The 57,671-nt window shown below is 61.1% G+C and carries 46 protein-coding genes, 1 tRNA gene and 2 pseudogenes; 28 read left to right on the top strand and 21 right to left on the bottom strand.

What is annotated here, in order from left to right; all coding sequences use genetic code 11:
* The first annotated feature begins 93 nt into the window (after positions 1 to 93).
* Positions 94 to 612 (top strand): hypothetical protein, encoded by a 519-nt coding sequence (locus GV035_RS24345; RefSeq protein ID WP_159837461.1) that lies wholly within the window; start codon positions 94 to 96, stop codon positions 610 to 612.
* Positions 609 to 986, top strand: a complete 378-nt coding sequence (locus GV035_RS24350) for a beta-sandwich lipoprotein (protein ID WP_159837463.1) — start codon at positions 609 to 611, stop codon at positions 984 to 986. The genes GV035_RS24345 and GV035_RS24350 overlap by 4 nt, the downstream gene beginning before the upstream one ends.
* 623 nt (positions 987 to 1,609) lie before the next feature.
* Here the strand turns inward: GV035_RS24350 and GV035_RS24355 are convergent.
* Together GV035_RS24355 and GV035_RS24360 are read right to left on the bottom strand one after the other, a co-directional pair.
* Positions 1,610 to 4,087 carry a hypothetical protein gene (locus GV035_RS24355; RefSeq protein WP_159837465.1) on the bottom strand — a complete coding sequence of 826 codons (2,478 nt, stop codon included), beginning with the start codon at positions 4,085 to 4,087 and terminating at the stop codon, positions 1,610 to 1,612.
* Entirely contained in the window at positions 4,084 to 5,661 is a 1,578-nt protein-coding gene (locus GV035_RS24360; RefSeq protein ID WP_159837467.1) for a hypothetical protein, read from the bottom strand. The genes GV035_RS24355 and GV035_RS24360 overlap by 4 nt, the downstream gene beginning before the upstream one ends.
* 1,239 nt (positions 5,662 to 6,900) lie before the next feature.
* Between GV035_RS24360 and GV035_RS24365 the strand changes: the two genes are divergently transcribed.
* Both GV035_RS24365 and GV035_RS24370 read left to right on the top strand, forming a co-directional pair.
* Positions 6,901 to 7,362 (top strand): hypothetical protein, encoded by a 462-nt coding sequence (locus GV035_RS24365; RefSeq protein WP_159837469.1) that lies wholly within the window; start codon positions 6,901 to 6,903, stop codon positions 7,360 to 7,362.
* 69 nt (positions 7,363 to 7,431) lie between these two features.
* Complete coding sequence (locus GV035_RS24370; RefSeq protein ID WP_159837471.1) at positions 7,432 to 7,632, top strand: hypothetical protein; 201 nt, start codon at positions 7,432 to 7,434, stop codon at positions 7,630 to 7,632.
* Between the two features lie 386 nt (positions 7,633 to 8,018).
* Here GV035_RS24370 and GV035_RS24375 read toward each other — a convergent pair.
* Positions 8,019 to 8,126 (bottom strand): annotated as a pseudogene (locus tag GV035_RS24375) (IS5/IS1182 family transposase); the annotation flags it as partial.
* 162 nt (positions 8,127 to 8,288) lie between these two features.
* Here GV035_RS24375 and istA point away from each other — a divergent pair.
* From istA to GV035_RS24400, 4 genes and pseudogenes are all read left to right on the top strand, one after another.
* Positions 8,289 to 9,782 (top strand): annotated as a pseudogene (gene istA / locus GV035_RS24380) (IS21 family transposase).
* On the top strand, positions 9,779 to 10,597 hold the full coding sequence (istB, locus tag GV035_RS24385) for an IS21-like element helper ATPase IstB (RefSeq protein WP_159837473.1): 819 nt from the start codon (positions 9,779 to 9,781) through the stop codon (positions 10,595 to 10,597). Before istA ends, istB begins: the two are co-directional and overlap by 4 nt.
* 2,102 nt (positions 10,598 to 12,699) lie before the next feature.
* On the top strand, positions 12,700 to 13,206 hold the full coding sequence (locus GV035_RS24395; protein WP_159837477.1) for a hypothetical protein: 507 nt from the start codon (positions 12,700 to 12,702) through the stop codon (positions 13,204 to 13,206).
* Between the two features lie 481 nt (positions 13,207 to 13,687).
* Complete coding sequence (locus GV035_RS24400; RefSeq protein ID WP_159837479.1) at positions 13,688 to 15,202, top strand: MvaI/BcnI family restriction endonuclease; 1,515 nt, start codon at positions 13,688 to 13,690, stop codon at positions 15,200 to 15,202.
* Positions 15,203 to 15,430: 228 nt separating this feature from the next.
* Here GV035_RS24400 and GV035_RS24405 read toward each other — a convergent pair whose 3' ends face one another.
* Both GV035_RS24405 and dcm read right to left on the bottom strand, forming a co-directional pair.
* On the bottom strand, positions 15,431 to 15,883 hold the full coding sequence (locus GV035_RS24405) for a very short patch repair endonuclease (protein ID WP_159837481.1): 453 nt from the start codon (positions 15,881 to 15,883) through the stop codon (positions 15,431 to 15,433).
* The gene (gene dcm, locus GV035_RS24410; protein WP_159837483.1) at positions 15,883 to 17,148 is read right to left on the bottom strand and encodes a DNA (cytosine-5-)-methyltransferase; all 1,266 of its coding nucleotides are present in this window, start codon (positions 17,146 to 17,148) and stop codon (positions 15,883 to 15,885) included. The genes GV035_RS24405 and dcm overlap by 1 nt, the downstream gene beginning before the upstream one ends.
* 807 nt (positions 17,149 to 17,955) lie before the next feature.
* Between dcm and GV035_RS24415 the strand changes: the two genes are divergently transcribed.
* Entirely contained in the window at positions 17,956 to 18,363 is a 408-nt protein-coding gene (locus GV035_RS24415; RefSeq protein ID WP_159837485.1) for a VOC family protein, read from the top strand.
* 3 nt (positions 18,364 to 18,366) lie between these two features.
* On the opposite strand, the gene GV035_RS24420 is transcribed toward GV035_RS24415, so the two are convergent.
* Together GV035_RS24420 and sap1 are read right to left on the bottom strand one after the other, a co-directional pair.
* On the bottom strand, positions 18,367 to 18,918 hold the full coding sequence (locus GV035_RS24420; RefSeq protein ID WP_159837487.1) for a YaeQ family protein: 552 nt from the start codon (positions 18,916 to 18,918) through the stop codon (positions 18,367 to 18,369).
* A gap of 208 nt (positions 18,919 to 19,126) precedes the next feature.
* Entirely contained in the window at positions 19,127 to 19,471 is a 345-nt protein-coding gene (sap1, locus tag GV035_RS24425) for a surface attachment protein Sap1 (protein WP_159838191.1), read from the bottom strand.
* A 396-nt stretch (positions 19,472 to 19,867) separates the two neighbouring features.
* Between sap1 and GV035_RS24430 the strand changes: the two genes are divergently transcribed.
* Both GV035_RS24430 and GV035_RS24435 read left to right on the top strand, forming a co-directional pair.
* Positions 19,868 to 20,494: a LysE family translocator gene (locus GV035_RS24430; RefSeq protein ID WP_159837489.1), complete on the top strand. Its 627-nt coding sequence runs from the start codon at positions 19,868 to 19,870 to the stop codon at positions 20,492 to 20,494.
* Positions 20,491 to 20,961, top strand: a complete 471-nt coding sequence (locus GV035_RS24435) for an SgcJ/EcaC family oxidoreductase (RefSeq protein WP_159837491.1) — start codon at positions 20,491 to 20,493, stop codon at positions 20,959 to 20,961. Before GV035_RS24430 ends, GV035_RS24435 begins: the two co-directional genes overlap by 4 nt.
* A gap of 6 nt (positions 20,962 to 20,967) precedes the next feature.
* Here GV035_RS24435 and mnmE read toward each other — a convergent pair whose 3' ends face one another.
* Positions 20,968 to 22,356, bottom strand: a complete 1,389-nt coding sequence (gene mnmE / locus GV035_RS24440) for a tRNA uridine-5-carboxymethylaminomethyl(34) synthesis GTPase MnmE (RefSeq protein WP_159837493.1) — start codon at positions 22,354 to 22,356, stop codon at positions 20,968 to 20,970.
* A gap of 300 nt (positions 22,357 to 22,656) precedes the next feature.
* Between mnmE and GV035_RS24445 the strand changes: the two genes are divergently transcribed.
* Positions 22,657 to 23,073 carry a transcriptional regulator gene (locus GV035_RS24445; protein ID WP_159837495.1) on the top strand — a complete coding sequence of 139 codons (417 nt, stop codon included), beginning with the start codon at positions 22,657 to 22,659 and terminating at the stop codon, positions 23,071 to 23,073.
* 181 nt (positions 23,074 to 23,254) lie between these two features.
* Positions 23,255 to 23,749 carry a hypothetical protein gene (locus GV035_RS24450; protein WP_159837497.1) on the top strand — a complete coding sequence of 165 codons (495 nt, stop codon included), beginning with the start codon at positions 23,255 to 23,257 and terminating at the stop codon, positions 23,747 to 23,749.
* Positions 23,750 to 23,871: 122 nt separating this feature from the next.
* Here the strand turns inward: GV035_RS24450 and yidC are convergent, their stop codons facing one another.
* Genes yidC through rpmH form a run of 4 tightly spaced genes read right to left on the bottom strand, consistent with a single transcriptional unit; the run spans position 23,872 to position 26,637 of the window.
* Complete coding sequence (gene yidC, locus GV035_RS24455; RefSeq protein ID WP_159837499.1) at positions 23,872 to 25,539, bottom strand: membrane protein insertase YidC; 1,668 nt, start codon at positions 25,537 to 25,539, stop codon at positions 23,872 to 23,874.
* An 8-nt stretch (positions 25,540 to 25,547) separates the two neighbouring features.
* Entirely contained in the window at positions 25,548 to 25,877 is a 330-nt protein-coding gene (gene yidD, locus GV035_RS24460; RefSeq protein ID WP_236572707.1) for a membrane protein insertion efficiency factor YidD, read from the bottom strand.
* 57 nt (positions 25,878 to 25,934) lie between these two features.
* Positions 25,935 to 26,492 carry a ribonuclease P protein component gene (gene rnpA, locus GV035_RS24465; protein ID WP_442859587.1) on the bottom strand — a complete coding sequence of 186 codons (558 nt, stop codon included), beginning with the start codon at positions 26,490 to 26,492 and terminating at the stop codon, positions 25,935 to 25,937.
* 10 nt (positions 26,493 to 26,502) lie between these two features.
* A complete protein-coding gene (gene rpmH, locus GV035_RS24470) occupies positions 26,503 to 26,637 on the bottom strand; it encodes a 50S ribosomal protein L34 (protein WP_004198824.1) in 135 nt (44 codons plus the stop codon).
* Positions 26,638 to 27,061: 424 nt separating this feature from the next.
* Here rpmH and dnaA point away from each other — a divergent pair, with 424 nt between their 5' ends.
* From dnaA to dbpA, 6 genes are all read left to right on the top strand, one after another.
* Positions 27,062 to 28,630: a chromosomal replication initiator protein DnaA gene (dnaA, locus tag GV035_RS24475; RefSeq protein ID WP_159837503.1), complete on the top strand. Its 1,569-nt coding sequence runs from the start codon at positions 27,062 to 27,064 to the stop codon at positions 28,628 to 28,630.
* A 274-nt stretch (positions 28,631 to 28,904) separates the two neighbouring features.
* Positions 28,905 to 30,008 carry a DNA polymerase III subunit beta gene (dnaN, locus tag GV035_RS24480; protein WP_159837505.1) on the top strand — a complete coding sequence of 368 codons (1,104 nt, stop codon included), beginning with the start codon at positions 28,905 to 28,907 and terminating at the stop codon, positions 30,006 to 30,008.
* Positions 30,009 to 30,142: 134 nt separating this feature from the next.
* Positions 30,143 to 32,614: a DNA topoisomerase (ATP-hydrolyzing) subunit B gene (gyrB, locus tag GV035_RS24485; protein ID WP_159837507.1), complete on the top strand. Its 2,472-nt coding sequence runs from the start codon at positions 30,143 to 30,145 to the stop codon at positions 32,612 to 32,614.
* Positions 32,615 to 32,667: 53 nt separating this feature from the next.
* The gene (locus GV035_RS24490) at positions 32,668 to 33,564 is read left to right on the top strand and encodes a phosphorothioated DNA-binding restriction endonuclease (protein ID WP_159837508.1); all 897 of its coding nucleotides are present in this window, start codon (positions 32,668 to 32,670) and stop codon (positions 33,562 to 33,564) included.
* Between the two features lie 101 nt (positions 33,565 to 33,665).
* Entirely contained in the window at positions 33,666 to 33,860 is a 195-nt protein-coding gene (locus GV035_RS24495) for a hypothetical protein (RefSeq protein ID WP_159837510.1), read from the top strand.
* A 4-nt stretch (positions 33,861 to 33,864) separates the two neighbouring features.
* The gene (gene dbpA, locus GV035_RS24500) at positions 33,865 to 35,247 is read left to right on the top strand and encodes an ATP-dependent RNA helicase DbpA (protein ID WP_159837512.1); all 1,383 of its coding nucleotides are present in this window, start codon (positions 33,865 to 33,867) and stop codon (positions 35,245 to 35,247) included.
* Positions 35,248 to 35,618: 371 nt separating this feature from the next.
* Here the strand turns inward: dbpA and GV035_RS24505 are convergent, their stop codons facing one another.
* Positions 35,619 to 36,983 carry an MFS transporter gene (locus tag GV035_RS24505; RefSeq protein WP_159838195.1) on the bottom strand — a complete coding sequence of 455 codons (1,365 nt, stop codon included), beginning with the start codon at positions 36,981 to 36,983 and terminating at the stop codon, positions 35,619 to 35,621.
* Positions 36,984 to 37,150: 167 nt separating this feature from the next.
* On the opposite strand from GV035_RS24505, the gene GV035_RS24510 reads away from it, so the two are divergent.
* Positions 37,151 to 37,546 (top strand): DUF488 domain-containing protein, encoded by a 396-nt coding sequence (locus GV035_RS24510; protein WP_159837514.1) that lies wholly within the window; start codon positions 37,151 to 37,153, stop codon positions 37,544 to 37,546.
* A gap of 38 nt (positions 37,547 to 37,584) precedes the next feature.
* On the opposite strand, the gene GV035_RS24515 is transcribed toward GV035_RS24510, so the two are convergent.
* The 4 genes from GV035_RS24515 to GV035_RS24530 all read right to left on the bottom strand — a co-directional run bounded on the left by GV035_RS24515 (position 37,585) and on the right by GV035_RS24530 (position 39,648).
* Entirely contained in the window at positions 37,585 to 38,262 is a 678-nt protein-coding gene (locus GV035_RS24515) for a DUF799 domain-containing protein (RefSeq protein WP_159837516.1), read from the bottom strand.
* 9 nt (positions 38,263 to 38,271) lie between these two features.
* Entirely contained in the window at positions 38,272 to 38,637 is a 366-nt protein-coding gene (locus GV035_RS24520) for a DUF4810 domain-containing protein (RefSeq protein ID WP_159837518.1), read from the bottom strand.
* Positions 38,638 to 38,667: 30 nt separating this feature from the next.
* Positions 38,668 to 39,345: a CsgG/HfaB family protein gene (locus GV035_RS24525; protein WP_159837520.1), complete on the bottom strand. Its 678-nt coding sequence runs from the start codon at positions 39,343 to 39,345 to the stop codon at positions 38,668 to 38,670.
* Between the two features lie 227 nt (positions 39,346 to 39,572).
* Positions 39,573 to 39,648: transfer RNA gene (locus GV035_RS24530), tRNA-Lys, on the bottom strand.
* A 168-nt stretch (positions 39,649 to 39,816) separates the two neighbouring features.
* Between GV035_RS24530 and GV035_RS24535 the strand changes: the two genes are divergently transcribed.
* Genes GV035_RS24535 through GV035_RS24545 form a run of 3 tightly spaced genes read left to right on the top strand, consistent with a single transcriptional unit; the run spans position 39,817 to position 41,599 of the window.
* The gene (locus GV035_RS24535; RefSeq protein ID WP_159837522.1) at positions 39,817 to 40,230 is read left to right on the top strand and encodes a PaaI family thioesterase; all 414 of its coding nucleotides are present in this window, start codon (positions 39,817 to 39,819) and stop codon (positions 40,228 to 40,230) included.
* A gap of 3 nt (positions 40,231 to 40,233) precedes the next feature.
* Entirely contained in the window at positions 40,234 to 41,103 is an 870-nt protein-coding gene (locus GV035_RS24540; RefSeq protein WP_159837524.1) for a patatin-like phospholipase family protein, read from the top strand.
* A gap of 19 nt (positions 41,104 to 41,122) precedes the next feature.
* Entirely contained in the window at positions 41,123 to 41,599 is a 477-nt protein-coding gene (locus GV035_RS24545) for an OsmC family protein (RefSeq protein ID WP_159837526.1), read from the top strand.
* Positions 41,600 to 41,602: 3 nt separating this feature from the next.
* On the opposite strand, the gene GV035_RS24550 is transcribed toward GV035_RS24545, so the two are convergent.
* A complete protein-coding gene (locus GV035_RS24550) occupies positions 41,603 to 42,619 on the bottom strand; it encodes a D-2-hydroxyacid dehydrogenase family protein (protein ID WP_159837528.1) in 1,017 nt (338 codons plus the stop codon).
* 488 nt (positions 42,620 to 43,107) lie between these two features.
* On the opposite strand from GV035_RS24550, the gene GV035_RS24555 reads away from it, so the two are divergent.
* The 5 genes from GV035_RS24555 to GV035_RS24575 all read left to right on the top strand — a co-directional run bounded on the left by GV035_RS24555 (position 43,108) and on the right by GV035_RS24575 (position 52,481).
* Entirely contained in the window at positions 43,108 to 44,979 is a 1,872-nt protein-coding gene (locus tag GV035_RS24555) for a phosphoenolpyruvate carboxykinase (GTP) (RefSeq protein WP_159837530.1), read from the top strand.
* A gap of 233 nt (positions 44,980 to 45,212) precedes the next feature.
* Positions 45,213 to 46,310 (top strand): LysR family transcriptional regulator, encoded by a 1,098-nt coding sequence (locus tag GV035_RS24560; protein ID WP_159837532.1) that lies wholly within the window; start codon positions 45,213 to 45,215, stop codon positions 46,308 to 46,310.
* A 1,083-nt stretch (positions 46,311 to 47,393) separates the two neighbouring features.
* Positions 47,394 to 47,621 (top strand): PAAR domain-containing protein, encoded by a 228-nt coding sequence (locus GV035_RS24565; RefSeq protein ID WP_328699794.1) that lies wholly within the window; start codon positions 47,394 to 47,396, stop codon positions 47,619 to 47,621.
* A gap of 5 nt (positions 47,622 to 47,626) precedes the next feature.
* Positions 47,627 to 51,628: a type VI secretion system Vgr family protein gene (locus GV035_RS24570; protein ID WP_236572708.1), complete on the top strand. Its 4,002-nt coding sequence runs from the start codon at positions 47,627 to 47,629 to the stop codon at positions 51,626 to 51,628.
* 4 nt (positions 51,629 to 51,632) lie between these two features.
* On the top strand, positions 51,633 to 52,481 hold the full coding sequence (locus GV035_RS24575; protein WP_159837536.1) for a hypothetical protein: 849 nt from the start codon (positions 51,633 to 51,635) through the stop codon (positions 52,479 to 52,481).
* Between the two features lie 472 nt (positions 52,482 to 52,953).
* Here GV035_RS24575 and GV035_RS24580 read toward each other — a convergent pair whose 3' ends face one another.
* The 3 genes from GV035_RS24580 to dprA form a co-directional block, all read right to left on the bottom strand.
* Positions 52,954 to 55,614 carry a DNA topoisomerase III gene (locus GV035_RS24580; protein ID WP_159837538.1) on the bottom strand — a complete coding sequence of 887 codons (2,661 nt, stop codon included), beginning with the start codon at positions 55,612 to 55,614 and terminating at the stop codon, positions 52,954 to 52,956.
* 169 nt (positions 55,615 to 55,783) lie between these two features.
* Positions 55,784 to 56,161, bottom strand: coding sequence for a thioredoxin family protein (locus tag GV035_RS24585; protein ID WP_159837540.1), 378 nt, complete (start codon positions 56,159 to 56,161; stop codon positions 55,784 to 55,786).
* 72 nt (positions 56,162 to 56,233) lie between these two features.
* Entirely contained in the window at positions 56,234 to 57,475 is a 1,242-nt protein-coding gene (dprA, locus tag GV035_RS24590) for a DNA-processing protein DprA (protein ID WP_159837542.1), read from the bottom strand.
* Positions 57,476 to 57,671: the final 196 nt, after the last annotated feature.

The following is a 57,671-nucleotide window of genomic DNA, read 5'->3' on the forward strand; positions in this document are numbered from 1 at the left end:
CAAAATCGTCATCAGAGCAACGGCCGAATCGAGCGCCCTGCTGCACTAACCTTATCCACGCGTTTCGTGCATAACCACCCTATGAGCAACGCCATGGACACACTCAAGTTCGCCTACGCGCTAGAAGCCGAAGGCATGGACCCCGATCAGGCCGGCGTCATCGCGCACGAGCTCTATGCGCTTTACGCGCACTCGGTGCTGGGCGCGAAGTATCAAGCGGTCGACTATGGCGATTTCCATGCGTTGCGGGCGAAGGCGCTCAAGGTCAGAGAAGGAAAGCAAGCGACGGTGGACGTGCTGCGCAAGCTGAACGAAGATATGCAGTTAGAGCCTGAAAAGCGGGAGGGCGAGCGGCAGGCCGACGAAGCGGGACGTGCGGAGCAAGCTCAAGCTGATGCAGGAGTTCGCGAGACGAACGCCTACCTGAAGGTCCGGCTAGAACTGCATAATGAACAACGCCGACTCGACTTCGTACTGAAGAACGGCGTGCCGATTGAGCGCGACGGTCAGTTTCGCTATCACAGCTGGGCGCACCTTGGCTGGTTCAGGACTCAGCGTGAAGCGATCGATGCGGCGGTCACATATCCGTCCGGGGGAGAGGAACGAACATGAAGAAACTGCTCGTTTTCATCGCATGCATGGCAACACTCGCCGGCTGTTCTCGTGATGCTGATGTGGCATCACGCAACCTGTCTAATGACGCCGACAACTTCAAGATTCTACGCCGGGTGGTGTTCTACAACGGCATTACCGGTGATTACATTCTGGAGGTGCAGGGCTATTGTGCCATCGGCAACTCGGACGCGGTTCGCAAGCTGTCCATCACCTGCAAGCTCGACAACGGCACCTACAAGAAGCACTACCTCGGGCTGTCCGATAACGTGACATTCTTCGCCGAACAGATCGACGGTGTGTTAGAAGGAACATCCCATTACAAGGTGACGTTCAAGCCGAGCGTGATCATTCCAGACGTACAGCTGCGCTGAAGGCGTTAGCTGTATAAGTCGGAACGTAATCCGACAAACACCGTCAGTTCCAGCGAAGGCTGCTCAACCATGCGGGTCCCAAAGTCGGCACCCGACCCGTATCTGCCATCGGGTACATGACTGACTAATGCCTCTTAGTAGGGCTGGGCCTGCCATTCGAATTACCTTGGCCTCACAGCCCTCACACGCCACGCCTTCTCGATAGTCGACGTTTACCGGTTGACGGTACTTTACTAACACGACGCTTCTTCGACGCTAGCGCGAACCGTCGCATGCTCAACCATGAGCTGGGCAGCCGGCTGAAGCTTTTCGAAGCTTTTGAAACAGACAATGAATCGGCGCTGAACTCAAACATCGGCAAGTGGGGTGATCCTAACGCCCAACACGTATCGAATTGCCGAAGGTGGTTTCCGCGCCTGGATATGTGCGGATCAAGCATAGACCGCTTCTGAGCGTCCAGAATTTTTCCTCTTCGACAACTATTCGCGTCAGTGCGTGCAAGCACGCGCGCGCGCGTCCAGACAATGTGAGAACCATCCGATTGACGACAATCGAGGCTGGCCACGCCATCTTGCGGTGCGATGCACTGAGCTCGCTACATCCGCGTCTCCGCCGGTAGACGCCTACGGCGTAAGCGAGCTCTTGAGCCAGCTCTCATGGAGAGCCCACATTTCCGCTGGATCAGTGTCCAGTTGATGTCCGAAGTGATTTACGAGACAGTCGTATGTGCCCGCGAACGAGTCACGTCGGAATTGCTCAGCATCTAATCCGAGGCCGTGATAAACCTGCTGCGGCAGCACACGAAGACGCACGCCGAGCTCGCGCATGTCTTCTCTCTCACCGTACCGCTTGACCGCTATCTCACTGGCGTGAAGCGCCCACACATTCGTTGCCCAGCACTCAAGGATGTCGGACGGCATATCGGTCTCTCTGCATACGATGCGGAGGCTGCGGATTATCGGAGCATTTGTACCAAAAAACAGCCCAAGCTGTGTGAGCATCAGACGCGGCCAACAGTTGATCCCTGCTATCGGTAGAACAAGCCGCGACCTTGGATTCGCCTCATGTTCCGCGTGCATCTCCTTAAGCGGTTTACCGGTTGCAGCGGACGCGATTACCATGAGGACGACCCTCAGACGAAGTACGTCGACAGTGGATGCTTCCTGTTTCTTCTTTAGCTCCCACAGGTACTTCACGTGCCGCTCAACCGATCCCAGTGTTTCGGCCGCGTAGCGCTCTCGCTCCTCCGCCTCCTTGCGTGGGTCCGGTTCATCATCTTCCTTGTCGGGTTTCGACGAGTTCGCGGTCCCATTATTGAGCTCCCGCTCCGGATTTGCCGTCTCGTCCCCGCGCTTGAACAGGCGGCGAATGTCGCTTTCTTCCGCATCGTCGTCGGGATTCTCGCGATGGCGTGTAGCCGTCCCAATCGAGCGGTTCAGCAACTGCTGGACGTGCCAAAGACCACCACCGGCAAAAACTCCCGGGACTTCTACTGCCGCATCTGTTCGCGCTTTGCTGCCCGAAACAAATGCCTCGTACGTCAGTGTCTTGTACGACTTCTCTTCTGTCGCCGTGTTCGGCTCTTCGGGCGCGCGCTTGGCAGAACCTGTCGCCCCGGATTGGCTTGCCCCTAGTTCGTCCTCGGCCAATGCCAGAGCTTGTAGCGCTTCGAGCATGAAAACGCCGACCTCATTGCTCGTGGTCAGGCGGTCAACCGCCGTCTCGGCATCCTTACCTCGAACCTCGCGGGCGAGCGCGTAAATTTGGTCCGCGACGGTTACGCAGGTGAGCGCGGAGTAAGTTCCGTCTGGGTAACGTAGCCGGGCAAATGCAGGGAGCTCGCCCACCACCCTAAAGCGCCGGACAGCGTCTGTCGATTCTCTGCATGGTTCAAGTTTGGAAGGCGAAATACCCTTCGCAACGTCGAACAGCTCCACAGCGGTCTGTGCAGAAACACTTCGACCGCCCGTATGCCAGTGCAGAATATCGCCTTTGACTTCGAAAACGCCCGACTTCGCAGCCGCTTGAGATTGCAACTCCAGTTTGCCTCCTCGCAACTCCTGCGTCGGCAATCTCTCGACGGGCACGGGCGGACCGGCTAATACCTCCGTCAGCTCGAGCTCGGCAGCGACGCTTTCCCGCGGCAGGCGCCGGTATAGGCACGCCTCTACATTCAGTCCCTTCATCTGTGCGGTGCCGAGCGCCGCGACCGTGCAATTCGGGCTGCCGTAAATGACGTGGTCCGCTTCGTCTGTCTCGGCGAGGAACAGCTTCGCGTGCACGAAGCTTGAACGAGTTTCGTGAGAAATATCGATGACGTTTACATTGTCAAGGCGCGCAAAAGCGTGCGTCGGAAACAACCGGCGCGTCACGTCGACGAGCAATACGGTCTGCTCAGGCTTCAGGACTTTGATAAGTGACCGAAGTGCGGAAAGATCAGAGTCCCAGTACGGGCTGACGACGACTAGCCTTTTGACATGTTCGGTACCAACATTGCGGGCAAACCGGGTGGATATGCCTTCATCGTCGTCGCTGCAAAGTAGCTGTGCGGCGTTGCCATCGCTAAGCAGCACCGGTCCGACCGCCCGCTCGGAACGGATCAGCCAGCCCGTGCGCTTGTTCAGCAGTTCAAGCTGATGCCCTATCACATCGCCGTGCGATACCAGATGCGAACGCAAGAAGCTCAGGGCACCGGCTACGATCTGTGTTTCGCCAGACAATTCAGGGCTTGCATTGATGACGCCTGCGATCTCGAGATTGCCAGCAAGCCCGGGAGAAGTCAGATTTGCCGAAGCTACGACCAGTCGCGCCGTGTCGCGACCCGCGAGCAACGTCAGCTTAGGATGAAATACGCGCGGCGCCGAAATAGAGTTCGCTGTATAGCTTCTACCTGCCTTCTGCGGAAGGGCCGATGCGCCGTTCATGGCTTGAGTCATCATGCCGGCGTCCGCCAATAACATGACATTGCGGCAGCCAGACGAATGCAGGGCCGGCAGGGCAACGCTCTCCCATGCAGCGAAGTCAACACCGAAAGTCGATGCGATAGCCGAATGAAACTTACCACCCTTCAAATGGTGATACATAGGCGTCCGCGTTTTCATGCCGCATCCCTCATCAGTGCAAGCCCAAGCGACGTGATCCCGTCGTCCGAAAGGAGGTGAATATCGCGAAGAAATGTAATGGCCGGCGATATCCTCGGGTTCGTAAGAACTGGTCCATCTTTTTTACGAAGGGTCAGACGTCCGTTGTCAAGATCGAAAAGGAACGTGTACGCGTTCTGGTAGCGCAACTTCTGAACCGCAATCCACAGGTGACGACGTAGCACCCTCTCCCTCAAAAGTGATGACAGCGTCTCCCGCAACGGCTCATCGGCATGCCTTTCGAGAAACGCCAACTCTGAGAGCAGAGTGCGGGTGATCTCTGGCTTGAAATTCCCGAACCGCTCATTGACTACCTCGGAGTGATCAGCGGCTCTGAGCTGAACGAAAGCGAGCAACCGAAGAGCGTCGATTGCGTAGTTCGCTGCCGACGCACGCTTCGCCGCGCCCAGCCCCGACAGGAGTGTGTGGGTGAGTGACTGCTCTGCGATAGAGCCGTCCTGTGCCACGTCGTCAATCGCCGACAAGGTCCGTTCCGAAAAACTTCGCCAAGTGTCCTCGTCGGCGGAACATCCTTCCATCATGGAGGCGACAGCGCGATACAGGAGCGTCTCCATCGACGCTCCGCCCGAGAATTCCCCTTCCAGCAAGTCCAAGAGATATGCGAGCAGCCCCTCGAGGCAGACGTGCACCAGGTCGTTCGCGTGGTAAAGCCACCATTGTTCACGGCGCTTGCGCAGTTCCTCGCGGCTCAACGAAAGTGGCTTTCCTCCCGGTAGATTGCCGGTATACATCACCCACCGGAAAATCGGCACATATGGGCGTGACGCGCTTTGCGCGGCAACTTCCAAGACTAGATGGAGCGTGTCTCGGCGCGCCGCGTGACGCGTCGAGTTCTGGACCTCAAACAAGATGTCCTGATAGCACTGACGTTCTGAGCTATCCACGTCAATACGCGAAGGAGCGAGTTGAGCCATCGCCTTCAATGTGTCGGCTTTTACCGAGCGGCTCATAATGGCTTCAAAAAAAGCATGGATGGCGTCGCCAGCCGCATCGGCAAATGCCCGAGCGAGACGTTGCCCCAACTCCGGGCTCGCGACGGGAATCCCGTGATTCGGGTTCTTGAAGAGAATGTTGAGATCGTATAGCGGCGATCCGTACGCCGCACCAAAGGCACCGAACGACTGCTGCAAATGCGGAGCTGACGGCGCGCTGTCGGTATGCAGCGCAATCAAGCCCTTGCCCGTCGCAGAGAGCTCCTTGTTAGCCCAATCTGACCCCGCTACGCCGTCTGAATCATTTGCCGCGACGGCGACCAGCGCGTACAACGCTTCGCCCCGGCGCAAGAAATGTCGCCAAACGTCCGGATCATTACTTGTGACCTTTTGCGCGTATGTGAAGGCTAACCAGGCGTAGAGCCCGTAGTAGCGCATCCGGAGCGTTCCGTTACCCAGTCCGGGAACGAGCGATTGATACAGTTCAATGCCTGCCGACTGCATGCCCAGCGGGTCTAGTCCGCGCCGCTCGCCCGATCCCACCCACTGAGGCGATGCCTGTGCGCGCTTTTGAATTTCCATTTCAGATTCAGCCGCTTAATGCAAGGTCAACTGCCCTACTTTTTATCCAACGCCACCGTTCTCTCACAAGTGAGCTCTGTACGGTCGTTGGCCCCCGCCGCCGCTGCGCATGGTCTCGTGCGTGAAAGCGACCTTGGTAGTCGATCTTCTCGGCGACAACGCACGACTCTACCGTACTACCTACAGTCGAACAAGGAAGGCGCGCACCCGCAATCAGCGGCTTCACAGCGGTGATTGCATTAGATCTCCGGCTGCGCAAATCTGCCTTTACCGACGCAAATGAATGCGACTGGCGGTTATATGACGCAGGGTCGGGACAGAAATGAATACACTCCTCGATCCAGCGGCCAGCGACCTCAGCTATCCGAACCTCGAGTCTCTGACCGTCGCGCCAAGCTAGTGGGGGTCGTTGTCGTTGCTTCACGTCCCATACGGCGACGGTGCGACTGACTTTTATCGGAGCCTGCCCGTGCCGCCAGACGTTAGCAGCGCCATCCTGGATAAGATGGCCTGCTGGGCGATGCACTCGCTTTGCGACGTCTTTCGAATGTAGGTGAGCGATTGCTTGCGCCGTGGCGATGTCAGAGCGCCGCTAACGTCGTCGGTAATGGACGTAAGAGCTCGGCTGTCCGGCCGCTTTCGGCGTAGAGCAGCCGAGCGACTGACCGATAGATGGCCTAGCCGAGCGGCGGAAACTGCCGCCGAGTTCTGCCTCGCACGGCCGAACAAAAGAAGCAGGGTGTCGATGACCGTCCCATCCGCGTCGCAGAGATCCGCGCCAATTATGTGCCGCTACCTCGGGTTCCTTCCGCAGTCAAACCTGCCGCGCGAATCGGCTCGTGACCCGTGTCGACGGCAAACGCGCTTAGCCGTGGAACCGTGCCACCGGCGTTCACGCTGCAGAGGTCTGGTCCGTGTTTGCCGTCCAGGGTTATTGTCGCCGACGATGGCTTGGGTGGGCTACAGCGCGGGCGCGGGGGACAAGCCAGTTTTCGGCCCGCATGACCACACGATGCCGCCGAGGTGCGTTAGCTAACTTTTCCGCGCACGCGATCATGATAATGTGCGTAGTATCACAGACCGGGCGAACGCCGAATAGGTACGAGCGCTTTTAGCGGTCTGACTTCGTGGAGTGTAAACGCGGGCGACGGCATTGTGTGCGTCGTGGTTACCAAGAGAAATTGCGCCGGCCCGTGCCGCGCCAGTCGGTTCGCGCACTAATACCATCGAGGAAAGGCCATGTCAGATAACGATAGCGTTTTTTCGGGTCTCTCCGCCCGCCCAAGTCGCGAAATTGTCGAAGCGTTACAAGCATGGCGCGAACCCCACGGCTACCGCGCGCATACCTATCAATTGGCGGGCGCGGTCATGTCTCTCGCCCACACCGTGGAAGAGCAACGCCGCGATATTGCCAAGCTTAATAGGTTATCGGTTGCCGCAGGCCGCGTGGCTGAGCGCAAGGAACTCCCCGACGAAATAACGTTGCATGCGACCGACCCCGAGCACGTCCGGGCCGCAAGCGCTGAGGAGCGCGTATATATGCTCTATGCGGCGCTCGAGGACTTGCTAAACATGGCGCGGCTTGGGCTAGGGAGTTCTCTTGAGGAGCGTTACGACAACTCGCCGCCGGCAGGGGCGTTGCGCGCCATGGAGGCTCGTCTACGGTTGATGCTGCAAGCGGCGGGCCGCCTGCCGTACTAGGAGCCGACGCCTCTAGTCGACAAGTTCGGCATTGCATGGGTGAAGTAAATGAATATGCGAAGCCTAGCAATGAAGGGCACGCTCTCCGAGATGGAACTCTCCACGTTTCGCCAACGCTCGCAGGCTGCGATCGACCAGAAGGCCAAACGCGGCGAACTGTTCACGTCGATACCGATTGGTTATGTGCGTGCGCCTGGAAATCGTATCGAGAATGATCCTGACCTACGCAAGTTGCTGCCGAACTCGAGCGACGCTGGAATGAGACGTTGAAGGCGCAGGCGCAAATGCAGGCCGAAGTCGACTTGCTGCGTGAACAGACAACGCGATTCGCGCGCTCGTGCATTGGCGAGGGGAGGCGATCAAACTCAGATCGTGTTCGAGAAGAACCAGATCGGACAGCATCGTTGGGTCACGGACGTCGAAACGATAGACATTGTTCGTGCATTGGCGCGGACGTTGCCTGATCAGGCCATCGCAGCGGTCATCAACCGGCTTGGCAAGCGCACGGCAAGAGGCCACACGCGGACCGCCGTGAGAGTCTGCACACTGCGTCATGACCAACGAATCGCAGCGGAAAACGAACTTCAAGCATCCTGTCGATGCACCATGGTCGAGTGCCGTTCTAGGAACTGAGCGCTGCGATCAGCGTAGGCATCGACAGTCCCTTCCTTATGCATCAGTCCCTTTTCGTTCAAGATTTCATTGACGACCGCAAGAATCTGCGCAGCGATGCGATGCGTTCCGCGCAGATGCGGAAACCGCAAGTGGGCAGCGACAATTGTTTTGGCCGGTCGTTGACGATCGTTTTGGCCGGTGGTGAGGAGTCGAAGGCGGCGCAGCCGCCGTAGACGATGAGCCACCGGCGGCGCCAGGTCGACGGGCTTTAGAATGGGCTGATCGAAGCTTGAAGAAGAAGCGGTCAGCTCATGTCTGGAACCCGCATTACCGACCAACAGGTTCATCTCTATATGAACAAGCGCAAACAGCACTCTCAGGAAGTCGCGGCCGCCAAGACCGGTATCAGCGTGCGTACGGCGCGCCGCATCGAACGTGACGCCACCTTGCCATCTCAGAAACCACGGCAAGCATGGCGGACCCGAGCTGATCCCTTCGTCGACGTATGGGAGAGCGAAGTCGTACCGCTGCTGCGCAACGCGCCCCACCTGATGGGCATCACGATCCTGCGCAAGCTGCAGGACGATCACCCGGATTGCTATCCCGATAGCATGCGCCGCACGCTGGAGCGGCGTATTCGCCAGTGGCGGGCGCTTGAAGGGCCTACACAGGAGGTGTTCTTCCCGCAGGAGCATCAGCCCGGTGTGCGCGGACTGTCAGACTTCACCGATATGAGCAAGCTTCGCGTGACGATCGGCGGTGCCCCATTCGGTCATCGGCTGTATCACTTCGTACTCGCGTTCTCGCGCTGGGAATACGCGAACGTTGTTGAGGGTGGCGAGAGTTTCGAGGCCCTCGCAGCGGGATTGCAGAACGCGCTGTGGCAGGCTGTCGGCTGCCCGCGCGAACATCGCTCTGACAGCCTGTCGGCTGCCTTCAAGAATCTGACAGAGCAGGAGGACTTCACGAAACGTTACTCAGCGCTGCTCGACCATTACGGCATGGAGGGCACGCGCAACAATCGGGGCCTGGGTCACGAGAACGGCAGCGTGGAGTCATCGCATCGGTATCTGAAGGAAGCGGTCGACCAGGCCTTGATGCTTCGCGGTCATCGCGACTTCGCTGACCGGGCCGCCTACGATGAATTTATCCGTGAGGTGGTGATGCGCCGGAACCGGCGCAACGCTGCGGCGTTTCGCATTGAGCGCGCACAGTTGCAGGATTTGCCCGTACGTCGCACTACTGACTTCGTCGAGGAAGAAGCACTCGTGACCCGCTGCAGCACATTCACCGTGCGCGGCATCCTATACAGCGCACCGTCGCGCCTGATCGGCCATAGGCTAAAGGTGCGGATCTATGGTGACCGGCTCGACTGCTATCTGTCGGGCGCGCTGGTGCACAGTACGCCGCGAGGATCCCGTGCCGCCGACAACCGCCACGCGCTGGACTATCGTCACTTCATCGATTCTCTCAAGCGCAAGCCGCAGGCGTTCAAAGGGTTTGCGTTTCGCGACGCGCTGTTTCCCCGTGAAGCCTACCGACGGACCTAGGAGAAGCTGGAGACGCAACTGACGCAACGCTAGGCATGCAAGACGATCGTAGGGCTGCTCGAACTCGCAGGACATCACGGCGTTGAGGCGTTGCTGGCCGAGCGGCTCGACGCCTTGCTCGAAGCAGGCGAACTGCCCGATCTGAAGCAGTTGCGCGATGAATTCGCGCCGCGTCAGGCCCAATGTCCCGAGGTCGTAGTCGAAATGCCGCCCGTCGCGGTCTATGACGAGCTTCTCGACAAGGTGGCAGCATGAACGCCCCTGCCCATGACAACGGCCGTCTGGCCTTGATGTTGAACGAGCTACGTCTGCCGACCATCGGCAGGTTATGGCCCGAGTTCGTTGAGCGCTCTGATAAGGAAGGCTGGCCGGCTACGCGATTGCTTGGGGCGCTGCTTGAGCACGAACTGGCCGAACGTGCCAAACGACGCATCGAGCGGCATCGTACCGAGTCACATCTTGATCCAACCAAGACGCTGGCCACCTTCGACTTCGGCATGGTGCCAATGGTCTCGAAAGCGCATGTCACGGCACTGGCGACCGGAGATTCGTGGCTGGAGAAAGGTGCCACGATTCTCCTGTTCGGGCCCCCCGGTGGCGGTAAAAGTCATTTAGGTTCAGCCATCGGACACGCTTTAATCGAAGCCGGCTATCGAGTGCTGTTCACACGCACGAGCGAGCTCGTCCAGAAACTCAAGGCTGCGCGTCAGAGCCTGCAGCTTCCATCCGCCCTCACGAAGCTTGATCGGTTTGATCTCATCATCCTAGACGACCTGTCGTACGCGCGTAAGGACCAGGCCGAAACCGGTGTGCTGTTCGAACTGATCGCCGAGAGGTATGAGCGTAAAAGTCTTCTCATAACGGCCAACCAGCCATTCTCGGGATGGAATGACGTGTTCCCCGACCCCGGCATGACGGTCGCAGCCATTGATCGGCTCGTCCATCACTCGACGATCTTCGAGCTGAATGTTGAAAGCTATCGCCGTCGAAAGGCCAGCGACAAACAGAGCGCGCGCCGGCGACAATTACCCGACGACAATTACGATGGAGAAGCGACAACTATGAATTAGCCAGCGACAATTACACCCGTCGCCCGGCCAGAATAGTTGTCGCTGACCGGCCGTGCCGCTTGACGCCGTCTAGCAAGATAGTCGTTTTGTATCCGGGAAACGGGTCATCCCTCCGTCGAGGCCTGCGAATACGTGATACCGCGGGACACCGTAGAGGGCTTCTTCCATCACTGGATCCGCAGACCGAGTCATTGTTGGAGGAAGTCGGTTTTGCTGAACAAGATAGTCTTCGCGCACTAGTTCACCCTGCGTACGGACTGTCCCCGGCGATCCCGCGGCTGTCGCGTTTGCCAACGCAACCGGAAGCGCGGCGTTACTCCGGCATGGAAGATCGGTCACGCCCTCAGAAGCCGGTTCGCAAGACATCGTTCAAAAGGAAAGCAACTCCTCGTCAAAACGGACTGCGACCATTTTCGTGCGAGGCCAGCGGCGCTCTGCCACGCGTTGGGCCTCCATCGCGCCGCTACATAGGCCGATGCTCACCTCCCAATGCTTCCCGTCTTTCTCGAGCTGGATGCTGGCTGGGCGTAGGTGGCTCCATTTTTGAGGCCGCACGCCCTTTGCATTCGCACCGCGAAGAACTTCGCGCTCGCGGTTGTAGCAGCTCACACAGAGGCATTTTCGGACAAAGCGCATGCGCCCGACGAGGCGTCTCTTCGAGGCCGCAGTATGTCCGCAGCGAACACAGGGCAGCGCGGATGCACTTCCGCCACTTGCGCACAGAGCTGCCCGACGCGCGAGGTTGTCGCGCTGAACGTTCTTCGTGTTAGCTTCTGAAGCCGCCGTCGGCCCAGGTTGACGTTGTAAAACGGCGCCGATCGCACAGTCGACGCACGAATCATATCTGGCGTCTTCGTAATTGCGCGCGCATGCGTTCGTGGATATCGCGGCATGGAGACGAGCACAGTCGAAGAGTTTTATGCCGTGAAGCTCTTTGGACATCGGCGGGGCAATGACGAGCGTTTCGGGTGTTTTGAGGTGGCGCATTCGGGCAGGACGTGCATTTCGACGTCTCTAGCCTCGCGTCACGACAGATTCTCGAACTCGTTGCAAAAGCAGGTGATTCCAAAATGACCGCCGGAATTCTGAAATTCGGCGCCCCATGACACGTCATGGGTGTTCAGCGCGCGGTCGTGACGGAAGCATAGAGGTATCGCAACTTGCGCTACCTCTATGCCTACACCAAAAGAATGCCTGATCCGTCGACCGGCGGTCCTCGAGATGACGTCGCTTGCGTCGTCGACACTCGAGCGCCTGCTTGTCACCAGCGAATACCAGTCGCTGTGCGCATTTCCCCCGGCACCGTCGCGTGGAGGCAGACGGAGGTCCAGCAGTGGGTCAAATCTCGTCCGCGCGTCGGCCGTAGCATTCCAGAGCGGGGCCTGCCGTGAGCAAAGGCGCGTTTGACCGACTGGTCGAGGCGCTTCGGGCCGAAGTTAATGCTCGCCCGTCAGCGCAGCCTGAGAATTCTCGTCGCGTTGTTTCGGCAAAAACCTCGGCAGTGCGCGCGCCGACAGCAAGGCCGGGCTCAACATCGCCTGCGGCTAAGGCCGTGGCCACATTCCCGTCGCAAAAGAGAATGTCACTAGGTGCTGCGCGTATCCTTGGAATGCCAGCAGATCAGCGCGTCGCGGAGACAGAACTAGCGAAGCCAGCTGGAAGTGGCTACCGAATTCGCGTTGGCGACCGCGAATTCAGCGAGGAGCAAGTGCGAGAAGTGTGTCGACAAGCGCTCGATGCCGGGCGGCTCCGTCCGAGTGACGCGACGCGAATCGAGACCATCATCAACTTCCGCGGGCAGCTTCCAAGTGATCTGCTCGGTGAATCCTACGCATCGCAACCATGAAGCATGACCTTGAAACCCTTCGGCGGCGCCTTCGAGAGACGCTGCTATCTGGCGCGGATAGCGCATCGCTGCGGGCCGACATTGGCCGCTTGGAAGTGGAACAACAGCGGTCCGAGGCTCAAGTTGCTCGCAGCGATGCGGAACGAGGTGCCACCGTCGATGAAGCGATGACGAGCGAAGCACGCGCGCGTGCAAACGCATCGGCAAGTCGCTTAAGAATCCTCATTACACGTCTCAACCCGGAGAGCTGACCCGTATGGATCATATTTATGCAGCACTGGTGCGCGCTGAAGCAGAGTACAAAGCTGCGACGGCCGCGTGTGAACAGGTCGCGAACAGGATCGCCGCCATCAACCAGCGTCTAGCTGAAAAAGCGCAAGCTCGTGCGCAGATTGTCGCGGACGCTCAGTCCGGGAAAATAGACGAGGCGCTGTCCGTCCTGCGGCTCGCCGTTATCGACGCAGATGCCCGAGACTTGTCCTCCTTCGTCGCGCAGGAGCACCAGCGGAAAGCAGAGGCCGCCGCTGAAGTCGATTCCGCCGCGCTTAAACGGGAACGTGCGAATGCAGATGTTGTTGGCTACGAGCGATCACAAGTCTTAAAGACACTCGACGCAACCGTCGCCGCACTCGAGGAGAGACTTCTGCAAGCGTTGGTTGAACGATACATCGTAAGTGATCGAACCAATCATTCGCTTTGGAACCTGTGGACGCCATCGACTAGACTCAAAGAAGCGGTGCTTTCGTACCGCGCTCCCGTGTAGCGCACGTTTCCTAAGCCACGCGTCGTCGGCTCCTAAAGGTACGGGCGTGCGACCACACTCCTCGCCTTGTTCGGCTAGGCAAAGTCATTCCGTCGCTCCTCTGCAAGCCAACCGGCCGAGCGCCTTCTCCTTCTATTTACAGTGGCATGCAACAGAATGTCGCTCTGGGGGGCTTCCGCAGCCGGTTTGCTGCCGCCTATCGTCTATCCACCGACGATTCCCCAAAGTCCGCTGCCGTCCTCCTTGCGTTGGCGCGTGTGTTTGCTCGTGGGCGTGCACGAGAGGCGCCAACTAGTGCGGGCCTTCCCTCCGCGCTGAACAATTGCCTAGTAAAGCCCGCCGAAAGAACCAAGCAAAACTATAAATTTCCATATAAATCAGATAGCTAGCACACGCGGCGAGTTTTTTTGTAGATCGACGCATTGCTTTCGAACATTTCCCTTGATAGGATGATCGCCTCAACCACGAAAGGGCCAGAACAATGACGATCATCCCCTCGGAATTCGAACATACCGCCGAATCCCTAGCCGACATAGTAGGCCTCGCGTCGTCGATGGGCGTCGAGACAGCACTACTGAAACTTCTGCCCAAGAATGCAAACGACAAGAATCAGATCTATATCGCTTCGGATTTTGGCGTTCTATTCGATCTATTCGCGATGACGCTCTCTGAACGCGGGGCGAGCGCAAGCACTAAGGACATGTCGCAGCCCGAACGACGCATCGCAGAAGCCTTATTCGATGACTTTGCGTGGGTTAAGAGAGACGGCTCGACGGCACGGGCAAAACGCGCGAAGGCAATCGTCTATCCGCAATATCCGGAGGCGCGGCTCTCCGGTTTCCAATCGATTGATAACACAATGCCTGCGTGCCTCTCTGTGGGATTCACGCGGGAGAATCAGGACGCAAAACGCCTGTTGGTTCTTGGCCGCTTGCCAGGAGGAGCGTGCCGAGCGGTGATTTATTTCGATGTCTCGGAGAAATTAATTCGGGAAGTTAACTCTCTTCCGGGCTTTGAGCGATCAAAGGTTTGCAAACGACTCACGATCGACCAAGGAAACAGCAAAAAGCTGGAGGACCGACTGTCTCGCATTGTAGGCAAGCCGATGCGCGGGTGCCGCTTAGATACCTTCGGGAAAACGCTCCCCTTCTCTGGAACACAAGTATGTGGCTATACGTTGGAGCATGCCCTCGACATCATCCCGAACGCCGGAAAGGATGGTGATCTTTTCGGCATCGAGTTGAAGGCGCATACACAGCTGAAGGTGACGCTCTTCACGCCCGAGCCGGATCTAGGTCTCTACGCGCAGAATTTTGGGCAGTTCATGCGCAGATTTGGGTATTTGGACGGTGAAGGAAACTATCGGCTGACCGGGATTCACAAAGCCAATGTGCGCTCGTCGAAGTCTGGCCTCACTCTCAAGGTTCGAGAATACCGGATGGAAAACGAAAAATGGACGCCGTTCGCGTACGATCCGAAGACTCCACTCACCTCTAAAATGGACGCGGTCGAGATCTTGCTTGAAGACGATCACGGATTCACCGCCGCGGGTTGGAGCCTCGAACGGCTCATGAACTGCTGGGGAGCGAAACATAATGAAACGGTGTACGTTCCCGCCACGAAAGCCACGAATCCGAGTTCATCCGAATATGCTGAAGGCTACGAGTACTTGGTTACATTCGGATCGAAGGTAATGTGGTGTCACGAGACGTCGGCTGAGCAGATGCTCAACGCCATCAACGATGGGCTCATTTTTCTAGATCCTGCACCAAAGCTGCATACATCCGATCCTTCCAAAAACAAACGCCGCTCTCAATGGAGGGTCAATGACATTACAAAGGCTGCACCCGCGTTATATACGCGAGTGGAATTCCGTGATCTCTTAGCTACACCAGAGGTACAGGGTCGCTTGCTGGGGCACGATGCAAGCTTGGATTCGCAGCATGCGCAAGACCCACTTCCGCGAGGTGAAATGATCTTAACGTTGGGGGCGTGAGCGACGGCGTGTCCAACACCGCAGAACGAGATGCCAAGGTTTGAACAATGCCGGCGTTGGCAAATCTGGCCTTGGGCGGTTAGCTCGCTTGGCCGTGTGTCGCTGTTGGCAAGGGATCCTTGGGCACTTCGTCTATCCTTCAAAGAACGGTGGAGCTCGCTCCCACCGGCTTGATGAAGGGCGGGCTAGTAGCCGCCGTTGAGCGGATGACTTGCCTTCTCGCGCCTTTCATACTGCAGTTGGGTGTTCCATCATTCTATCGTTGCTGCAAAGCCAATCGCTGACGACTTTTACTGTGCTTTCGATTTTCTGTTTCTTACCCCTCAAACTGCACTCCCAGACGACAGCGACGCGCCAGCCGTCAGCCTGTAGGGAAGTGACTGCTTTTTCGTCGTTCTGCCGATTCCGAGAGATCTTCTGTCTCCAGAAATCGGCGCGGGTTTGAGGCCATTTAAATCGAGGACATTCGTGCCCGTGCCAAAAACACCCGTGGACGAAAATTACGGCACGACGTTTAGGAAAGACAATATCAGGCTTTCCAGGAAGATCAGGTACATGAAGACGGAATCTGAAGCCCCGGCGATGAAGCGCACTACGTAACAGGAGTTCCGGCTTCGTGTTGCGTCCACCGATGCCGGACATCATCCTACTGCGAGTTGCACTATCGACTACGTCGACCATCAGGCAAATAGCGGCAGACTAAAGGAAATGCCGTCCCGTGCCTTCCCCACCAGCGACTCGATATGCGGCAACATAATGCGCGCCACTTCCTGCATAACCGGCATCACCACGCTGTTTCCAAACTGGCGGTAAGCCTGTGTATCACTTACGGGAATCTTGAATGTGTCAGGGAAACCCATCAATCGTGCGCATTCACGAGGGGTTAGTCTTCGGGGGCGCTTTCGTGCTCCCTGCGACACAAGAATCTCCGAACCGTCCTTGTGATATCGAGCTGAAAGTGTGCGCGTCACGCTATCAGCGTATGCCATACCGAAGCCGAACCCGTTGCCAGCGGCACGATGTTTGTCTGCATACGCTTGGAGGTACTTCCAGAGATTCTCGGTGAGGGTGAATTTCGGTTGCACGACGCGGCGATCAGGATCAAAGAAGCGGTTGCCATCCCATGGGAGGAAAGGCTCGCTACCATCTGTTCGATGTAGAATCGACCCCAATCTTGGACCTTCGGATGGCAACTTTAGGTCATCCCACGAAAAACCAGTTTTCTCTTGAAATCCGACAATGATTATCCGTTCCCGGTGCTGAGGCGTGAAATGCTGGCCGTCGATCACACGGAAATGGACGTCATAACCCAGCTCCTCGCGCAACGTTTCCAAAATCACCCGGAAGGTGTTTCCCTTATCGTGTGAAACAAGATTCTTGACGTTTTCCAGCAAGAACGCCTTGGGTCGTTTGAGCGCGATGATCCGGGCCACGTCGAAGAACAACGTGCCTTGCGTCGAGCATTCGAAGCCGTGCGGACGGCCGAGAGAATTCTTCTTGCTGACCCCGGCAATACTGAACGGCTGGCACGGGAAACCTGCAAGCAGCACGTCGTGATCGGGAATATCTTCCGCCGGGAATGGCACGATGTCGCCAACATATGGATGACGGTCGCCGAAATTCTCTACATAGGTCTTCTTGGAGAAGTCGTTCCACTCACTTGTGAAAACGCACTCGCCGCCGTGTGCTTCGAAGCCCATTCGGATTCCGCCGATTCCCGCAAACAAGTCGATGAACCGGAAGCTCTCCTGTTTCCGGCTGTTTCCGACTGCTTTGGTTCTTAGCATCTCGCGCAATGCCGTTTCTACCAACGCGGGACAAGCGATGTCACCCTTCTCCCACCGCCTAATAGTTTTTGCATCTTTTCCTAGGAAATTTGCAATTTCTCGCTGCGTGTAGCGGTCGCGCGCTTGTTTTAGTAGTTCAAATGACGGAGTATCGAGCATTTCCTTCCCTGGGTATTTTTGCGGACATTATGACCCTTCTTCGTCCCAAATCCAAGCGAATTCGCACGATCATCTCGCAGACTCACCGCTACCCGTCGAGCAGAGTCTAGTGGACTAACGGCGAAAGGATGACGCTCGTCGCCAGCACCTGCTCAGCTACCGTGAGTGGCTCCCGCTGATTCGTAAGTCTCCACTCGCTTATGGAGTGCGTTCTCCGCTCGGACTCAGCGCCCTAACCGCTTCTTAATGAGAGGCCAAGGGCGGCGCTAGTCCGGTGGCTTTGCGAGACACTGATCTAACACGGCCAACCGACGCAGCGACTACCACCTTTTGGATCATCGGCTTGATAGCGCCTCCTCCGCGTTGAGCAACACCATGTGCGACGTCTCCTACACAATTTGCAACCACCCATAAAATTGTCGATAGGAAGGTGCGGGGGCTGCGCCAATCGCACGATGAGCGGGCGTCACCGGTCGTTGCGAAGAGACGACTACCGCGCCCCTCAAGGTCAACTTGATGCGGCGCGCCCGACTTCAAGATGGCTGGCAAGACACGCTTGCGGTTTTCCTGGCTCGCAGGTCGGCGCAAAGAGCGTAACCGTCGCGGGGGTAACATTGGGGGTAACCTCGGAGGCCGTGGCGCGTTGACGGGGGAGCCGGTGGAGCTTCGGCGGGCTGTTTGGTAGCCCTCCTCCCACCACGAATCCAAAGGGCTCGGCATCACGCCGAGCCCTTTCTCGTTTCCGCGTCCACCTTAAGCCCCCGTCCCGCGTACACTGCTCCTCACGCCGACCCGCGAGCGACGCCCATGCACATCCAAATCCGCGAAATCGACCACGTCGTAATCCGCTGCGCCGATCTCCACGCCATGATTCACTTCTACCGCACGGCCCTCGGCTGCGCGGTCGAGAAAGAGCAGCGCGATATCGGTCTCGTGCAGATGCGCGCCGGGCGCTCGCTGATCGATTTACTCGCGGTAGGCGCGTCCATCGACCGGCCGGAGAGCGGCCCGCCGGGCGCCAGCCGCAACATGGATCACCTGTGCCTGCGCGTCGAACCATTCGATGCCCCCGCGCTGCGCGCGCACCTCGAGACGCACGGCGCGCGCATCGGCGAAGAAGCGCGGCGTTACGGCGCCGAAGGCTTCGGCCCGTCGCTATATCTGTTCGATCCGGAAGGCAACATGGTCGAGCTCAAAGGACCGCCCGAAGCCTAAGCATCAAGCACCCGGCGCCTTCAACACGTTCCAGCGAATGGTCACCGGATCCACCGTCGCGCTGCCGAGCGATGCCTCGCCATCTTGCACGGTCAGTTGCAGGCGCATCGTCCGTTCGGCCAGCTTGCCAAGCGCCTCCGCGACGCCGTCCGCGAGCGACCACACCGTGACGTTCTCCAGGCGCTCGACCTTTGCGCGCACGCCTTGCCACCAGATGTCCGCCGTCCTTCCCGCATACGCGATCACGATCACGCGGTCCGCGCGTCCGCTCGCCTTCGCGATGCGTCGCTCGTCCGGCTGGCCGGCTTCGATCCACAGTTCGATCTGGCCGGTGAAGTCCTTTTGCCATAGATCAGGCTCGTCCGTATCGGAGAGCCCTTTGCAGAATTCCAGTCGCTCGTCGGCGAAAAGGCCGAACGCGGCGACGCGAATCATCATGCGTTCGTCGGTTTCGGACGGATGCCGCGCGATGGTCAAGGAGTGGTCGCCATAGTAATGACGGTCCATGTCGGCGATCTGGAGATCGGCCTTATAGATGGTGGATTTGAGAGCCATGCAGCGATGACACCGGAAAGCGACCGGCGATTCATAGGAAGTTGGAAAGCGGCACGGCGCAACGGCGAAAGCCGCACATCGGACGCGACAAGCCCGTCATTGTGCGGCGAATCGATGCGGAATTGGAAGCGGAGATCGCGCAGTCAGCCCGAGCGGGCGACCGCGCCGTTTTCAGGCGCGATATTGACGCGCGCTGATATTCGACCGTTTATTGGTCGATGAAGCGATCGGCGGTCCACATGCCTTGAGTATCGCTATTCGCGGCATTGACGAATTCGACGTCGTGGCCAACCACGCGCACCACGCGAAAATGCGAATTCACCGGAGTCGATATGCACTCATACCCTTCGAAAAACTGCTGCATCTGCTGATGCTCGCCGGCTCGCGCGTGCTGATCGGCTGAATCGAATTTATCTTTCGACAAACAGCCATAAGAATTGGGTCTGAACTTGAATGTCTGTTGCGGCTGAAGCGCGCTGTCCTGCGCGTATGCCGCAGAAACCGCGACAGCCAAGCTCAACACGGCGAAGACAGCATGAGCGCGTTTCTTCATCAATAGAGCCTCCGGACGAAAGCCGCGACATTAGCCGCATATATAAAAGCCGTTTCGCGAACTCATACTAGATGGGTTGCGTCGAGTTGCAAGCACATGTTGTGTGCGATTGCAACAAGACGCAGTGTCCCAGTTTTTATCTCGGGATTACACGTGTTCGTTTCGACCACGATTTATCGGTTAATCGGCGAAAGCGAAAATGAATTTGTCGAAAGGACGCGCATGTGCGGCATTTTGTCTCGTGCGTCGTTTGGTGCATCGCACGAGCGGTTCTCATCCGTCAGCGCGAGACGCGCATAGCAGTCCGCGAACGACTTGGGAAGCTGGCCGAACGGCCTATTGCCTCGCGCGGCGGTTCGTGGATAAATCGACGGCATCGATAACAGGAGGTGCGGAATGACGCTCGCTCAATGGCTGCCGTTCGCGATCGCTTCGGCGATTCTCGTGGCGATTCCCGGGCCGACGGTACTGCTCGTCGTCTCGTACGCGCTCGGTCACGGCCGCAAATACGCGCTCGCGACGACGCTCGGCGTCGCATTGGGCGACCTGACTGCCATGACCGCGTCCATGCTCGGTCTCGGCGTGCTGCTCGCGGCTTCGGCGGAACTCTTCATGGCCGTCAAATGGGTCGGCGCGGCGTATCTGTTCTATCTGGGCATCAAGCTGTGGCGCGCGCCCGTCGTCGATACGGACGCCGTCAAGCCGAGCGGCGACCTGCGGACGAGTCGCATCATGGCGCACGCCTACGCGGTGACGACGCTCAATCCTAAAAGCATCATCTTCTTCGTCGCCTTCGTGCCGCAGTTCGTCGATCCGCATGCGGCGACCGTTTCGCAGATCGCCATTCTCGAAGCCACATTCGTCGGCCTCGCGGCGGCGAACGCGTTTGCTTATGCGCTGCTCGCTTCGGGAGCGCGCCGCGCCATCCGCAAGCCTTCGGTGCAGCGCGCCGTGAACCGCACCGGCGGCGCGTTGCTGATGGGCGCTGGCGTATTCGCGGCGGCGTGGAAGAGAGCAGCATGATCGAAGTCGACGACTGGATAGCAAGCGCGCGACGTGTCTACGTCGCGCTGCTCGACGACTGGAACCGGCGGGACGCCGTCGCAATGGCCGCGCGCTTCGCCGAGCGAGGCAGCCTCGTCGGTTTCGATGGCAGCATGATCGACGGTCGCGCGTGCATCGAGGCGCATCTCGAGCCGATTTTCGCGGAGCATCCGACGCCGCTTTTCGTCGGCAAGGTGCGCGAGGTCCGGCGCATTGCGTCCGGGCAGACGCTGCTGCTGCGCGCCGTAGCCGGCATGTGGCCGCGCGGACAACGGGCACTCGATCCGCGCTTCAATGCCGTGCAGACGCTCGTGCTTTCCCTGCGCGACGGAGCGTACGTGATCGAGATGTTTCAGAACACGCCCGCAGCTTTCCACGGACGGCCGGATGAGGTGGAGAAACTCACGGCCGAATTACGCGAATTGGGAGAGCCGCGCGCCGTCTGACGACGCTTACTTCCCGATACAGAAGCGGCTGAAGATGACGCCGAGCAGATCATCCGACGTGAATTCGCCGGTGATCGCATTGAGGCTGTCCTGCGCGAGCCGCAATTCTTCGGCAAAGAGATCGAGCACCTGCGATTGCTGGCTGGCGTGCTCCGCGGCGAGCGCAAGGTGCTCGCGGGCCGCGCGCAGCGCGATCAAGTGCCGTTCGCGCGCCAGGTACACGCTTTCCGCGCCCGCCTGCCAACCGGCAATTTTCAATAGCTCGTCGCGCAGCAGGGAGATGCCGTCGCCCGTCTTGGCGGAAAGGTTCACTTCCCGCGCATTGCCGTCGCCACCGAGCACGGCGGCGGGCGCGCCAGCGAGATCGGTTTTGTTCAGCACCCGGACGACCGGCACGCCGTGCGGAAAGCGGGCGGCGATCGACTCGTCGTCCGGCGTCATCCCGGTGCGAGCATCGAGCAAATGGAGCACGACGTTCGCGCGCTCGATCTCAACCCACGTTCGTTCGATGCCGATGCGCTCCACCTCGTCTTCGGTCTCGCGCAACCCGGCGGTATCGATGATATGCAGTGGAATGCCCTCGACCTGGATCGTCTGCGCGACCTTGTCGCGCGTGGTGCCCGCAATCGGCGTGACGATCGCCAGTTCCGCGCCGGCGAGCGCATTCAAAAGCGACGATTTGCCGACGTTCGGCTGCCCCGCCAGCACGACGGACATTCCCTCGCGCAGGAGCGCGCCTTGCCGGGCGTCGGCGAGCACGCGTTCCAGGCGTTCGCGGATGCGCACGAGCTTGCCGCGAGCGTCGGCGGCTTCCAGGAAGTCGATCTCTTCTTCCGGGAAATCGAGCGTCGCCTCGACGAGCATCCGCAGCGTGATCACGTCCTCGACGAGCGCGTGAATCTCGCGCGAGAACGCGCCCTCCAGCGAGCGGCCCGCGGAACGCGCCGCGGCCTCGGTACTGGCTTCGATCAAATCGGCGACGGCTTCCGCCTGCGCGAGATCGAGCTTGTCGTTGAGAAAAGCGCGGCGCGTGAACTCGCCCGGCTCCGCGAGCCGAAGGCCGAAGTCGCCGCCCACTTCGATCGCCCGTTGCAGCAGCAGTTGCAGCACGATGGGCCCGCCGTGGCCCTGCAACTCCAGCACGTGTTCGCCCGTGTATGAGTGCGGCGCGGGAAAGTACAGCGCGATGCCGCGATCGAGCGCCTCGCCGTTGGCGTCGACGAACGGCACGTAGCTGGCGTGGCGAGGCGCGAGCGGCTGGCCGCATAGCGCGCGCATCGCCTGCTGAGCGGCTGCCTCGCCCGCGCGACCGAACGAAAGCCGCACGACGCCGATGCCGCCGCGCCCCGGCGCGGTAGCGATTGCGACGATCGGATCGGTGTCATTGGTCAGCATGGCGGGGGTCGGGGCGGTGGCGTCGGGGAGCCGGCATTGTATCGCGCGTGTTCTCGCAGCATCCGTTAGGATGATTCTTGCATTATCTTAAACAAGATACGATTGCGGTTCGGGCTTTGCGGGCGCGGGACGCGCGCCGAGTTGTCACCGGTGCAGACGCGATACGCATTCTTGCGTTCATCTCGTTGTCTTTCGGCAAGCAATTGGCTTGCTTGAACAAGTTAAACGTCGCCAGCGGCGCGCCAGATCTAGCGCGACCGGTTGACTTCCAGGCAGCGATTCCCTTGCACAATCCGATGCATGCCAACACAGCAAGAGAAGGCCGATTTCTCAGAACGGCTCAAATTTTCCATGGCGCGTGCCCCGGAACGGATGCGAGGCGCGACCGATCTCGCGAACAAGTTCAATCTGCGCTATCGCGGCGAGCCGGTATCTCCGCAGACTGCGCACAAGTGGCTCACAGGACGCTCGATCCCCACAACCGACAAGCTTCAGACGCTCGCCGAGTGGCTGAAAGTCGATCTTCACTGGCTGCATTATGGACCGCCGCCGAGCGGCAGCACGCAGACCACGCCGAAACCGCTCGCACGCGACGAAAAGTATCCGGCATCGGAGGACACGCTCGAACTTGCGTCGAAGATCGAGGCGCTTTCGCCGCATCATCGGTATTTGCTCGAGGAGCTCATCGACCAGTTCTATGGGGCGATGAAGCGGTAGGCCCGCACGCTGCAACCAAATTTTTCGATTTGGCTCGCGGGATGTATCTTGCGCCGTTGAAGAACAGGAAGGCTTGCGCTGCAAGGACTTCCGGCCGGTCCGACTGCGAACGCAGATTCGAATTTGAAGCCGCAAGTTCGAACGCGGAAACGCGGACCGGAATGTTTACGACACTATCTGCATGGCGACCAATCGTACAAAACAAGCTTTCGCACGAGGATTATGGCTGCTGGTCGCAGATGTGGCCGACACCATCCAGCGCGACGTGCCCTATTACAAACAGAACCTCTTCCGCGTCGGACATCCGGATGACCTCGTTTGCGCATTGGAGCATGCGGACCCGCAGGCGAGCGTAACCCCTACGACCGTGAAGAATTGGTTCGATGCCAAGACGATGCCGCGAGGAAGGAATCGAAGATCGTTGACCATGCTTTTCGGCCACCGGGGGAAGATGCTGCTGGACGGCGAAGACATAAAGCCCTACGTCTCGGCCCGGCCGGAGGCGGCCGAAACCTTACCGGCGTTCCGGGGCTATGAGCAGGAGGACGCCTTTCGTCGGGATATTCGTGAGGCAACGGCAGCCGCGCACCTCGTTCTGGCCAAGCTACGCAGGCTAGATGAACGACTCAGTGACCGTCTTTCTGGCAACGCATCGCAGCGTAACAACGAGTCGTAAAAGACGCGGTGCGGTAAGCGACCTGTCGCATCTGCAGGCGCAGTGCGCTCATGCTCATCGCGCACAACAAAACGCCCGGCAAAGCCGGGCGTTCCCACATTCAAACCAGCGGACCTAAAACCTCAAGCCACCTTCTTCTTCCGCTGTCCCATCATGCGCGTGATGTAGTACTGCTGCGCGATCGACAGCACGTTGTTCACCACGTAATACAGCACAAGGCCCGCCGGGAAGAAGAAGAACATAACCGAGAACGCAATCGGCATGAACATCATCATCTTGGCTTGCACGGGGTCCGGCGGCGTCGGGTTCAGCTTCGTTTGAAGGAACATCGACACGGCCATCAACACCGGCAGGATGAAATACGGGTCTTGCTGCGACAGATCGTGAATCCAGCCGATCCACGGCGCGCCGCGCATTTCCACCGACGACAGCAGCACCCAGTACAGCGAGATGAACACCGGAATCTGGATCACGACCGGCAGACAGCCGCCGAACGGATTCACCTTCTCGGTCTTGTACAACTCCATCAACTGCGCGTTCATCTTCTGCGGATCGCTCTTGAAGCGTTCGCGAATCTGCTGCATGCGCGGCGTGATTTCCTTCATGCGCGCCATCGACTTGTAGCTCGCCGCCGACAGCGGGAAGAACACGGCCTTGATGAGCAGCGTCAGCAGCACGATCGCCCAGCCCCAGTTGCCGACGAAACCGTGAATCTTTTCGAGCAGCCAGAAGAGCGGCTTGGCGATGATCGTCACCATGCCGTAGTCCTTCACCAGCTCCAGACCCGGCGCGATGCCTTCCAGCATGCGCTCTTCTTCCGGACCGGCGAAAAGACGCGCATCGACCGTCACGCTTTGCCCCGGCGCGATGGTCTGCACCGGCTGCTGCACGCCGACGCGGTACAGGTTCGGATCGATCTTCTGCACGTAGATATCGCGCTGCGCGCCTTCCTTCGGAATCCACGCGGACGCAAAGTAGTGCTGCACCATCGCGATCCAGCCATTGTTCGCGGACGACTCGAACGTGGCCTTGTTCTTGTCGATGTCGCTGAAATCGATCTTCTGGAAGTGCTTCTGATTCGTGTAGACCGCCGGCCCGATGAACGTGTGCGAGAAGCGCGGCGTCTCCACCGGCGTGTTGTCGCGCACGAGTTCCATGTAGAGCTTCGGCGTGACCGGCGCGCTGCCGACGTTCTCGATCTTCGTATCGACGTTGATCACATAGCTGCCGCGCGTGAAGGTGTACGTTTTCACGACCTTCACGCCGCCCTTCACTGGCGATTCGAACGCGAGCGTCAGCGTCTTCGCGTCGCCCGACAGCGACGTCTGGCCCGGCACTGCCGTGAAGACGTCGTTGTGATTCGGGAAGTCGCCGCCGAGCAGGCCCGTGCGCGCGAGGTACGTGTGGTTCGCGGTGTGGTCGAAGAGCGTGATGTACAGGTCCGGCTGCTTGCCGTCGCCTTCTTTCAGCAGCGAGAGCTTCGAGAGCGTGCCGCCGCGCGTGTCGATTTCACCCGAATACACGTCCGTCGTGAACTTGACGAGCTGCGAAGCCGCCGTGGCGGGCGGCGTCGAGGTGCCCGGCGCGGCGCCGGCCGGCGCGTTCGTCAGTTCCGATGGCTGCGCGCCCGGCGCGGCCGAGCCCGGTGCCGGGTTGCTGGCGGTCTTGGCCGGCTGCGTCGCGCTCGGGAAGAACATCGACGGGCGCCCATGGTCGCGCTGCCAGTTGTCGAACAGCATGACAACTGACACGAAGAAGATGACCCATAGGACGGTGCGTTTGATATCCATGCGTTGTCTCAGTGTCGATCGGTAAGCGCGTTTGCGCCGTTTAGTGGTGAATGCTTTTCTGGGGCGGAACCTGCAGCCGGGCTACCAACCTGCGTGGACGCGGATCGAGAACCGGAGGCTTGGGACGGTGTCGGAACGAGATCGACGCCGCCCGCCGAAAAGGGATGGCAGCGGCAAAGCCGTTTTGCGGCGAGATACGTGCCATGCGCGGCGCCATGATACTGGATTGCCTCGCGCGCGTAGTCGGAACAGGAAGGGTAAAAGCGGCACCGGTTGCCGAGCAGCGGGCTGATGGCAAGCTTGTAGAAGCGCAACAACGCGATGAGTGCCGTTTGCATAAGCTTCGCGCTGCGCGCCCGGTCTGCCGTGAGAGACACACCGACGCGGCCCGCGCTTCATGACCCGGAAGGGCCGGATGAATCGTCGACGGCGGGCGCGGAAGGCGGCGCCGCCACGGGTTCGGCCGCGCGGCGCGCTGCTTCGCGCACGGCACGGTCGAAGAGTACTTCCAGTTCGCCGCTGTACAACGCGCCGAGCGGCGGCGAACTGGCGCTCGGCATCGTCTTGCGGTCGATTTTCGCGTGCAGCCGCACGAGGATGTCGAATCCGCGCAACTGCTCGCGACGCAGCCGAAACGCCTCGCGCGCAAGCCGCTTGATCAGATTACGCGTGACCGCCCGCGGCGCCTGCTTCTTGCCGATCACGAGCCCGAGCCGTGCTTCGTTGCCCGTCGGCTTGCCGTACAGCACGAAGTGCGGCGAACGCCGCCAGGGGCGCAAACGAAAAACGGATGAGAACTCATCCGTTTTCAGCAGCCTTGCGGCCTTGGGGAACGCGGCCGACGCCGGCAATTCGACGATGTCCTGTTTCAAGACTTCTGTGCGGCGCTCGGCAAGCGGCTCGCCACCCTCTAATGCGCCCGGTTCCGAACGCGACGCGGCTGCGAGCAGCACCGGGCTTGTCTTAGATAGCCAGGCGCTTGCGGCCCTTCGCGCGGCGAGCGTTGATGACCTTGCGGCCGCCGGCGGTCTTCATGCGAACGCGGAAGCCATGGGTGCGCTTGCGGCGGGTCACGGAAGGTTGGTAAGTACGTTTCATGGTGCTCTCACTTGAGTTGATAGACCGCGCGGGCTTGGCTCCAGTGTGGTCACTGCAAGCACGATGGCCGGAGGTTCAGGAATTCTGTTTTCGCGGAACCCGCTATTTAAACCGTTTTCCTATTGACCGTCAATAGTTTAGCGTCCCGCGACGGTGAAACCCGCGTCTTTCGGCCGCCGATGGAGCGGTGATTTGACCCTGTGGATAACTCGCGCGCCGCGAAGGTTTGGCGTTAGAATCTCGCCTTACTCCCAAATATCCGCCCGCTGCTTCGGCCCGCCGTTCGCCCGCAAATCCTTGCGGCGTAAGCCTCCGGAGCATACCTGCTTGGCCGTGCCGGGACTTGCCGACCCATCGGACGTAATCGGACGCGGGCGGCAAGCATGGCCGCAGGTGCGCGCAGCAACCATAACGACCGCACTCGATGAACGATTTCTGGGAACACTGTTCCGCACTGCTGGAGCGCGAGCTCACGCCTCAGCAGTACGTCACGTGGATCAAGCCGCTGACCCCGGTCGACTTCGATGCCGACGCGAGCACCCTGCGCATCGCCGCGCCGAACCGCTTCAAGCTCGACTGGGTGAAGAGCCAGTTCTCCGGACGCATCGCCGACGTGGCGCGCGAGTTCTTCAGCGCGTCCATCGACGTGCAATTCGTTCTCGATCCGAAAGCGACCGCCCGCAGCGCGGTCGGCGGCGCGCCGAACGCCGCGCCGCGAGCGAGCGTCACGCCGCCGCGTCCGCCCGCGCCGGCTGCGGCGCCGGCCGCGCCTTCGGTCGTCGCGCATGCAAACGCGACCGCGCACGTCAACGCGCTCGCCGCCGAGGCGGCGCAGCAGGCGCAAGCCACGCATGAAGAACAGGTCGACCTCGACCTTCCGAGCCTCGACGCTAACGAAGCCGCCGCCGGCCGGCGCACGTGGCGGCCGGGCGGCGCGCCCTCGGCGGGCGGTGAAAACGATTCCGCCTACGAACGCTCGAAGCTCAACCCCGTGCTCACGTTCGACAACTTCGTGACCGGCAAGGCGAACCAGCTCGCGCGCGCGGCGGCCATTCAGGTCGCGGACAACCCGGGCATCTCGTACAACCCGCTCTTTCTATATGGCGGCGTGGGCCTCGGCAAGACGCACCTGATCCACGCCATCGGCAACCAACTGCTGATGGACAAGGCCGGCGCGCGCATCCGCTACATTCACGCGGAACAGTACGTGTCGGACGTGGTGAAGGCGTACCAGCGCAAGGCATTCGACGACTTCAAGCGTTACTACCACTCGCTCGACCTGCTGCTGATCGACGATATTCAGTTCTTCTCGGGCAAGTCGCGCACACAGGAAGAGTTCTTCTACGCGTTCGAGGCGCTCGTCGCGAACAAGGCTCAGGTCATCATCACGAGCGACACGTATCCGAAGGAAATTTCCGGCATCGACGATCGCCTGATCTCGCGGTTCGACTCGGGGCTGACGGTCGCCATCGAGCCGCCGGAACTTGAAATGCGCGTCGCCATCTTGATGCGCAAGGCGATTTCCGAAGGCGTGAGCCTCTCGGAAGACGTGGCGTTCTTCGTTGCGAAGCACCTGCGTTCGAACGTGCGCGAACTGGAAGGCGCGCTGCGCAAGATTCTCGCGTACTCGAAGTTTCATGGCCGCGACATCACGATCGAGCTGACCAAAGAGGCGCTCAAAGACCTGTTGACGGTGCAGAACCGGCAAATTTCGGTCGAGAACATTCAGAAGACGGTCGCGGATTTCTACAACATCAAGGTCGCCGACATGTATTCGAAAAAGCGGCCGGCCAACATCGCGCGTCCGCGTCAGATCGCCATGTATCTGGCGAAGGAACTGACGCAGAAAAGCCTGCCCGAAATCGGCGAACTGTTCGGCGGCCGCGACCACACGACCGTGCTGCACGCGGTGCGCAAGATTGCCGCCGAGCGCGGCAACGACGCGCAGCTGAACCACGAACTCCACGTGCTGGAACAGACGCTCAAGGGCTGACGAAGCCGCCGGGCGGCGCGCGGCGGCAGGCGTCGATTGTTGCGCGTGCGGGCCTGTTTATTGGCGAAAACGCCCCCAATTTCTGGGGAGCCGTGCTGTTTTCAGGCACAATACAGGTTTGCCGTCCGTTGGCCTGGACGGTTCTGGAGCGCAAGCTTTCGCGAGTGACCGGCGGGGGGCCGGCAACGCGTGTTACGAGGTTGTCCGGCGGGCGAACGGTGGCGCCACGGTGGCGAACCGCCCGGACAGGCCGTCACATCAATGAAGGAACTCTATGCAACTGGTCAAGACCGAACGAGATAATCTTCTAAGGCCGCTGCAAACCGTGAGCGGTATCGTAGAACGCCGCCATACGTTGCCTATCCTCGCCAATCTGCTTATCACCAAGAACGGCGCGGACGTGTCGTTCCTTTCGACGGACCTCGAACTTCAGATCACCACGCGCGCCGATTTCGGCGTCGGCAGCGATCAGGTCGCCACCACCGTCGCCGCGCGCAAGCTGCTCGATATCCTGCGCGCCATGCCCGCCGGCGAAGTCGCGCTCGACCTCTCCGACAAGCGCCTTACCGTGCGCTCGGGCAAGAGCCGCTTCGCGCTGCAAACGCTCGCCGCGGACGAGTTCCCCACGGTCAACCAGGCTACTGACTTCGGCGCAAGCCTTTCAGTTCCGCAAAAGACGTTCCGCCAGCTGCTCGGCATGGTGTATTTCGCGATGGCCCAGCAGGACATCCGCTACTACCTGAACGGCATGCTGCTCGTGGTGGACGGCGACCAGCTGATGGCGGTCGCCACCGACGGTCACCGCCTCGCGTTCTCGTCCATGAAGATCGAAGGCGCGTTTCCGCGTCAGGAAGTCATCATTCCGCGCAAGACCATTCTGGAACTGCAGCGCCTGCTGGAAGACATCGACGACACGCTGAAAATCGACATCGCCGCGACGCAGGTGAAGTTCACTTTTGGCCAGGTGGAACTGGTGTCGAAGCTGGTCGAGGGCAAGTTCCCCGACTTTCAGCGCGTGATTCCGAAGTCGCACAAGAACACGTTCGAGATCGGCCGTGAGGAATTGCAGCGTTCACTCCAGCGCGCGGCCATTCTGACTTCGGACAAGTTCAAGGGCGTGCGCTGCCTCGTCGAACCGGGCCAGCTCAAGATCATGTCGACGAACGCGGATCAGGAAGAAGCGCAGGAAGAACTCGAAATCGCGTATCAGGGCGATACCGTCGATATCGGATTCAACGTCACGTATCTGCTCGACGTGCTCGCGAATCTGAAGGTCGACACGCTTCAGGTGGCGCTCGGCGACGCGAATTCGAGCGCGCTGATCACCATTCCTGAGAATGAGGAATTCAAATACGTGGTGATGCCGATGCGCATCTGACGCGTACGACACCGAAGACACTCCAAGGGGCGGCTCGCCCCTTTGGCGTTTTTAAGGTGTTTTGAAAAGTTCGAGCATTTACGTGCAGTTATCGAAGCAGTGTCGAAGCAGTGACGCAGAACCGGAAGAAATCCATGACTGAAAACACACATTCGCAACCCGACAACAGCTACGGCGCATCCTCCATTCAGATCCTCGAAGGTCTGGAGGCGGTGCGCAAGCGTCCGGGCATGTATATCGGCGATACGTCGGATGGCACCGGTCTGCATCACCTCGTGTTCGAAGTGCTGGACAACTCCATCGACGAGGCGCTGGCCGGCTACTGCGACGACATCCACGTGACGATTCACGCGGACAACTCCATCTCCGTGACGGACAACGGCCGCGGCGTGCCGACCGGCCTCAAGCGCGACGACAAGCACGATCCGAAGCGCAGCGCCGCTGAAATCGTGATGACCGAGCTGCACGCGGGCGGCAAGTTCGACCAGAACAGCTACAAGGTATCGGGCGGCCTGCACGGCGTGGGCGTCTCGTGCGTGAACGCGCTGTCCGAATGGCTGCGCCTCACGGTGCGCCGCGACGGCAAGAAGCACTTCATGGAATTTTCGCGCGGCGTGGTGCAGAACCGCGAGATCGTCGAGGAAGACGGCGTGCAGTATTCGCCGATGCCGGTCGTCGGCGACACCGAAAAGCGCGGCACGGAAGTTCACTTCCTGGCGGATGCGACCATCTTCGGCAATGTCGAATTCCACTACGACATTCTCGCCAAACGCATGCGCGAGCTGTCCTTCCTGAACAACGGCGTGCGCATCCGGCTGACGGACCTGCGCACCGGCAAGGAAGACGACTTCGCGTTCGCGGGCGGCGTGAAGGGCTTTGTCGAATACATCAACAAGCAGAAGCAGGTGCTGCATCCGACCGTGTTCCACGCAATCGGCGAGCGCGAGAACGTGACCGTCGAAGTGGCGATGCAGTGGAACGACAGCTTCAACGAGAGCGTGCTCTGCTTCACGAACAACATTCCGCAGCGCGACGGCGGCACGCACCTGACCGGCCTGCGCGCCGCGATGACGCGCGTCATCAACAAGTACATCACGGACAACGACATCGCGAAGAAGGCGAAGGTGGAAACCACCGGCGACGACATGCGCGAAGGTCTGTCGTGCGTGCTCTCGGTGAAGGTGCCGGAACCGAAGTTCAGCTCGCAGACGAAGGACAAGCTGGTGTCGTCCGAAGTGCGCGCGCCGGTCGAGGAAATCGTCGCGAAGGCGCTCGAAGACTTCCTCCAGGAAACGCCGAGCGACGCGAAGATCATCACGGGCAAGATCGTCGATGCCGCGCGTGCGCGCGACGCGGCCCGCAAGGCGCGGGAGATGACGCGCCGCAAGGGCGTGCTCGATGGCATCGGGCTGCCGGGCAAGCTCGCGGACTGCCAGGAGAAGGATCCGGCGAAGTCGGAAATCTACATTGTCGAGGGCGACTCGGCGGGCGGCTCCGCTAAGCAGGGCCGCGACCGCAAGTTCCAGGCGATCTTGCCGCTGCGCGGCAAGGTGCTGAACGTCGAGAAGGCGCGCTTCGACAAGCTCATCTCGTCCGAGCAGATCGTGACGCTGGTGACGGCGCTTGGTTGCGGCATCGGAAAGGACGACTACAACCTCGACAAGCTGCGCTATCACCGCATCATCATCATGACGGATGCGGACGTGGACGGCGCGCACATCCGCACGCTGTTGCTGACGTTCTTCTACCGGCAGATGCCGGAGATTGTCGAGCGCGGGTATATCTATATCGCGCAGCCGCCGCTCTACAAGATCAAGGCGGGCAAGGACGAGCGGTATATGAAGGACGCGCACGAGCTGAACCAGCACATGCTGAAGCTCGCGCTGCAGGGTTCGGAACTGCATCCGAGCGAAGGCGCGGACCCCATCACGGGCGATGCGCTCGGCGAACTGGCGCGTGCCTATTTGCTGGCGCAGGCGGTGGTGGACCGCATCAGCCGCATCTACGACGCGGCCGCGCTCGAAGCCGTCATGGATGGCGTCGTGCTCGATCTGTCGACGGAGGAAGCGGCGGCGGCATCGGCGAAGGCGCTCGAAGCGCGGCTGCGTGCCGATCCGCTGAAGCCGGAAGTGTCGGTCGAGCCGGCGTACGACCCGGTTCGCGAAGTGCGCTCGCTGCATATCAAGCGGCGTCATCACGGCAACGTGAAGGTTTCCGTGTTCGACGAAGACCTGCAATTGACCGCCGACTACAAGCAGCTCGTTTCGACGGCGGACACGTTCAAGGGCTTGATCGGCGAAGGCGCGCTGATCAAGCGCGGCGAACGGTCGATGGCCGTGTCGGACTTCAAGAGCGCGATGAAGTGGCTGATCGCGGACGCGGAACGCAACGTGTCGAAGCAACGCTATAAGGGACTCGGCGAGATGAATCCCGAGCAGCTTTGGGAAACGACGATGGATCCGAACGTGCGGCGTCTGCTGCGCGTGCAGATTGAAGACGCGATCGCGGCGGATGGCATCTTTACGACGCTGATGGGCGATGATGTCGAACCGCGCCGGGCGTTTATCGAGAGTAATGCGTTGCGGGCGGGGAATATTGATGTTTGAGGGGAGTTGCGCCGCCGCCGGCCCCTCTGCCGCCCGCTTCTGAAAAAAGCACCATGCAGCGCGGTCACCCGCCCGACGTCCTTCAACGCTTCGAGGCGTTGAAAATCTGGCAACGCGGTGACGAGCGCGCGCCTCACAAGCCACTGCTCGTCTTGCTCGCGCTCGGCTTGTACAGCCGCGGAGTCCGCGAGGTTCCGTTCAACCAGTACGAAAGCAAGCTCAACGAACTCTTGCGCGAGTTCGGCCCGTGGCGGCGCACGCTGTATCCGGAAATGCCGTTTCTTCGTCTGCAAAGCGACGACGTCTGGCGAGTCGCGGCGCACGGCTCGGGCGGTCTGCTCGCGTCCAACGCTGCGTTGACCAAGACGCAGTTGCGCACCATCGACGCCACTGGCCGGTTTTCCGACGACGTCCAGCGCGCATTCGATCGCAACCCACAAGCCATCGATGCGGTCGCGCGCATGATGCTCGACGCGCATTTTCCGGACAGCATGCACGAGGACATTCTCGCCGCCGTAGGCCTGACGCTCGACGCGCCGCAGACCGGCAGAACCCGCCGCAGCCCCGACTTTCGCGACCACGTACTCAGGGCCTATCAGTACCGCTGCGCCCTGTGCAATCTCGACATGCGGATCGGCAATCGCACGATCGGGCTGGAAGCCGCGCATATCAAATGGTTCCAGTTCGACGGGCCGGATGTCGTCGAGAACGGCATTGCGCTCTGCTGCCTGCATCACAAGCTCTTTGATATCGGCGCTTTCACGCTCGGCGACGAGCGGCGCGTGCTGGTGTCCGAAGAAGCGCACGGCACCGACCAGTTCGACCACATCTTGCTGCGGCATCACGGCAATGCGCTGAACGCGCCCGTCAGAGCGGAACATCATCCGTCGAGCCGGTTTGTCGCGTGGCATCGCGCCGAGGTCTTTCGAGGCCGCCCGCGCCCGCTGTAATTCCGCCAAACGCCCGCCGCAACGCGCGTACACTTCGGCTTCGAGCCAAATCCATCTCGCGCGGGGCCACCCGCGCGGATCGCAAAAAAGAGAAATCCCCCATGTTCACCTGCCGAAACCAGTCCTGCCACGCAGAATGGGAGCCCTCGGACGTCGTCATCAAAAACGAAGGCCAAGGTCTGCTGTTCCGCTGCCCGATGTGCGGCGCGCGCAACTACGTGACGCGCCACGAGTCGCCGGAGGGCGCCGTCTCCTACGAACAAGTCAGCGATATCCCGCCGCGAGGCTCGCATTAACGCCATGACCACCGACACCTCCTTCGCGAACCTGCCGCTCGCCCCGGCGATGCAGGCGAACCTGCAACAACTCGGCTACACGTCGATGACGCCGATTCAGGCCGCCAGTCTGCCGCACGCGCTCGCGGGGCACGATCTCATCGCGCAGGCGAAGACGGGCAGCGGCAAGACCGCGGCCTTCACTCTGCCGCTGCTCGCGCGGCTCGACGCGAAGCAGTTCGCCGTGCAGGCGCTCGTGCTGTGCCCGACGCGCGAACTCGCCGATCAGGTCACGCAGGAAATCCGCCGCCTTGCGCGTGCGGAAGAAAACGTCAAGGTGCTGACGCTGTGCGGCGGCACGCCCATGCGTCCGCAGATCGCGAGTCTCGAGCACGGCGCGCATATCGTCGTGGGAACGCCGGGGCGCATCATGGACCATCTGCAGCGCGAAACGCTGTCGCTCGCCGCAGTCCGCACACTCGTGCTCGATGAAGCCGATCGCATGCTCGACATGGGCTTTTTCGACGACATCGCATCGGTGGCGCGGCAGTGTCCGAAGGATCGTCAGACGCTGCTGTTTTCCGCGACGTATCCCGAAGGCATCGTGAAGCTGAGTCAGCAATTCCTGCGCAATCCGCGCGAAATCAAGCTCACCGAGCAGCACAGCAACGCAAAGATCAAGCAGCGGTTCTATCAGGTGGAAGACCACGAGCGGCTGCATGCCGTCGGCTTGCTGCTGGATCACTACCGTCCGGTGAGCACGCTCGCGTTTTGCAATACCAAACAGCAATGCCGCGACTTGCTCGACGTTCTGCTCGCGCAAGGCTTCGAGGCGCTCACGCTTCATGGCGAGCTCGAACAGCGTGAGCGCGATCAGGTACTCGTGCAGTTCGCCAATCGCAGTTGCTCGGTGCTCGTCGCCACCGACGTGGCGGCGCGTGGTCTCGACATCGCGCAGTTGGAAGCGGTCATCAACGTCGATGTGACGCCGGACCCGGAAGTGCATGTGCATCGCATCGGCCGCACGGGGCGCGCGGGCGAGGAGGGCTGGGCGCTGTCGCTCGCGAGCATGGACGAGATGGGGCGCGTGGGCGCGATTGAACAAGCGCAGCGTTCGGAAGTGGAGTGGCATCCGCTGTCGGAACTGACGTCGGCCGAGCCGGGGCATCTGAAGCCGCCGATGGCGACATTGCAGATTCTCGGCGGGCGCAAGGACAAGATTCGCCCGGGCGACGTGCTCGGCGCGCTCACTGGCGATGCGGGTTTCGACGGCGCGCAGATCGGCAAGATCAACGTGATGGACATGGTGACCTACGTGGCCGTCGAACGCGGCATCGCCGATGACGCCATGCGGAAGCTCGGCGCTGGGAAGCTGAAGGGACGTAAGGTGAAGGTGCGGCGGATTTGATTCGCTTTTGCGGGGGATGGGCGCCGACGCGGTGCCAGCATTGCATGTCCTGAGCCCCGAACGCGGGGCGCGCTCGACTCACTCCCGCGCCATTTCCCTCGACGCCCCGCATCGCGCGCCATGAGCGGCAAGCTGAGCGCATTGGCGTCACAGCCGCGCCGCGCCGACCGACCCGGCGCCGGCATTGCATGTACCGAGCGCCGAAGTCGGCGCGGACTCGAATCACTCTCGCGCGATGCCGGCCGACGCCGCGCCGGTATCGCTCGTCACGAGCGACGAGTCTGATCGCCTTCGACCCATTCCTGCGCCACGCCAGGAGACGCCGCGCCGGCATCGCACTTCGCGAGCGCCCGGCTGCGAGCTCCCTCGACTCACTCCCGCGCCATTTCCCTCGACGCCGCGCCGGCATCGCGCGTCACGAGCCGCAACCCGCTCGCGATGCTCGCAGCACCCGCAAACCCAGCGCCCAGCGAAAGCGCGAGCGCCGGACCGTGCTTTCCCGCGATGCCGAAGCACAGCGCGACCAGCGCCGCGCCCGTCGCCTGCCCGACGAGCCGCGCGGTCGCGACCACGCCGCTCGCGCCGCCGCTTCGTTCGCGCGGCGCGCTCGCCATGAACGCCTTCAGATTCGGCGACTGAAAGAACCCAAAGCCCGCGCCGCAAATAGACATGCGGATGCAGATATCCAGCGCATGCGGGTTCGCGGGCAGCGCCGCGAGGGACACCATGCCCGCGCACAGAATCGCAAGCCCGATGCCGCCGAGCAGTCCCGGCGCGTAGCGGTCGGACAAGCGCCCCGCGATGGGCGCCATCAACGCGACGAGCACCGACCACGGCGTCATCAGAAAGCCGGTTTCGACTTGCGTGCGGCCGAGCACGCCTTCGAAATAGAACGGCAGCGACACGAACGCGAGCCCTTGCGCGGCGAACGAGCAGACGGCGGTCATCGTCGAGAGAGCGAACATCGGGCGCCGAAAGAGATCGACGGGCAGCATCGGCGCGGGATGGCCGCGCTCGCGCCGCAGCATCAGCGCGCCCGCGACGAGCGCCACGCCGAGCGATGCCAGCACCGTTCGCGACGGCGCGCGCTGCGCTGCTTCGCCCAGCGCGAAAATCAGCGACGCGAACGTGACGACGTTGAGCGCCGCCGCCACGCGATCGAAGCCGTGCGTGCTGCGCTTGGTCTGCGGCAGCGCGGGCCATGCGATGAAAAGCGCGAGCACGCCGACCGGCAGATTCACCGCGAAGAGCCACGGCCACGTGCCGAGCGACAGCACGATTGACGCGACCGTCGGCCCGACCGCGAACGCGATGCCGACGATCAGCGCGTTCAGGCCGACGCCGCGCCCGAGCCGATGCAGCGGGAAAATCGCGCTGATGAGCGCCGTGTTCACGCTCATGATCGCGCTCGCGCCGAGCCCTTGCAGCAGCCGCGCCGCGACGAGCGTCGGCAGGGACCATGCGAACGCGCATATCGCGGAGGCAATCAGGAACACGACGAGCCCGCTCAGATAAACGCGCCGATGCCCGACGATGCCGCCGAGCGCCGCGAACGGCAGCAGCGTGGCGACCATCGCGAGCTGATAGGCGTTGATGATCCAGACCGACCCGGCGGGCGTCGAGCCGAGATCGGCGGCGATGGCGGGCAGCGCGGTATTGGCGATGGCGGTATCGAGTGTCGCCAGCGCGACGGCCAGCAGAATGGCGGCCATGCCGCGCCGCTCGCGGGGCGTCATCGGCGCGTCGGGGTCGCGGGGAGCGGAGTGAGCGGGATCGGCGGCCACGTCGTGTTCCGGATGTAAGCGGAAGAAGAATAATCCGACACGATACGGGAACGCGACCGATCGCGCTCGAACACGTCGGCGGCGGTTATGCTGTCACGACCAAAAGAAGGAGATGGAGCATGGCGATTCGAATCGTGCGGCTCGGCTCGCCGCGCGCCGAAAACGAGGGCTTGCGCATCGGCACGGTGCGCCGGCCGCCGCGCGGCGTGCCGAAGGCCGAGTTCGCGAGCCGCGATTTCTACGATGTGTGGTATCCGAATCTCGCGCCGTCGGCGGAACGCGTGAGCGAGGCGCTGCATGCGCAAACCGAGCAGGAGTGGCGCGCGTTCGTAAGGAAGTTCAAGGCGGAGATGGCCACGCCGGAGGCGAGCAGGTCGCTGGATCTGCTCGCGGCGCTCTCGCATACGACGAATCTATCGGTCGGCTGCTACTGCGAGAACGAAGCGCGGTGTCATCGGTCGGTGCTGCGGGAGCTTTTGTTGAAGCGCGGCGCGGAGGTGGTCGCGCCGGAATGATGCGATAGACGCCTGTGGCGGCGTCTATCGCCGATGCTTTAGTCGGTGCCGAACTTCGGCGAGCGCGGGCCGTACAGCAGGCCCGTCTTGTCGCCCGTGGCGAGCAGGCGTTGGCTCGTCAGGCCGGCGACGTCGAAGGATTTGTCCGTCAGCGAGTGCGTGACCTGTTTCGCGACGCCCTGAACCAGCATCCCGACGAGGCTGCCGTTGCCCACGCCGACGTTGTAGCCGACTTCATTGCCGTTCGCCGTGGCGGTGCCCTTCCAGAGCTCGTCGCCTGAGCGCAGATCGACGAGCTTCGCGTTCGCCGACACGACCGTCTTGCTGTCGACGACGACGAACTTCGTGCCGTAACTCGTGACCGTCGTGTAGAGCGCAGCGTCCGCGCCGAAGATCTCGCGGAGCTTCGCGGGCGCGACGTTCTGGATATCGGTGGGCGTGGTCAGGCCGTTGTGCTTGAACGTTTCGTCCATTTCGGCGACCGGCACGACGTAGTAACCGGCTTCCGCGAGCGGCATCGTCATTTGCGACAACATGCCGTGCGTCGCACCGATGTCGGACGTCGCGTTGATCGGCGGCAGCACGAGGATCGAGTGCGGCTTGCTATTGCGGAACGCCGTGTAGTCCGCCTGATTCGGCGCGCGGGAGGCGCATGCGCTCAGCATGAGCAGCGCCGAGAGCATCGCGAGGAGCTTGCGTGGAAAATTCATGGTCATGGCCGGCGTTTATTTGAGGTGGCTCAACAGGAAGTCCATGTAGGCGGACGACTCGGGAAACGATTGCTTCTCGGCATTGAGTTCCTGACGGGCGGAATCGACTTGTCCGACGCTCGCGTAGAGCGTGCCGAGATGCGCGTGGAAACCCGGCGGCAACGCGTGACCCTTCGCGAGAATCTGCTGACGCGACTTTTCCAGTGCGTCGATCTGCTCGGCCGCGCTCTTCTGGCCTTTGAAGTATTCGTACACCTGCGGCTGATAACCGTCCCATTGATAAAGGGGCGGCGTGCCTTGCGTGGCGCAACCGGTCAGCAGCGCGCACGCTGCCGCGACCGGCAGCGCGAGGCCGGTCAAGAACTGCTTCTTGTGATGCATGGTGAGACCTGCTTATGAGTGGTGATGCGGTTACTTCGCGGCTTGCAACGCGCCTGCGTCGACCTTTTCGACGAGGTGATTGACGGCTTCCTGAATCGCCAGATCGAGCACTTTGCCGTTGAGCGTCGAGTCGTAGGTGGCGGTCCCGCCGAAGCCGATGACTTCGCGATTCGACAAGCTGTACTCGCCCGCGCCCTGGCTGGACGCGACGACTTCGGACGTCGTGGTATCGACGATGTTGAGGCTGACCTTCGCATACGCGACTTGCGTCTTGCCGCTTCCGAGAATGCCGAAGAGTTCTCGATCGCCGACGTCCTTGCGCCCGAATTCGGTCACGTCGCCGGTGATGACGTAGCTCGCGCCCTTGAGCGCCTGGTTCTTGTTTGCGAACGCGGCTTCCTGCTTGAGTTCGTTGAGGTTATCGCGCTCGAGGACGGTGAAGCGGCCACTCTGTTGCAGGCTCGTGAGCAGAATGGTCTTCGCCTGACTGCCGACGCGATCGACGCCATCCGAGAACACGCCGCGCATGTAGCTCGAACGGTTGTCGAACTTGCCGACCGATACGGCGACCGGCTTGCCGGCGTACGGCGTGCGGGCGCTGCTGACTTCGGGCACCGGCAGGGGACGCGACGCTTCGGTTGCGCATCCGCACAGGACTGCCGCGACAGACGCGGCGACGAGCGCCGTTCGCGCTTTCGTGAATTTCATGGGTTTGCCTCCGGGAATACGCCGTCGTTTCGGCGTGTGCGTCGGGACGCGACGCAAAACGGCGGACGGCGGAAAAGGGAGGTAGATTGTTGAGCGATTCGGGGAGCGGGTTCTTCGGAGTGGTCCGAATGTTGGGGGAGGGTTGACAAAGTGGATGAGGCTCGCGGAACACGACGCGCAAACGAGAAAGGCCGGTCAGCTTTCGCTAGACCGGCCTTTTGAATACTTGGTGGGGCGTGAGTGACTCGAACACTCGACCTACGGATTAAGAGTCCGCTGCTCTACCAACTGAGCTAACGCCCCAACAGAAACGAAATTATAGCGGCAATATTTCGAAAAGCGCAAGCCCTCCGCGCGAAATCCCGAATCCGCAACGAACGCGCACCAGACAGCGCCCAAGCCAACAGCCGTTATCATGACGCATCGCCGAACCATCGTGCGATTCGCCAACTCACCACGGAACCGGAAGACATGGACGAAGCCGCCATTCGCGCGTTGCTGGACAGCATCCTCGCGCCGTGGGTCCGCGAACTCTCGCTCGCGCCAGAAGCCATCGGGGACGATGGCGTCACGCTGCGTCTGCCGTACTCGGAGCATCTGCGGCACGCGGGCGGCGTCATCTGCGGTCAGGTGTTCATGGCCGCCGCCGATACCGCGATGGTCGTCGCCATATCGCACGTCATGGGCGCCTTCTCGCCGATGACCACCGTCTCGCTCAACACCACGTTCATGCGCCCGGTCAAAGCCGGCGACGTGCTCGTCACCGCGCGCGTCATGCGGCGCGGGCGCAACCTCGTCTTCGGCGAGATCGACATGCACGACGACCGGGGCGAACTCGCCGCACACGCCACGACCACCTACGCGCTCATCAACAAAGACCAGTAAGCAATGTTCGATCAAGTCGTATTCGCCGGCGGCGGCAACCGCTGCTGGTGGCAGGCCGGATTCTGGAACGTCGTGCAGCCGGAACTGAACCTGCGGCCACGGATCATCGCCGGCATTTCGGCGGGCGCGGCCACCGCCTGCATGCTCTACACCAACGACGCGCGCTGGGTCATGCGCTACTACGCGGAAGTCCTGCGCGGCAACACCAAAAACGCCTACTGGGGCAATCTGCTGCGCGGGCAGTCGGTGTTTCCCCATTACCGCATCTACCGGCAGGCGCTGCTCGATATCTTCGCGGATCGCTTCGACGAACTCGCGTCGGCGCCGGAAATACGCATCGGCGTGTCACATCTGCCGCGCTGGCTCGGCGCGCGCAGCGCCGTGGCGGCGGGCCTGATCGCGTACAACATCGAAAAATACGTGCGCAAGACGTTGCATCCGACGCTCGGTCAGGCGCTCGGCTTCCATCCCGAGTTCGTGACGGCGCAGGAATGCGCGACCATCGAAGACCTGGCCGATCTCATCTTGCAATCGTCCAGCACGCCGCCTTTCACGCCGATTCTGCGTCGCAACGGGCGCCCGGTGCTCGACGGCGGCATGGTCGACAACGTGCCCGTTTCCGCGCTCGATGCGTCGCCCGGCACGGTGCTCGTCATGATCACGCGCCTGTATCCGCGCGAGCGCGTGTTCGTCGTGCCGCACGGCGAGCAGCAGCGGCTTTACGTGCAGCCGTCGCGCAAGGTGCCGATATCGAGCTGGGACTATACGAGCCCGTCGCAGATGGAGCATGCTTACGATCTGGGTCGCGCGGACGGCGAGGACTTTCTCGAACGCCTGCCGCGTCTGATGGAAACCGCGTCGCATCTCGCCTGAGCCTGCATGGAGGCACGCCGTGTCGAAGCTGCATCGATATGAACTGACCGTCGCGTGGACGGGCGATCTCGGCGCCGGCACGTCCGCTTATGACGCCTATTCGCGCGATCATCTCGTGCGCGTCGGCAACAAGGTGGCGATCGAGGCATCGAGCGATCCGGCGTTTCGCGGCGACGCCGCGCGTCACAACCCGGAGGAATTGTTCGTGGCGTCGCTCTCGTCGTGCCACATGCTCTGGTATCTGCACCTCTGCGCGACGAACAAGGTGGTCGTCACCGGCTATGTCGATGAAGCCATCGGCACGATGCAGGAAGAGCCGGGCGGAAGCGGGCGCTTCGTCGATGTGCTGCTGCGCCCGAACGTGACAATCGGTGCGGGCGGCGACGTGGAACTCGCCGCGCGGCTGCATCACGAGGCGCACCGGTACTGCTTCATCGCGAATTCGGTGAATTTCCCGGTGCGCTGCGAGCCGTCTATCAACGTGTCGACGCTCTGAGTGTCAACGGCGGCGCGCGTGTTGCAGCGCCTCCGGGTTCGCCACGCTCGACATATCGCCGGCATCGAACGCGAGAATGTTTCTGAACGCCGCGCCGAAATACAACTCGTAGCTCTCGCGCTCCACATAGCCGATGTGCGGCGTGCAGATCACATTTTCCATCCGCAAGAGCCCGTAGCCTTGCAGGATCGGCTCGCTTTCATAGACATCGACGGCGACCATGCCCGGCCGGTTGTGATGCAGCGAGTTCAGAAGCGCGTTCTCTTCGAGCAACTCGGCGCGGCTCGTATTGACGAAGAGCGCCGTGGGTTTCATCCGCATCAGATCGTCCGTCTTGACGATGCCGCGCGTTTCGTCGCTCAGGCGCAGATGCACGGTCAGCACGTCGCTTTGCTCGAACAGCATTTCGCGGCTTTCCGCGATCGCGACGCCGTCCTCGCGCGCCGCCTCGTGCGAATGTTCGCGCCCGTAGACCAGCACGTTCATGCCGAACGCCTTGCCGTAACCGGCCACCAGCCTGCCGATCTTCCCGTAGCCCCAGATGCCGAGCGTCTGGCCGCGCAGCACTTGGCCGAGCCCGAAGTTGGGCGGCAGCGCCGACGTCTTGAGCCCCGACTGTTGCCACGCGCCCTGCTTCAGGTTGGCGACGTACTGCGGAATGCGCCGCTGCGCCGCCATGATGAGCGCCCACGTCAGCTCGGCCGGCGCGACGGGCGAACCGGTTCCTTCCAGTACCGCGATCCCGCGTTCCGTACACGCGTCGATGTCAATGTGGCCGCCGCCCGCACGGCCCGTCTGGCTGATCATGCGCAATTTGGGGCATTTATCGAGCAGTTGCGAGCTAATGCGCGTGCGTTCCCGAATGAGCACCAGCGCGTCCACTTCCGACAGTCTGCTAGCCAACTGTCCGAGACCGCGCACCGTGTTATTGAAGACCTTCACTTCATGGTCATCGAGCAGATGGAAGCAGTCGAGCTTCCGGACGGCGTCCTGGTAGTCGTCGAGAATGGCGATTTTCATGGAGTGTGATTGCGTTTTGTTGGGCATCAAACCTGCTGCTTTATCTAATCGACGTTGAATGGCGTGCGGATTAAGTTCGGGTAACTACCGATAAATCCGCGCTATTCCGCCGAAACCTGTGCTTTATGCGCAGCGTCAACGTCTCGCTGCCGTGCGGTGTTATGCTTGATTCCCCTTTACCGCGGCGGATAAAGGTCCGCGCCGAGAAATGAAAATCGCGGCGCCCATTGCGGAAAACACGGTAATCAGCAAGGGGACAGGCCGCTTAGTATCTCTTTTTAACAGTTTGTTCCTTTGCGGCGCAAGCGACGGCAGAAGCGCCGTGAAGGTCAGCAAGAGTCACGCCCCGAGGACGCCGCACTCGGCCGGTCGACCGCATTCGCGTGAACAGACCCGCGCGACGAGCCGGCGGTCCCGGTCGATAACGCCTCTCGCACGCAGCGTCCGGGCGCACGGTTTTTTCATTGCAGAAGAACGGAGACAGCTCGATGAACCAGCCTGCAGTAGTCGAAAAGAACAATAACAACGCCGTCGACATCGAAGCGCCGGCCTACGTCCGGCACCGAAGACTGATCGAATGGGTTCAACGCATCGCGGCGCTCACCAAGCCGGAACGCATCGTCTGGTGCGACGGCTCGCAAGCCGAATACGACCGGCTCTGCGAACAGATGGTCGCCGCCGGCACCATGACGAAGCTCAATCCCGAAAAACGCCCCAATTCGTATCTCGCGTGCTCGGACCCGTCGGACGTGGCGCGCGTCGAAGATCGCACCTTCATCTGCTCGCAGCGTCGCGAAGACGCCGGACCGACGAACAACTGGATCGAACCGCAGGAAATGCGCTCGACGCTCGACGGCCTCTTCGACGGCGCCATGCGCGGGCGCACGATGTACGTCGTGCCGTTCTCGATGGGCCCGCTCGGCTCGCCCATCGCGCATATCGGCGTGGAGCTGTCGGATAGTCCGTACGTCGCGACGAACATGCGGATCATGACGCGCATGGGACGCGAGGTGTACGACGTGCTCGGCACGGACGGCGAGTTCGTGCCGTGCGTGCATTCGGTGGGCGCGCCGCTCGCCGACGGCCGCAAGGACGTGCCGTGGCCGTGCAACGACACGAAGTACATCGTGCATTTTCCGGAAGCGCGCGAAATCTGGAGCTTCGGCTCGGGCTACGGCGGCAACGCGCTGCTCGGCAAGAAGTGCTTCGCGCTGCGCATTGCATCGACCATGGGCCGCGACGAGGGCTGGCTCGCCGAGCACATGCTGATTCTCGGCGTGACCTCGCCGCAAGGGCGCAAGTACCACGTCGCGGCGGCGTTCCCGTCCGCGTGCGGCAAGACCAATTTCGCGATGCTCATTCCGCCGAGCGATATGAACGGCTGGAAGGTGACGACCATCGGCGACGACATCGCATGGATCAAGCCGGGCCGCGACGGGCGTCTCTACGCGATCAACCCGGAAGCCGGCTATTTCGGCGTCGCGCCGGGCACAAGCGAAAAGACCAACTTCAACGCGATGGCGACGCTCAAGGAGAACGTGATCTTCACGAACGTTGCACTGACCGACGACGGCGACGTCTGGTGGGAAGGCATGACCGACACGCCGCCCGCGCATCTGATCGACTGGCAGGGCCGCGACTGGACGCCTGCGATCGCGAAGGAAACCGGCGCGAAGGCCGCGCATCCGAACGCGCGCTTCACCGCGCCCGCGTCGCAGTGTCCGTCCATCGACCCGGACTGGGAGAACCCGGCGGGCGTGCCGATCGACGCGTTCATCTTCGGCGGACGGCGCTCGAACACGGTGCCGCTCGTGACCGAAGCGCGCGACTGGAAGGAAGGCGTCTACATGGCGGCGACCATGGGCTCCGAGACCACGGCTGCCGCCGCGGGCCAGCAGGGCGTCGTGCGCCGCGATCCGTTCGCGATGCTGCCGTTCTGCGGCTACAACATGAGCGACTACTTCGGCCACTGGCTGAAGATGGGCGAGCGCCTGCAGGCGCAGAACGCGAAGCCGCCGAAGTTCTTCTGCGTCAACTGGTTCCGCAAGGGCGAGGACGGCAAGTTCGTCTGGCCGGGCTTCGGCGAGAACATGCGCGTGCTGGACTGGATGGTCGGACGCATCGAGGGCACGGCGAGCGGCGAGGAACACGCGTTCGGCATCTCGCCGCGCTATGAAGACATCGACTGGGGCGGGCTCGATTTCACGCGCGAGCAGTTCCAGCAGGTGATCTCGGTGAACGACACCGCCTGGCGCGACGAACTCACGCTGCACGAAGAGTTGTTCGCGAAGCTCCAACAAGGACTGCCGGAAGCGTTGCCGGAAGCCAAGGCGGACATGGAAAAGCGTCTCGCTGCCTGATGCTTTCGGCGTGACATCGCCCGGCGGCTGACATTGCCGGGCGCATCGTGCGCCGCTCCTATATGCGAAAGATGACCGAACGGTCATCTTTCTCCGCCGAACGCGCTTCCTCAACGATTTTTTCCCAAAAACGACAGCCGAGCCGCAACTTCTGCACGATTCTTCATGTCCTAGGATAATTCTGAATTGCCTTGCAGCAGAATTTATAGCCGCGTGGCGGCAGGAGTTGTCCCATGGATCATTTGCAGTCGATGAAGGTGTTTGTCCGCGTGGCCGATCTGGGCAGTTTTGCCCGGGCCGCGAGCGCGATGGACATCTCGAACGCGGTGGCGACGCGCCACGTCGCCGATCTCGAAAGTCGTCTCGGCACGCGACTGCTCAACCGCACGACGCGCAGCCTTTCGCTCACGGAATCCGGTCAGGTCTATCTGGAGCGTGCGCGCCAGATCCTCGATGAACTCGAAGACGTCGAGCAGATGGTGGTGGCGCGCAATCACGAGCCGCTCGGTTCGTTGCGCATTGTCGCGCCCGTTGTGTTCGGCCTGCATAACCTCGCACCCGTGCTTCAGACGTACGCGCAGCGTTATCCGAAAGTCGTGCCCGATGTGACGCTGGTGGACCGTCAGGTCGATCTGGTGGAGGAAGGATTCGATGTCGGCATCGTTATCGCGCGGCAGGTGAAGAGCGCGAGCGTCGTGACGCGACGCCTGACCACGGGCTGCATGACCGTCTGCGCGACGCCGGATTACCTCGAAAAGCACGGCACGCCGACGCGTCCCGAGCATCTGCTGGAGCATCCGTGCCTGAGCCTGCCGTCCGAATACTGGGGCGACGAGCGCGTGTTCACGGGCCCCGACGGCGAAGTGCGCGTGCGCCCGCAGAACGTGATCATCGCGAACAATACGGAAATGCTGCGGCAGTTCGCGCTGCTCGGCATGGGCATCGCCATTTTGCCGAGCTATCTGATCGGCAACGACATGAACCGCAATCAGCTCGTGCGGCTGCTCGGCGATTATCAGTTGCCGCAGGTCGAAATCAACGTCGCGTATCCGAGCCGGCGGCACTTGCCGGCGAAGGTGCGAACGTTCATCGACCATCTCGTCGAGCACTTCAGTCAGACGCCGAATCACCAACTCGGCGAGCAGTGGATTCGCGATGGCATGGGCAAGCCGGCGGGCGCGGGCAACGCGCAGCCGCAGTACGCTCACGCCGATGAAGCGAAAGCGCCGCCGCCCGCGCCGCGTTCCCGTTCGATGGACGGCGAACTCGGCCCGAAGCTCGCGAAGCCGTCGCGAACGCGGGGGCGCGTGCCGGCAGCGTCGCCGTTTTAGCGACTGGGCGCTTCGGATGAAAGAGCCCGCGAATCACTCTGAACTGCACGCAAAGAGTTCGACAGTTGGGGCAATACTACGCGGGCTGAGTTCTGTACATCACAGGGCTCAGCCCTTTAGCTTCAGCTTGATGCGGTGGTGAATTCAATAGTGGGTGTAGCGTCTGTTGCCGCTCTGGAGGGCTTCGATGCGCTCGAAGCGGTTCGGGTAAAGGAAACCTTGGCGACGTTATCGTGGCGCTTGCCCGTACGCGACATGCTTTGCGTCAAGGCGCGTTGTGAGAGCAGCGCCTGCTAGGTGTTCATTTGGAAGTGCCAGCCTTCATCTGAGTGAACTTCGGGACGATCGTCCGCGCCCAACCGGCTGAACGCCTTCGATCACCCTTGCGACCATCGCAAACGCCGGAGGCGTGTTCGTTTCATAAGCGGTGATCTCGCCGTTATCCAGATCGAGAACCGGCGACAGACAGAGCTTTTGCTCGCCCACCCGAGAGTTCAGTACTATCGGTGACCCACTTTTGGTTTGGTGCGTCGGCATCGAACTGTCTTTGTAAATGCGTTCGGCGCAATGCGTCCTACAGTCCCGCGAAAGGCCCTGCAAAGTTTGACGAGCGCCGGCCGTCGTTGACCGTCTCCACTATTGCAAACCCTTGTTCGGCACGTTCTCGCTCCGCGAGGTCAGAAACCGCGACCCTCGCTTCCACGCAAAGGGCGGGCGGGAACAGCGACAGGCTGACAGGCCGGGCACACAACCATTACCGGCAATCCTTGCTCGTTCCCTGCCGCGTCCCGCCCGTAGACGAGACAAAGCACCGTGCGCCGGTAGTTTAGGACGGCGCGCGGCCTCTTCACGCTGCACCGCCTTGAGCGAGCGTCGCATTTGGATCTGCAAACAGGCTGTGTTCGCCGCAACCACGCGCCGAGAAGCCATGGCATATGACGGTCCGCGACCTCCGAATCATAGAACGGTGACATTTTGTGCCTGCCGTGGCGGTGGTGCTCCGTCTTGGCGTAGCCTTCTGGCGCGGTATCAGGTCGTTAGAATAGGGAAAAATGAACGATGCAAGATAGAACAGGCCGAGACATGGCACGCCTTGGCGACGCAACGGATCACGGTGGAAGAGTCGTTCAGACCGTTCGGGAGCTTCAGCACATGAGCATCGCTACGGCGCTCGACGCGCATCTGACGAATTGCTCGAAGTGCGGCGGAACATATCCCATCATCGCCACCGGAACACGCACGCATAATGGCTTCAAGGCCGCACTGATCGGCGATAAGACCGCGTGCTCGGCGACGATCATCGGAGCCTGACGCGCATGGCATGGTCTGTCGAAACTCACACCATCACTTTCAGAAGTTCGGCACTGCCGGAAATCGTCGGTCGGAAATACGGCGCACAACAACTTTGCGAACCCATGCTCAACGTGCGAAGCATTCGGGGACGGGAAGCGGTCGGCGAGTTGTTCGAATACTCTGTGCTCGCTCAGGTCGAGCGTCCCGACTTCCTGCTGAAGCCGACCGATGCGGCTCAAATCGATCTAGAAAAAATCGTCGGCACGAACGGAACGATCGCGATTGAGGTAACCGGAATCGGTACGTTTCGCGCCGGTCAGCAAGGTGCTTCGGGTTCCGCCAACGTCGGCGCCGATATACGCTACATCAGCGGACGTATCGTCTCGGCAAGGATTATCTGTACGGAGGACCGCGACGCAGTCTACGAGTTCGTGCTGCGACCTTCGACATGGACGGCAACGCAGAACAAGGGCTCACGCATTCTCAGCGGCGACGTAACGGATGTGATCCAGAAGCTGCTGGGCAGATACGGCGTCATCGACTGGCGGATCGCTGGCCCGACGGGAGGTAAGAAGCATTACCCACCGCGTGATTTCATCCGGCAAGCATGGGAGTCGGACTGGAATCTGGCGCTTCGGCTGATGGAAGAATGGGGCTTGTTCTTTTGGTTCGAACATGACAAGCAGGGTCACACACTCGTCATTTCGGACACGCTGGGCGGATTTCATCCTCATGGCGTCGCTTATGAAACGCTGCGATATCACACGGGGGGGCGAATCGATGAGGAACACATCAGCGAACTGTCGTTGACCTACACCTTGACCGCGGGCAGGGCGACCGTCAACGACCATGATTATATGCAGCCGCGTCTCAGAAAGAGCAACGCGGGGTTGCGCGAGACCTACGAGGACACCAACGGTACGGCCAAACGCGGCATTGAGATCTACGCGCCCGCCGAATTCGCTCAGCCCGAAGCCAACAATAGTCGGGCCAACGATGCGCGCGAAGAAGGTCAACACCTTGCGCGCGTGATACTTCAGGCCGCGCGCTGCATGGGGCTGCGGGCACATGGCAAGGGGCATTTGCGCGGACTCCAGCCGGGCCGTACGTTCACGCTGGCAGGCTATCCGCAGGCGAAGGCCAATCGTGATTATGTGGTGCTGATGTGCGAACTCGAGATGACTGAAGTCGGCACGTCTTCGGGTTCATGGCGCCAGTACGCAGTCAACACCACGTTCGAGTTGCAGCCGGATACAGAGTATTACCGGCTCCCCCAAGTCACGCCACGCCCCCGCGTCGATGATGAATACGCGGTGATTGTCACGCCCGAACATCATCCGAGCCAGCACTATGAGACGTGGATCGATGATAAGAATCGCGTCCTTATTCAGTACGACTGGGATCGCGAAGCGCGTTACGACGGTGCAACATCGATATGGGTGCGCGTCGCCTCGCAATGGCAGGGCGGCCAGATGGGCGTGGTCGCGCCCGGACGTGCCGGACAGATGGTGATTGTCTCTCACGTCCACGGTGATCCCGACAGGCCGTATGTATCTGGGTTCGTCGTTGACCGCTGGAACATGCCGCCGTGGGAGCTTCCCCGCAATGACGCGTTAATTGGAATCCGCAGTCAGAGCCTGGGCGACAGCATGGCATCAAACCACGTCGTGCTGGACGATACCTATGGTCAGATGCAGGCGCAGCTTGCGAGCGATCATGCAAAATCCAGCTTGACGCTAGGATTCAACACGCGCATCGATGGCAATCAGGGAAGGCGGGAGGCGCGCGGCGAAGGGTTCGAGTTGCGCACGGACGGGCACGGCGTCGCGCGGGCCGCCAACGGGCTGCTGATCACGACAGAAGCCCGGCCGAACGCTCAAAGCCACGCGCTGGACATGGGTGAGACGATTGCACGGCTGACGCAGGCGCGCGACCTTCATGAGAGCCTGTCGGAGTCGGCGCAATGGCACGGTGCGCAGGACGCCACGCACAACCAAAACGATACTACGCGCGCGATCAAGTCGGCCAACGATGCGATTCGTGGCACGGGCAAGGGAAGTCCGCACAGCGGTGGCTATCCTGAGTTTGCTGCCCCTCATCTCACGCTCGCCAGTCCTGCCGGGATTGAGACCACCACGGCAGGCAGCACACATATTGCAAGCAATCAAGACTTCGCAGTAACGAGCGGACGCAATGTCAGTGTCGCGGCGGCCGGATCGATTTTCGCGAGCGTGGTCAACACGTTAGCGCTGTTTGTGCAGCAGGCTGGAATCCGGCTTGTCGCTGCGGCGGGAAAGATACGGCTGCAAGCCCAGCGCGACAGTGTACAAATTGTCGCCTGCAAGGACGCGGACATCGTAAGTGCGGATGGCTGGATCAATCTCACCAGCGCGAAGGGTATTCGACTGAACGGCGGCGGTACGATGCTGGAAATTACGCCTGCCGGGCTTGTCGGATTCACCAAAGGGCAGTTCCATGTCCACGCTGCCGCTCATGGGACCGATGCTCCGAAAGACAAGCCGGTGAAGATGCCGCTAACGAACATCGCAGACGCGATGATCGCAGAGCCTTTTGTGCTGGTCGACCCCATCTCCGGTCTTGGCATTCCCAACCAGCCGTATCGCATTACGCTGGACGATGGCCAGGTGATCAATGGCAGATCGAGCGATAGAGGTGCGACAGCCTTGGTTCTTGCAGAGTCGATACAGCCAGCCCTTGTGGAAATACTGCACAACGACGGTACGGAAAATCCGTCGTCAATTTTGACGGCAATGCTAAGTCAATCCGTGGATGCGCCTATGTCCAATGTTGCGACTCAGAAGAGATCCATCAAAACGAAACTCAACGGTCGCGAACTGGAGTCACAGGAAAGCGGAACGTCGAGCACGGGCCACAGTATCTATTTCGCTGTGTGTCAGTCGTATAACTGGGGTATGCGATACAGCACCAGAGATCCGAAAGATCCCAGGCGACTGGCGTTTCCAGTGGCGACGTTGTACGCGGAGAGTATCGCAGATGTGCTTCTTGAGAAAGTTCAGTGGGGAGAGAACTACTTCGGCAAAAGCAAAGCCGAGATTGCCTTGACACCGTCAATGGTGGGAAAGACTGCCGAATTGCAACCTGATGATTTGGAGCGCCTAGCCAAAGTCATCCGTCCGGTTGTGGTCGAGACGCTGAAGGCTTCGCAGGCCGGTACCTTTGCGCTTCCCGAAGGCGCAACGCCTGCGGTTCTCGTGACCAACGATGCACTCGGCGGAGACGCTAAGGGGACTTTCGATCCCCAGCAGTGGAATCTGACGATCAATAGCCAGACGTTTGGCTCTCTGTACGAACCGTGCACACTGCGTACACAGCCAGAACGAGAAGGGTACGCCCGTCGAGCGCTCAAGGAGTTCGTTGATACCCTTTATCACGAGACGCGACATTGCCAGCAACACTTCTGGATTTTTGCGATGGTGCAGCAGCGTGCCGCAGACTTCGAGGACACACCCAACATTGCGCAGTGGCCGAAGTCTTTCAACGCAGATAACTCGACCGTAGCCCGCGTAGCTGCTCTTGCAGCGAATCAACAATTGCCTAATGACGAATCCAACCTACTGACTATCAAACAGATGGCAGTTGGAATGTATGCGTGGCATCTCTATCGGTTCCAGAAAGCAAACTTCTATCCAAGCTACGCCAATGATGCGAGATCTCTTCAGAAGGAATATGAACTTGCAACAAAACAGGCAAAGGAACTGCTCATCCACGCAGGCCCGGATAACACGGCAGTGGACGTCGATGACCTGGCTCAAGACAAAAGTTCCATGGGGTACTACGCGAAACCGTGGGAAGACGACGCTTTCTACTGCGGCGAGATTGCCGGATCGTATTGGACCGACGCTCACGCGCCGGATGGTTTGCTGGTTGATCAGTGCAGCCGTCAGTACGCAGCCGCTTATAACGGTCGCCGCCTTAAGCCTACCGACGACGACAACGCTGCAAGCACTGCCGTTTCGGATTCCCGAATCGCCAAAGGAGGCTAAGCCAATGGTAGTCGAGCATGTCAAGCAGCCCCCTCAAACACCATTATCGACTGAGCAAGTTTCTACCTTTCTGAAAGTCGCGACGATCGGCACCGATTGGGTGGCCGGAAAGCTGACGATTGAACAGGTGCAGCAGCAACTTGGCACGCTTTCTTTTAGCCGCATAGGTGAAAGCACGACTTACTTTTACAGACAAGACGGCATTTTTGGTGCCGTGTTCGACATTGATAAGGATAAGAAACCTTCTGTAGATGGCGTTAGCCGGCGGTTCAAGGTCGAACCGGTTTCCTGGAAATCCGTGAGTATTCCCCGCGAAGTGGTAGAGCATCGCCTTGGTCTTCACCGTGTCCGCGCCGGAGAATTGATTGACGGCGTGCGCAAGGAGGCACTGGCTTACGAGGCACGGCCGATTCTTAGCACTCAAGATCCGGACAGGCTGCGTCTGAATCTGCGTCTACCCTTGCCCGATGACTCGCCCTTTGATGTTCGAGCGACTTTAGTGTACCGGGCGAATCCGGATGAACCGGGACAATCGAATCTTGATAACACCACCTACCTCCGGTCTATTGAGATATGGCGGGACTATCTGACACCGGAAGAGCTCAATGAACGCAACTTCAATAAGCGCAAACAATACGGCTACATGAACCTGCGCACCGGCATGCTGTGTCCAGAGACGGGATGGTGGGAAGGATGGGCGGCAGAAGGACAGATTGACAAGCAGGTGATCCGGCAGAACATGTTGTTCCCGCAAGCGGGCTTCGGGCCGAACAGTTCCGCGCCGAACGGCGCGCGATTTGTCGATGCCCAATGGATGTGGCATAGCCCATACCACGACGAAACATCGCAATAGGAGCACAACGGGCGCCGTCGCCAGTACGCTTCGTCATGTTTCATCCGTCTCGTTCAATGCGAAAGTCCAAAAAGCGCGCCATCCTAGACCGGCGAATGCAAGTCTGGGCAAGCGGCGCTCTTCTATGCGCATCGCTGACTAGGAAGCGATGCCAGTGACGTGTCGCGCTTGGTGCTTTTGATCAGTGAGAAGTTGATGGATGTAGACATGCAGTGGAGCCATGACCTGGTGCAATCCGGGTAGCAAGACGAACTCTGCCGCAGCAACGAGTAATGCCCCCGCCGTTCAGGCACAGCGCCGCAGCCAGCCAGATGGACGTCAGTGTCGTTGTTCAAGACGATGCGATGGAGCCGCGAATAACGACACCGAGGCGTCGTTAAAAAACGCCCCACGTCGTTGGACGGTGCCCACCGACGTGGAGTGCAGTGTGAATCACTTCGCGGGCTTTCTCTTTTTACGAGCGGCGTGGCGATCAACTCGCCTTGCGCGCCGCCGTCTTCTTCGCCGCCGCTTTCTTCGCTGGGGCCTTCTTGGCGGCGACCGTCTTGGTCGCTGCTTTTGCCCGCGTCGTCTTGGCGGCTACGGCGACATCGCTATCGCCGTCGTCCGCGCTGTCGGTTTGCGCGTCGGCAGCCGCGCCGCGCTTCGCCGCCGCTGTCTTGGCGCCCGGCTTGGGCTCCTTCTTCTCGAATTCGAAGCCGATCTTGCCATCCGGTTGCTTGACGAGGTACGCCTTGAAATTGCGCCCGGTACGCGACGACTTGAAGTTCGTCAGCAAGTCGGTGCGGCCTTCGTTCAGCAGCTTTTCCATCTGCTCGCGCGCAATCTCTTGCTGCAAGATGACTTTGCCCGAGCGGAAATCGCATGTCTTCGGATTCGCGACGGAGTTCTCGCACACGAAGCTCATGCCGTGCTCGAACACGCGCGACTGGCACTTCGGGCACGCGCCGACCGGCGTTTGCTCCGAGAAATCGGGCGGTTCGCCGTCCTCGCCGCCGCTGTCCTGACCGAAGTCGAATTCGAGCTTGAAGTTCTTGATCTCGTCGTCGAATGCGAGCTTCAGAATGGCCGAAAACGGACGACCCATCTTGCTCCGGAAACCCGACAGCGGACCGATAGTCTTTTCGCGCAGCAATTCCTCGACTTCCGGAATCTCGAACTGACGCCCGCCCGGAATCTTCGAGATGGAGAATTCGCACTTCGTGCACGCAAAGCGCCGGTAGTTTTCCTTCACCTGCGCGCCGCAATTCGGGCACGGCGTCTCGAGCGTCGCGTAGTCGCCGGGAATCGTGTCGGAGTCGTATTCCTTCGCGCGCTTCACGATGGTCTGCGTCATGCGCGCGATTTCCTGCATGAATGCATCGCGATGCAGATTGCCGCGCTCCATCTGCGAAAGCTTGTGCTCCCACTCGCCGGTCAGCTCGGGCGCGGTCAGTTCCTCGACGCCGAGCCCGCGCAAGAGCGTCATCAACTGGAACGCCTTCGCGGTCGGAATCAGCTCGCGTCCCTCGCGCACCATGTATTTCTCGCCGAGCAGCCCTTCGATGATGGCCGCGCGCGTGGCCGGCGTTCCGAGACCCTTCGCGGCCATGGCCTCGCGCAGTTCTTCGTCTTCGACCAGCTTGCCCGCGCCTTCCATCGCCGACAGCAGCGACGCCTCGTTATAGCGCGCAGGCGGCTTGGTCACGAGCCCATGCGCCTCGACCTTTTCGACATCGACCTTTTCGCCCTTCTGCACCGGCACGAGATTGCCTTCCTCGCCCGCTGCTTCGCGGCCGTAGACCTGCAACCAGCCCGGCTCGACGAGCACCTTGCCCTCGGTCTTGAAGTGGTGCCCCGAGACTTCGGTGATCCGCGTGGTGACGAGATATTCCGCCGCCGGGAAGAACACCGACAGGAACCGCTTCACGACGAGGTCATACAGCTTTTGCTCGGGCTCCGACAGCGATTTCGGCGCTTGCAGCGTCGGAATGATGGCGAAGTGATCGCTGATCTTCGAGTTGTCGAAGATGCGTTTGTTCGGCTTCACCCAGCCCTTGTCGAGTACCTGTTTGGCAAACGGCAAGTAATTGTTGCTCTCCTTGAGCATGGTGAGCGTTTCCTTGACCGTGCCGAGATAGTCTTCCGGCAGCGCGCGCGCATCGGTACGCGGGTAAGTCAGGACTTTGTGCTTTTCATACAGCGCCTGGGCGAGTCCGAGCGTGTTCTTCGCCGAAAAACCGAAGCGGCTGTTGGCTTCGCGCTGAAGGCTCGTCAGGTCGAACAGGAGCGGCGACATTTGCGTGGACGGCTTCGATTCTTCCGTCACCGTGCCGGTCTTGCCCCGACAGGCCGCAACGACCGATTCCGCCGCCGCGAGACTCCACAGACGCGAGTCGCGCTGCTCCGGATCGTTCTCGACGCGCTTGAATTTCGGATCGAACCAGCGGCCTTCGTAGAGACCCTTCGCCGCAATGAACTCGGCGCGCACTTCCCAGTAATCACGCGGCACGAACCGGCGGATTTTCTCTTCGCGTTCGACGACGATCGACAACGTTGGCGTCTGAACGCGGCCAACGGTGGTCAGGAAAAAACCGCCGCCCTTGCTATTGAAAGCGGTCATCGCCCGCGTGCCGTTGATGCCGACGAGCCAATCCGCCTCGGAACGGCAACGCGCGGCGTCCGCGAGCGGCTGCATGTCGGCGTCGCTGCGCAGATTCGCGAAGCCTTCGCGGATAGCGGCGGGCGTCATCGACTGAAGCCATAGCCGCTGGACAGGCTGTTTCGCTTTGGCGTGCTGCGCGATCAGGCGGAAAATCAGCTCGCCTTCGCGCCCCGCGTCGCATGCGTTGATGAGCCGGTCGATGTCCTTGCGTTTCAAGAGCCTGGTCAGCACCTTCAGCCGCGATTCGCTTTTCGCGATGGGATTCAGATCGAAATGCGGCGGAATCACCGGCAGATTCGCGAAGCTCCACTTGCCGCGCTTGACGTCGTATTCCTCGGGCGCGGCGATCTCGAGCAGGTGGCCGACGGCGGACGAGAGCACGTACTCGTCGCTCTCGTAGTACTCGTCATGCTTGGTGAAGCCGCCCAGCGCGCGCGCGATGTCGTTCGCGACGGAAGGCTTCTCAGCGATGATCAGGGCTTTGGACATGACTCAATATGGTTGGGGACTGGCAGCGGCCCCGTTTGGACCGCTTTAACGACCGCTTTATAGCACACGGTTTGCGCCGTGCGCGTCGCGGTTTCGATAACGACGCCCGGCGAACCGGCGCCCGAGTGCGTTTCGGAAGCCGCAATCGGGTGGCGCCGGCCCGTTTTGTCTACGCGATAGCAAGCGCCGGGCGCAGCTTGGGCGCGCCGGTCATGTCGGGTAAGGCCGTGAGATCGGTGAGCATCCGCTCGACAATGGAAACCTGCGGCAGCACCGTGCCGAAAAATCGGGTCGTGACGGAATCCTCGATCAGGATGGTCGGGAAGTTCTCCACGTCCAGGTCATCAAAGCGGTCCGCCTGGTTCTCGATGTCGATCCAGGCGAAGCAGATTTCCGGATGCGCGTCGGCCAGCTTATTGAAGCCTTCGCGATACTCACGGCACGTCCCGCACCATTCCGCGCACAGGCACGCGACGAACAACGTGCCCGGCACGGCGAGCCGTTCGGCGATTTGTTCGGCGTCGGTGTCGAGGTTGAACGCGGACATGGCGGTTGCAGGATCCTTTCTTATGGCAGAGCTTCGCAGCCCGATTTTCCGCGAATGTAGCACGAGGCGGACTCAGGAGCGTTCGAGGGCCCCGTATCGGCCGCCGGGCAGTGCCGCTGCCAGCCCCGCGAGTTCGAGCTGGAGCAGCGCGCCCTGAAGCGCCGCGCCGTCGAGATCGGTGCGCTCGGCGAGAATTTCAAGCGTCGCGGGCGCGTGACCGAGCGCGGCGAGCACACGCTCGGCGTCGTCGGTGGCTGCGTTGATCGGTGCGTCGGTCGGCGCGTCGGCCGGCAGACGGGCGGCCGCCCACGACGCGCTCGGCGCTCGCGGCCTGCCGCGTCGAGCGGATGCGGGTGCGTGAGCGGCCGGGAAGCCGAACTCCTCCAGCACATCTTCCGGCGTTTCAACGAGCTTCGCGCCCTGCTTGATGAGCCGGTGACACCCCTGCGACAGCGGCGCGTGAATCGACCCCGGAATGGCGAACACATCGCGCCCGATTTCGGCGGCGAGCCGCGCGGTGATGAGCGAACCAGACCGCATCGCGGCTTCGACGATCAGCACGCCGCCCGACAAGCCCGCGATCAGCCTGTTGCGCTGCGGGAAGTTCGCGGAGCGCGCGGGCGTGCCGAGCGGCCACTCGGACAGGATTGCGCCGTCGCGGGCGATCTCATGCGCGAGCGTGTGATTCTGCGCCGGATACACCAGATCCGCGCCCGTGCCGATGACGGCGATCGTCCCGGCGCCGCCGTCGAGCGCGCCGCGATGCGCGGCCGCGTCGATACCGAGCGCGAGCCCCGACACCACGGCGAGCCCGGCGTCCGAGAGCGCCCGCGCGAAGCGGCGCGCGTCTTCCGCGCCTTGCGGGGTCGCGTTGCGGCTGCCGACGATGGCGACGGCCCGCGACTGCAGCACGTCGAGCCGTCCTTTCACGTACAACACGGGCGGCGGATCGGGCATGGTCAGGAGCGCCTGCGGATACTCCGCATCGGCCAGCGTGAGCAGCCGGTTTCCCGGCGCGGACGCCCAATCGCGCACGCATTCAATATAGTCATCGAAGGGAACGCCTTCGATGTCCGCCGGCGGCGCGGTCACGGCTTTCGCCGCGCTTTCGTCGGTGGCGCGGGCGAGCGCGGCGAAACTCTCCGACAGCACGTGGAGCGGGCCGCCGAACGTGCCGAGCAGCGTGCGCAGCGCGAGCGGGCGCAAACCCTTCGCGTGCGCGAGCCGCAGCCAGGCGCGAAATTCGTCGGATTCGGGCGCAGGCGCGGCGGATTCAGCAAGTGCCGGGTCGGTCGGCAGGGTGTCGATCGTCATGTTAAGATTTTTGATCCCGTACGAAAAAAGAACCGTCGCCCGGCCGCGCTGCCGGTCCGTAGCGACGCTGTCTGCCGCTTGCCGGCGGCGTTGAATCCCGTGGATTCGCCCGCACATCTTCGGCAAGCCGCAAGGCCCCCGCAACCTGGCCGAATGGCCGACTTCACCGCGTCGCGGCGCGTGTAGATAATTCGAA

The sequence above is a fragment of the Burkholderia sp. 8Y genome (assembly GCF_902506145.1).
Classification (GTDB): domain Bacteria; phylum Pseudomonadota; class Gammaproteobacteria; order Burkholderiales; family Burkholderiaceae; genus Caballeronia.

Excerpts from the sequence above, each read along its gene's own strand:
- mnmE (WP_159837493.1), bottom strand. The coding sequence starts at position 22,356 with ATGCTGACCAATGACACCGATCCGATCGTCGCAATCGCTACCGCGCCG.
- GV035_RS24415 (WP_159837485.1), top strand. The coding sequence starts at position 17,956 with ATGCACATCCAAATCCGCGAAATCGACCACGTCGTAATCCGCTGCGCC.
- GV035_RS24345 (WP_159837461.1), top strand. The coding sequence starts at position 94 with ATGGACACACTCAAGTTCGCCTACGCGCTAGAAGCCGAAGGCATGGAC.
- yidD (WP_236572707.1), bottom strand. The coding sequence starts at position 25,877 with ATGCAAACGGCACTCATCGCGTTGTTGCGCTTCTACAAGCTTGCCATC.
- GV035_RS24575 (WP_159837536.1), top strand. The coding sequence starts at position 51,633 with ATGGTAGTCGAGCATGTCAAGCAGCCCCCTCAAACACCATTATCGACT.
- GV035_RS24585 (WP_159837540.1), bottom strand. The coding sequence starts at position 56,161 with ATGTCCGCGTTCAACCTCGACACCGACGCCGAACAAATCGCCGAACGG.
- GV035_RS24540 (WP_159837524.1), top strand. The coding sequence starts at position 40,234 with ATGTTCGATCAAGTCGTATTCGCCGGCGGCGGCAACCGCTGCTGGTGG.
- GV035_RS24525 (WP_159837520.1), bottom strand. The coding sequence starts at position 39,345 with ATGAAATTCACGAAAGCGCGAACGGCGCTCGTCGCCGCGTCTGTCGCG.
- GV035_RS24490 (WP_159837508.1), top strand. The coding sequence starts at position 32,668 with ATGCAGCGCGGTCACCCGCCCGACGTCCTTCAACGCTTCGAGGCGTTG.
- GV035_RS24355 (WP_159837465.1), bottom strand. The coding sequence starts at position 4,087 with ATGAAAACGCGGACGCCTATGTATCACCATTTGAAGGGTGGTAAGTTT.
- GV035_RS24495 (WP_159837510.1), top strand. The coding sequence starts at position 33,666 with ATGTTCACCTGCCGAAACCAGTCCTGCCACGCAGAATGGGAGCCCTCG.
- yidC (WP_159837499.1), bottom strand. The coding sequence starts at position 25,539 with ATGGATATCAAACGCACCGTCCTATGGGTCATCTTCTTCGTGTCAGTT.
- gyrB (WP_159837507.1), top strand. The coding sequence starts at position 30,143 with ATGACTGAAAACACACATTCGCAACCCGACAACAGCTACGGCGCATCC.
- GV035_RS24445 (WP_159837495.1), top strand. The coding sequence starts at position 22,657 with ATGCCAACACAGCAAGAGAAGGCCGATTTCTCAGAACGGCTCAAATTT.
- GV035_RS24395 (WP_159837477.1), top strand. The coding sequence starts at position 12,700 with ATGGATCATATTTATGCAGCACTGGTGCGCGCTGAAGCAGAGTACAAA.
- dcm (WP_159837483.1), bottom strand. The coding sequence starts at position 17,148 with ATGCTCGATACTCCGTCATTTGAACTACTAAAACAAGCGCGCGACCGC.
- GV035_RS24560 (WP_159837532.1), top strand. The coding sequence starts at position 45,213 with ATGGATCATTTGCAGTCGATGAAGGTGTTTGTCCGCGTGGCCGATCTG.
- GV035_RS24510 (WP_159837514.1), top strand. The coding sequence starts at position 37,151 with ATGGCGATTCGAATCGTGCGGCTCGGCTCGCCGCGCGCCGAAAACGAG.
- GV035_RS24520 (WP_159837518.1), bottom strand. The coding sequence starts at position 38,637 with ATGCATCACAAGAAGCAGTTCTTGACCGGCCTCGCGCTGCCGGTCGCG.
- GV035_RS24365 (WP_159837469.1), top strand. The coding sequence starts at position 6,901 with ATGTCAGATAACGATAGCGTTTTTTCGGGTCTCTCCGCCCGCCCAAGT.
- GV035_RS24550 (WP_159837528.1), bottom strand. The coding sequence starts at position 42,619 with ATGAAAATCGCCATTCTCGACGACTACCAGGACGCCGTCCGGAAGCTC.
- istB (WP_159837473.1), top strand. The coding sequence starts at position 9,779 with ATGAACGCCCCTGCCCATGACAACGGCCGTCTGGCCTTGATGTTGAAC.
- dnaN (WP_159837505.1), top strand. The coding sequence starts at position 28,905 with ATGCAACTGGTCAAGACCGAACGAGATAATCTTCTAAGGCCGCTGCAA.
- GV035_RS24360 (WP_159837467.1), bottom strand. The coding sequence starts at position 5,661 with ATGGAAATTCAAAAGCGCGCACAGGCATCGCCTCAGTGGGTGGGATCG.
- dprA (WP_159837542.1), bottom strand. The coding sequence starts at position 57,475 with ATGACGATCGACACCCTGCCGACCGACCCGGCACTTGCTGAATCCGCC.
- GV035_RS24435 (WP_159837491.1), top strand. The coding sequence starts at position 20,491 with ATGATCGAAGTCGACGACTGGATAGCAAGCGCGCGACGTGTCTACGTC.
- GV035_RS24515 (WP_159837516.1), bottom strand. The coding sequence starts at position 38,262 with ATGACCATGAATTTTCCACGCAAGCTCCTCGCGATGCTCTCGGCGCTG.
- GV035_RS24580 (WP_159837538.1), bottom strand. The coding sequence starts at position 55,614 with ATGTCCAAAGCCCTGATCATCGCTGAGAAGCCTTCCGTCGCGAACGAC.
- dbpA (WP_159837512.1), top strand. The coding sequence starts at position 33,865 with ATGACCACCGACACCTCCTTCGCGAACCTGCCGCTCGCCCCGGCGATG.
- GV035_RS24565 (WP_328699794.1), top strand. The coding sequence starts at position 47,394 with ATGGCACGCCTTGGCGACGCAACGGATCACGGTGGAAGAGTCGTTCAG.
- rpmH (WP_004198824.1), bottom strand. The coding sequence starts at position 26,637 with ATGAAACGTACTTACCAACCTTCCGTGACCCGCCGCAAGCGCACCCAT.
- GV035_RS24450 (WP_159837497.1), top strand. The coding sequence starts at position 23,255 with ATGGCGACCAATCGTACAAAACAAGCTTTCGCACGAGGATTATGGCTG.
- GV035_RS24420 (WP_159837487.1), bottom strand. The coding sequence starts at position 18,918 with ATGGCTCTCAAATCCACCATCTATAAGGCCGATCTCCAGATCGCCGAC.
- GV035_RS24535 (WP_159837522.1), top strand. The coding sequence starts at position 39,817 with ATGGACGAAGCCGCCATTCGCGCGTTGCTGGACAGCATCCTCGCGCCG.
- GV035_RS24350 (WP_159837463.1), top strand. The coding sequence starts at position 609 with ATGAAGAAACTGCTCGTTTTCATCGCATGCATGGCAACACTCGCCGGC.
- GV035_RS24400 (WP_159837479.1), top strand. The coding sequence starts at position 13,688 with ATGACGATCATCCCCTCGGAATTCGAACATACCGCCGAATCCCTAGCC.
- GV035_RS24555 (WP_159837530.1), top strand. The coding sequence starts at position 43,108 with ATGAACCAGCCTGCAGTAGTCGAAAAGAACAATAACAACGCCGTCGAC.
- GV035_RS24570 (WP_236572708.1), top strand. The coding sequence starts at position 47,627 with ATGGCATGGTCTGTCGAAACTCACACCATCACTTTCAGAAGTTCGGCA.
- GV035_RS24505 (WP_159838195.1), bottom strand. The coding sequence starts at position 36,983 with ATGACGCCCCGCGAGCGGCGCGGCATGGCCGCCATTCTGCTGGCCGTC.
- GV035_RS24405 (WP_159837481.1), bottom strand. The coding sequence starts at position 15,883 with ATGGTCGACGTAGTCGATAGTGCAACTCGCAGTAGGATGATGTCCGGC.
- dnaA (WP_159837503.1), top strand. The coding sequence starts at position 27,062 with ATGAACGATTTCTGGGAACACTGTTCCGCACTGCTGGAGCGCGAGCTC.
- GV035_RS24370 (WP_159837471.1), top strand. The coding sequence starts at position 7,432 with ATGAAGGGCACGCTCTCCGAGATGGAACTCTCCACGTTTCGCCAACGC.
- sap1 (WP_159838191.1), bottom strand. The coding sequence starts at position 19,471 with ATGAAGAAACGCGCTCATGCTGTCTTCGCCGTGTTGAGCTTGGCTGTC.
- GV035_RS24430 (WP_159837489.1), top strand. The coding sequence starts at position 19,868 with ATGACGCTCGCTCAATGGCTGCCGTTCGCGATCGCTTCGGCGATTCTC.